The following is a 57,671-nucleotide window of genomic DNA, read 5'->3' as shown; positions in this document are numbered from 1 at the left end:
CATGCGGTACGGTTCTTTGGTACCCATGGTGGATAAATCGTCGATCAATACACCCACGTAAGCTTCATCACGACGTGGACTCCAGCCTTCTTTGTCTTGGCTAAACAAGCTTGCATTCAAACCTGCCATCAAACCTTGCGCAGCCGCTTCTTCGTAGCCAGTTGTGCCGTTAATTTGACCTGCAAAGAATAAACCACTGATAAACTTCGTTTCGTAAGTATGTTTCAGATCGCGAGGATCAAAGAAATCGTACTCGATGGCATAACCTGGACGCACAATATGCGCGTTCTCAAAGCCTTTCATTGAACGAACGATTTGCACTTGAACATCAAACGGTAAGCTGGTGGAGATACCATTTGGGTACAATTCGTGGGTGGTTAACCCTTCTGGTTCAATGAAGATTTGGTGGCTATTTTTATCCGCAAAACGCATGACTTTGTCTTCGATAGACGGACAGTAGCGCGGGCCAATACCTTCAATCACGCCGGCATACATTGGGCTGCGATCGAGGTTGTTACGGATCACGTCATGTGTACGCTCATTGGTATGAGTAATAAAACATGGCGTCTGACGTGGGTGCTGCGTGCGAGAACCCATGAACGAGAATACTGGGGTTGGATTGTCACCGTGTTGCACTTCCAGAACCGAAAAATCGACACTGCGGGCATCGATACGTGGTGGTGTTCCGGTTTTTAAGCGATCAACACGGAATGGCATATCGCGAAGACGATCCGCCAGCGCGATCGATGGAGGATCGCCTGCGCGGCCTCCTGCGCTGCTTTCCATCCCAATGTGGATCTTTCCACCAAGGAAGGTACCAACGGTCAATACAACGGCTTTGGCGCGGAATTTAAGGCCCATCTGAGTGACAACACCGGTCACACGATCGTTTTCAACCATAAGATCGTCGACAGATTGCTGGAACAGCGTCAGGTTCGGTGTGTTTTCTAAAACATTACGAACAAACGCTTTGTACAAAGCACGATCGGCTTGAGCGCGAGTTGCGCGTACGGCTGGACCTTTAGATGCATTCAAAGTGCGAAATTGAATACCAGCGTGATCAATGGCTTGTGCCATTAATCCACCCATTGCATCGACTTCTTTGACAAGGTGCCCTTTACCGATACCACCAATGGCAGGGTTACAAGACATTTGACCTAATGTGTCAATGTTATGCGTGAGTAAGAGGGTTTTTTGCCCTGTACGCGCTGATGCGAGTGCGGCTTCCGTTCCTGCGTGACCGCCACCAACAACGATGACGTCAAAGTTTTCGTGATAAAGCATGAACTGACCTCTGGTATTCAAGAAAATTCGGACAGATAAAAGAGCGATATTCTACCCGTTTTCATGTAGAGAGAAAAAGGCTTTTGTGTTTTTTAAGTTTAGTGCCCGAAGTTAATATATATAAGATCTATATATATGATCTTTTATTAGATCTATTATTAGGATCGACGAACTCTGTGGATAAGTGAGAAATGATCAACAAGATCATGGATCTTTTGATGATCATATACTGTGATCTTGTGTTGATCAGTTTGAGGATTTCCTGGGATCAAAATGGCTACTTATACACAGGGGTAGGAAACGATCAAAGTTGTTATTGGGATAACTATAGGTTAATCACCGGATAACACTATAGTTATACACAGTTCGTTTGTTCGTTTTTTGTTCGGTCAAACATGCGTAACATGACTTTTTCTATCCACAGATGTAAAAAAGGCCAGCGAACGCTGGCCTAAGAAAAGTAAATCATGGCTTACAATTGGTGAATATACTGCTCTAACCAAGCTTCTGCGGCATCTTCTGGCACTGAATGTGCGAGTATATCGATGGTAAAACAATCAGAAATGGCCTCAGTACCGATATCTAACAGCAATTCATGGGCATGTTTCCCAGCTGCGCAAAAGGTATCGTAACTCGAATCACCAATGGCTAAGACCGCAAATTTCACACTGGCCATGTTCGGTGGTGTTGATTGTAGCGCTTGAATTAACGGTCGAATGTTATCTGGATAGTCACCGGCACCGTGGGTAGAGGTAATGATCAACCAGGTGCCGTTGGCCTCAATTTCGTTCAATTGTGGTTGGTTGTGGATCGTCGTTTCAAAGCCTTTTTCTATCAACAAATCACTAAGATGATCGCCCACGTATTCCGCACCACCTAATGTGCTACCCGTAATGATGTGAATCATTCAAATTCCCTTATTAAAAATCTATGCATAGATTAATAAAAACGCGCCAATAAGGCGCGTTCTTGGTGTTTATTTTCCGATACAGAAGGAAGAAAAGATGCGTCCGAGCAAATCATCAGAGCTAAATTCACCGGTAATTTCGTTGAGGTGTTGCTGGGCAATACGCAGTTCTTCAGCCAGTATCTCTCCAGCCATATAGCCTTCGAGTTGCTGTTGGCCTATATCAAGATGGTCTGCTGCCTTTTCGAGTGCTTCTAAGTGACGACGACGCGCCATAAAGCCACCTTCGTGACCGCCAGCAAAGCCCATGCATTCTTTTAGGTGCGTGCGTAGAGCATCCAGGCCGTGCCCTGTCTTTGCGGATAGACGGATTAAGGTTGGCGAATTAACGTGGCAAATACCAAGATCTTCACCCGTTTGATCTGCTTTATTACGGATCACGGTCATTCCCATATTATCCGGCAAACGATCAACGAAATCAGGCCAAATTTCTGTCGGATCGGTTGCATCGGTGGTGGTGCCATCGACCATAAATAAAACGCGATCAGCCTGTTTTATTTCATCCCAAGCGCGTTCGATGCCAATTTTTTCGACTTCATCAGACGCATCACGCAGTCCGGCGGTGTCAATAATATGCAATGGCATGCCATCAATATGGATATGTTCACGCAAAACATCACGTGTTGTGCCGGCAATGTCGGTCACAATCGCGGATTCTTTACCTGATAATGCATTCAGTAGGCTTGATTTTCCGGCGTTAGGGCGGCCAGCAATCACTACTTTCATCCCTTCTCGCATTATCGCACCTTGGTTGGCTTCTTGGCGAACGGCAGCAAGATTGTCGATAATCGCTTGTAAGTCCGCAGAGACCTTGCCATCGGCTAGGAAATCAATTTCTTCTTCCGGGAAATCAATCGCGGCTTCAACGTAGATGCGTAAATAGATGAGAGAGTCGACTAAGGTATTAATGCGTTGTGAGAACGCCCCTTGGAGCGATTGTAGAGCGGATTTTGCCGCTTCTTCTGAGCTTGCATCAATTAAGTCAGCGATGGCTTCAGCTTGCGCTAAATCCAACTTATCGTTGAGGAAAGCGCGTTCTGAGAATTCACCCGGACGTGCGGTACGAATCCCTTCAATTTTTAAGATGCGCTTAATCAGCATATCCATAACTACAGGACCACCATGACCTTGCAGCTCTAATACATCTTCGCCTGTGAATGAATGAGGGTTAGGGAAGTAGAGCGCAATACCTTGATCGATTTGGTTGCCGGTTTCGTCGCTAAATGGCAGATATTCCGCGTAACGGGGACGCAGCGCCTTGCCTGCGACTTCAAGTGCCACCTTTTCCGCCAGTGGGCCAGAAACGCGAATAATACCGACACCGCCACGACCAGGTGCGGTAGCTTGAGCGACAATGGTATCTGTAGTCATAAAGAATGCCTGTAATTTAATGTGCCAGTGTTGGCACGACAAAACGTAATTAGCTGAATTGTAATCAGCTCAAATAAAAAAGGCGACCTTTTGGCCGCCTTTTATCTTCGATTAACTCTTACTTAGTATGTAAGCCTTTCTTTTCCAGCGCTTTATAGATTAGCGATTGCTGGATAAGCGTTACAATGTTCGATACCAACCAGTATAGAACAAGACCTGAAGGGAAGAACAGGAAGAAGAAAGTAAACATAACCGGCATAAAGGTCATGATCTTCTGCTGCATTGGGTCTGTAACCGTTGTTGGGCTCATCTTCTGGATTAGGAACATTGAAGCACCCATCAGTAGCGGCAAGATGTAGTACGGGTCTTGCGCTGATAAGTCATGAATCCAACCGAAGAATGGAGAGTGACGAAGCTCAACCGATTCCATTAGTGCCCAGTAAAGTGCAATGAAGATAGGCATCTGTAGAATCAGAGGTAAACAGCCGCCTAGCGGGTTTACTTTCTCTTTCTTGTACATTTCCATCATCTCTTGGCTCATGCGTTGACGGTCATCGCCGATACGCTCACGCATTGCAGCCAGTTTTGGTTGCAGCATGCGCATTTTCGCCATAGAGGTGTATTGCGCTTTTGTTAGTGGGTACATCGCACCACGAACAATGAACGTTAGGAAGATGATTGCCACACCCCAGTTACCCACGAAGCTGTGAATAAATGAAAGCAGTGAGTGAAGTGGTTTTGCAATAAACCATAGCCAACCGTAGTCAACCACAAGGTCTAGATGCGGTGCAACTTCAGCCATTTGAGTTTGTAGTTTAGGACCTACCCAAAGTGTTGCTGTGAAGTTTGCGTTGTCACCATTTGCAATCGTTTTGTTTGGCATGCGTACACCGATATCAGCCAAGTTGCCGATAACACGTGTGTACAAGTTTGTGCCCGCTTCATCACGAGGAATCCACGCCGCTGCAAAGTAATGCTGAATCATCGCTGCCCAACCTTGACCATCAGTCAGGTTAAGAGACAGGTTGCGATCTTGCATATCATCAAAGCTGTATTTTTTATAATTTACATCTTGAGTTGAGTAAGCACCACCGCGGTAAGTTGGCATGGTTAGGCTGCCACCGTCGTCCATTACGTTTTGACGTAAGTGAGCGTACATACCGAACGTTGCATTTGCACCAGAGTTGTTGACAACTTCGTACTCAACATCAACGGCATAGCTACCACGTTTAACGATGATAGTTTTGATGTAATCAATACCGTTTGCAGAGTAAGTCATTGGGATGCGTAGTTCATCTTGACCATCAGCCATGGTAAAGCTGTCTGCGCTTACAGTGTAAGCAGGACGGTTCGTGCTGCTTAAATCGATGCCTTGTGGGCCCACAAGACCACTTTGAGCAATAAATTGGTGGCCAGCTTCGTCTTTCAGTAATTCAAAACGTGCTGTTGAATCCAATTCTGCTGAGTATTGGTTTAGGTCGGCTTGAACAACATCACCACCAACCGCATCAATAGACAGAGTTAATACATCCGTTGTTACAGTAATTATTTTTGCAGCTGCCTGTTGAGATGGCGCTGGGTCAAGCTCATCGGCAAAAGATGGTGCAGGTAGGGAGCTGCTTGATTGAGCCTGTTCAATCGCTTGAGGCGCTGGATTCTTAGCTACATTCCATTGCTGGTAAAGTAGAAAGGACACCAAAGCTAGAGCGATTAACAGGATATTACGTTGAGAATCCATCGTTATTTATCTCTGTCTTGTTTTTGAATTGGTGGAACGGGGTCAAAGCCCCCTTCACTTAGAGGGTGGCATTTTAATAGACGTTTGCTGGATAACCAACATCCTTTTACAAAACCGTGAGCTTTCAACGCTTCTACAGCGTAACTTGAACAAGTTGGATGGAAACGACAGCGTGGTCCGAGAATAGGACTAATGAGACCTTGATAGATTCGGACTACGCCGATAGCTAGCCACGTGATGGGCGAGACAGACGCTGCCATAGCTTTTCGAGTAGGTTGAACATTTCTTCATTGCTTAAATCTTGGGCAGATTTCTTAGCAATTACAACAAAATCTTTGTTTGGAAGTTTATGTTGATGGTTGCGGAAACTTTCACGAGATAAGCGCTTAAAGCGGTTGCGACCAACAGCAGTTTTAATTTGCTTCTTAGGAACAGCTAAACCTAGTCGGGGATGAGATAGGTTATTATTGCGTGCAATGATGGTGAAATGGGGTGAGCCTGCTCGATGAGCTTGCTGGAAGACATTTTGATAATGCTCGGGAGTTAACAAACGTAACTCCCGATTGAACGCGTACGTATTCAAAATAAACTAATGATTATTTTGACAGGCGCGCACGGCCTTTTGCACGACGTGCATTGATAACCTTACGGCCGTTCTTAGTAGCCATGCGTGCACGGAAGCCGTGAGTACGCTTGCGCTTTAGAACTGTAGGTTGAAAAGTGCGTTTCATGATTAATACCTTACTGATCAGTAGTTTTAGGTTCTTTAGTTAACCCGGCGTGGGCATGGAGTCTTCTTTATATATATAGAGGACAACCGACGCCTCTCAACAAAGAGGCGGAATTGTAATCACACTCACAAATTGTGTCAACGACTCATGTGTGTGAAATTCCGCGTCGGGCGATTATACGTAGTGTGAGCAAAATCTCAAGGATCAAACGATCCTTATCTTGATCTTTATTCTACACCGACTTGATTGAGGAATTTCTTCAATCTCGGATCTTGTGGATTATTGAACAGCTCTTGAGGCGATCCTTGTTCAACAATATGCCCCTCTGCCATGAAGATCACGCGATCCGCGACTTCCTTAGCAAATTGCATTTCGTGCGTCACCACCAACATGGTTTGATGTTGTGCGGCGAGTTGTTTCATCAGTTGCAAAACTTCACCGACCCATTCGGGGTCAAGCGCGGAGGTGGGCTCATCAAATAGCAGCAATTCTGGCTGTAATGCCATCGCTCTACCAATCCCAACGCGTTGCTGTTGCCCGCCAGAAAGTGCGGCTGGATAACTATCACCCTTGTCACCAAGTCCAATATTATCAAGTATTTGCTGAGCTTTCTCTAAGGCTTCTGCTTTGTTCCAACCACGTACGGTAATGAGTCCTTCAGCAACGTTTTGTCGTGCTGTCATGTGGGCAAACAGTGCGTAGTTTTGAAACACAAAAGCGGTTTTTCGTCGTAGTGAGAGCACTTCCGCTTTGGTGTGTTTGACACTATCAACCGTGACATCATCGATTTGAATCGATCCCTGATTGGCTTGTTCTAAGAAGTTCACGCAGCGCAATAGCGTTGATTTACCGGTGCCACTAGAGCCGATAATCACGATGATCTCACCTTTGTTTATCTCAAGATTAATGCCCTTTAACACTTCGGTATCACCAAAATGTTTATGAATATTATTTAATCGAATCATCGTAGATAGGCCCTATTTAATTTTACTTCTGCCCATGTTTGTACTCGGGTCAAAATCACCACGACACCCCAATAAATCAGTGCGACGGCTAAAAACGCCTCAAAAAATCGAAAACTGGATGAGGCTTCCATCTGTGCTTTCGCCATAATTTCCGCGACACCTAAGGTAAATGCCAGCGAAGTGGATTTGATCATATCGATGAAATAATTCATCAGTGATGGCAATGCGACTCGCGTTGCTTGCGGTAAGATAATACGTCGCATGGCTTGAGGGGTCGTCATACCGACGGACAAACTGGCTTCCATTTGGCTACGATCGATACCAATAATCGCAGCGCGAATGGTTTCCGCCATGTATGCAGCGAAGTGCAAAGTAAGGCCGATAACGGCAGCGCTAAAAGCATCCACCCCAACCATGATCGGGAAGATTTGGGGGAGGCCGTAGTAAAGTAGGAACAACTGAACTAACAGCGGGGTTCCGCGGAAAAAGCTGATGTAGAGCTGACTGAGTTGATCAAGTACAGGGATTCTAAACACGCGAATATTGGCCAATATGACCGCCAATGTCAGGGCGAAAACCAACCCGAGCGTGGCCATTTCCATTGTCGTACCGAGATATTTAAGCAGGATCGGTATCAGTTCCAGCATGTAGTTAAAATCGAATCCCATAAATTCCTACCTAAAAGAGAAAACAAAAGGTGGAATCAGATTCCACCTTTATCGTTGTTAACGGTGTTGCTGGGGTGCTTAATGAGTGATATCTGCCCCAAACCATTTTTCAGAAATGGTTTTTAAGCTGCCATCGGCACGCATATCAGCTAAAGCTTGGTTTACTTCGCCTTGTAATTGCTTGCCTCGAGCGTTGTCGATAAATGGCCACGCGTTTTCGATGGTTTCAAAGGGTTCGCCAGCCAGTTGCAGCGGCAATCCTGTTTTTTTAATTAATTCCAGCGCGGAAAGGCGATCCATCACAAACGCATCAGCCCGGCCTAATGCCACATCGTGCTCAATACCAGTATCGTACGTTTTAATGTTGATCTGATTGTCGTTGTCAAAACTGCGCAATAGCTGTTCAAAGTTCGATCCTAGGTTGACTGCGACCGTTTTTCCGGCCAGATCATCGACGGATTGAATGGTGTCATTGCCTTTTCGTACGGTAATTTGTGCCCCGTCGACGACATAAGGGTCAGCAAAAAGAAACTTCGCTTGGCGTGCTTCCGTCATGGTGATTTGGTTCGATATTGTATCGATTCGCCCTGTTTCTAATAAGCCAAATAACCCCGAAAAACTCGCCGTAACGTATTCGATTTGATAGCCATTTCGTTGACCGATTTCATCCCATAAATCCACTTCAAATCCTTGTAGCTTGTCTTTTTCCACAAAGGTAAACGGGAAGTAGCGGCCTGACATGCCAACTTTTACTTCTGTGATAGCGGTTTCAGCGGCTTGTACCGTGGCAGCAGAGAGTGCAAATACAGCAATGGCTGCTTTAATCCAGTTTTTCATAGCGAGGCTCCATCTAATTATGGGAATAAATACTACTGTCTAGCAGCTTGATTAGATAAATAACCAAGAGCGATAACCTAGACAGGTTAGTAATAAGTTTATTGTTAGCGGCTTTATTCACAGTACGAACATGCTTTGTTAGACGTTAATCAATCGGTAAAGACGAAGTTGTGGATAACGTAATAAAAAAAACATTCATTCACAGACTTATCACCAAAGTGACGATCTGCGCTAAATAGGCAAAATGTGGATCAAATTGTGGGTAAGACAGGGATGAGGTGTGATGATCTCGCGAATAATGGCAGAAAAATTGTGAATAACTTGGATCTTATTCACCGGATCGCCGATCAATCGCTGGTGATCTTGGTTATCAACAGGTAAAATCGCCAATCTTTTCCGATCTATTTACTTCGAGTGGGGGCACTGTGTCATCTTCGCTTTGGTTGCAATGTTTGCAACAGCTTCAAGAAGAGCTACCAGCTACAGAATTCAGTATGTGGGTACGTCCGCTACAAGCGGAGCTCAGTGACAATACGCTAACCTTATTTGCACCTAACCGTTTTGTATTGGATTGGGTTCGAGATAAGTACCTCAATAGCATCAATCGTTTACTGCAACAGTATTGCGGTAACGATATCCCTAACTTACGTTTTGAAGTAGGTAGTCGCCCCGTATCAGCACCACAAGCGGCGCCAAAACGTACGCCTGCGGATGTGGCTGCGCTGTCTTCAGCTCCTGCACAATTGCAAGCGCGTAAACCGGTTCATAAGACCTGGGACGATGACGACAAAGCGTTAGCGAATATCAACCATCGCTCTAACGTTAACCCTAAGCATAAGTTCAATAACTTTGTTGAAGGTAAATCAAACCAACTTGGTTTGGCGGCGGCTCGTCAGGTTTCGGATAATCCGGGCACAGCATACAACCCATTATTCTTATATGGCGGCACTGGTTTGGGTAAAACCCACCTGTTGCATGCGGTGGGTAATGCGATTATCGATAACAAGCCGAATGCGAAAGTTATCTACATGCACTCTGAGCGTTTTGTGCAGGATATGGTGAAAGCGCTGCAAAATAACGCGATTGAAGAGTTCAAACGCTACTACCGCAGTGTTGACGCGTTACTTATCGATGATATTCAATTTTTCGCCAATAAAGAGCGCTCTCAAGAAGAGTTCTTCCACACTTTCAATGCCTTATTAGAAGGCAATCAACAGATCATTCTAACGTCTGACCGTTATCCGAAAGAGATCAACGGCGTAGAAGATCGCTTGAAATCGCGTTTTGGTTGGGGTTTGACCGTTGCGATTGAGCCACCTGAGCTTGAAACGCGCGTCGCGATCTTGATGAAAAAAGCGGAAGATCACCAAATTCATCTTGCTGATGAAGTGGCGTTCTTTATTGCTAAGCGCCTGCGTTCAAACGTTCGTGAACTGGAAGGCGCATTAAACCGTGTGATTGCAAATGCCAATTTTACCGGTCGCCCAATCACGATTGATTTTGTACGTGAAGCACTGCGTGACTTGCTGGCTCTGCAAGAGAAGCTGGTGACCATCGACAATATTCAAAAAACCGTGGCGGAATACTACAAGATTAAAGTCGCGGACTTATTGTCAAAACGCCGCTCGCGTTCTGTTGCGCGTCCTCGCCAGTTAGCCATGGCTCTGTCGAAAGAATTGACCAACCACAGTTTGCCTGAGATCGGTGATGCATTTGGTGGTCGTGACCATACGACGGTATTGCATGCCTGTCGTAAAATCGCTCAACTGCGTGAAGAAAGCCACGACATCAAAGAAGATTACTCGAACTTGATTCGTACCCTTTCATCGTAATTCGCGGTATTCTAGGCAGTGGCTACTATTGGCTAAAGAAGCAATAGCCGAACGTAAAGCTATAACGAATTCAAACAAGAGCGCATTATGAAATTTTCCATCGAACGTAGTCATCTACTTAAACCCCTACAACAAGTGTCGGGTGCTTTAGGTGGGCGTCCAACCCTGCCTATCTTAGGAAACCTATTGCTTAAGGTAGAAGAAAACACCTTATCCATGACGGCCACTGATTTAGAAGTAGAGTTGATCAGCCGCGTGACGCTCGAAGGGGATTTTGAAGCGGGTAGCATTACTGTGCCATCGCGTAAGTTCCTCGATATTTGTCGTGGTTTACCCGATAACTCTGTGATTACTTTCATTCTTGAAGGCGATCGCGTGCAAGTTCGTTCTGGTCGTAGCCGTTTCTCATTGGCGACATTGCCTGCGAATGATTTCCCAAATATCGAAGATTGGCAAAGTGAAGTCGAAGTATCACTGAGCCAAGCAGAACTGCGTGGTTTGATTGAGAAAACACAATTCTCAATGGCGAACCAAGATGTGCGTTACTACCTTAACGGCATGTTGTTTGAAATCGATGGCACGACACTACGAAGCGTCGCAACTGATGGCCACCGTATGGCGGTATCGTTGGTGTCTCTTGGTGCCGATTTTGCGACAAAACAAATCATCGTGCCACGCAAAGGCGTGCAAGAGTTGGTGAAACTGTTGGATGCACCAGAACAGCCGGTAGTTCTCCAGATCGGCAGCTCAAATGTGCGTGCAGAAGTGAACAACTTTGTCTTCACTTCTAAGTTGGTGGATGGTCGTTTCCCTGATTATCGCCGCGTAATGCCGCAAACCACCACTAAAACGCTAGAAGCGGATTGTGATGAGTTACGCCAAGCATTTTCACGTGCCGCGATTCTATCGAATGAAAAATTCCGTGGTGTGCGCGTTAACTTAGCCGATAACGAAATGCGCATTACGGCCAATAACCCAGAGCAAGAAGAAGCGGAAGAGATGTTAGACGTGACCTTTGAAGGTGACGCGATCGAAATCGGTTTTAACGTGAGTTACGTTCTGGATGTTCTGAATACGCTTCGTTGCGATAAAGTTCGCCTATCGATGTCTGATGCTAATGCCAGTGCGTTAATTGAAAATGCAGACGATGACAGCGCACTTTACGTGGTGATGCCGATTCGACTATAGCATGCCGCTTTCTCGCCTCGTTATTCAGCAATTTAGAAATATTAGAGCCTGTGATATTGACCTATCAGCAGGCTTTAACTTTCTTATCGGTCCCAATGGTAGTGGCAAAACCAGCGTACTGGAAGCCATCTACTTACTCGGCCATGGCCGCTCATTTAAGAGTTCATTGACTGGGCGAGTTATCCAAAATGAATGCGACGAGTTGTTCGTGCATGGCCGTTTTTTGAACTCGGATCAATTTGAGCTACCAATTGGCATTAATAAGCAGCGTGATGGCACGACAGAGGTTAAAATAGGCGGTCAATCTGGCCAAAAATTAGCTCAGCTCGCGCAAGTGCTACCATTGCAACTGATTCACCCTGAAGGGTTTGATTTGTTGACGGATGGGCCTAAACATCGCCGTGCTTTTATTGATTGGGGCGTATTTCATACCGAACCTGCATTTTTTGATGCTTGGGGTCGTTTTAAACGATTAAACAAGCAACGCAATGCACTATTAAAAACCGCGCGTAGTTATCGAGAACTCAGCTATTGGGATCAAGAGATGGCGCGTTTGGCTGAGAATATAAGCCAATGGCGGGCTCTGTATATTGAGCAAATGAGCGCCAAAGCTGAGCAACTATGTAAGCTATTTTTGCCAGAATTTGATATTCAATTGAAGTATTATCGAGGCTGGGATAAAGACACACCTTATCAAGAACTCCTCGAGAAAAACTTCGAGCGTGATCAATCGTTAGGTTACACCTTTAGTGGGCCAAACAAAGCAGATTTACGCATCAAGGTAAACGCAACACCAGTTGAAGATGTGCTATCACGTGGTCAACTTAAGTTGATGGTGTGTGCATTGCGCGTCGCGCAAGGACAACACTTAACGGAAATGACCGGAAAGCAATGCATTTACCTCATTGATGACTTTGCATCGGAATTAGATAGTCAACGTCGTAAGCGTCTCGCAGATTGCTTAAAAGAGACGGGGGCTCAAGTTTTTGTAAGTTCTATAACCGAAAGCCATATTGCCGACATGCGCGGTGAGAATGGCAAGATGTTCCATGTGGAACATGGCACAATAGAACAACGATAAATAGCGGAAGATAATTCATGTCTGAAAATTACGATTCATCGAGTATTAAAGTACTGAAGGGTCTGGATGCGGTTCGTAAGCGTCCAGGTATGTACATCGGCGACACGGATGATGGCACCGGTCTTCACCACATGGTTTTTGAGGTGGTAGATAACTCAATTGATGAAGCGTTGGCTGGTCACTGTAAAGACATCGTTGTGACAATCCATGAGGATAACTCAGTTTCAGTCAGCGATGATGGTCGTGGCATTCCAACCGAATTACACCCAGAAGAGAACGTATCGGCTGCTGAAGTTATCATGACGGTTCTTCACGCTGGTGGTAAGTTTGATGATAACTCATACAAAGTATCGGGTGGTCTACACGGTGTAGGTGTTTCAGTTGTAAACGCACTATCAGAAAAAGTAGAGCTGACGATCTGGCGTGGTGGTCATCTTCATACACAGACTTATTGCCATGGTGAACCTCAAGCACCGCTTGCTGTTGTTGGCGATACCGATAAAACGGGTACCAAAATCCGTTTTTGGCCAAGTGATCAAACGTTCACGAACGTTCTTGAATTCCATTACGATATTCTTGCTAAGCGTCTACGCGAACTCTCTTTCTTGAACTCAGGCGTATCAATTAAATTGATCGATGAGCGTGAAGAAGACAAGAGTGACCACTTTGAGTTTCAAGGCGGTATCCAAGCTTTCGTTGAGCACCTAAACACCAACAAAACGCCAATCATTGATAAAATTTTCCACTTCGATTTCGAACGTGAAGATGGCATCACCGTTGAAGTAGCGATGCAGTGGAACGATGGTTTCCAAGAGAACATCTACTGTTTCACCAACAACATCCCTCAACGCGATGGTGGTACTCACCTTGCGGGTTTCCGTGCGGCACTAACGCGTACGCTAAACTCATTCATGGATAAAGAAGGTTTCTCTAAGAAAGCGAAAACCGCCACTTCAGGTGATGATGCACGTGAAGGTCTAACCGCGGTTGTTTCAGTGAAAGTGCCTGATCCAAAATTCTCAAGCCAAACCAAAGACAAACTGGTTTCATCTGAAGTGAAATCGGCAGTTGAATCTGCAATGGGTGAGAAACTGGCTGAGTTCCTAATTGAGAACCCAACCGAAGCGAAGATGGTTTGTTCAAAAATCATCGATGCCGCGCGTGCTCGTGAAGCCGCTCGTCGAGCTCGTGAAATGACTCGTCGTAAAGGCGCATTAGATTTAGCCGGTCTCCCAGGTAAACTGGCCGACTGCCAAGAGAAAGACCCTGCGCTTTCTGAACTCTACATTGTGGAAGGGGACTCTGCTGGCGGCTCAGCCAAGCAGGGGCGTAACCGTAAGAACCAAGCGATTCTGCCACTAAAAGGTAAAATCCTAAACGTAGAGAAAGCGCGTTTCGATAAGATGCTGTCTTCTCAAGAAGTGGCAACGCTTATCACCGCTCTTGGTTGTGGTATCGGCCGCGACGAATACAACCCAGATAAACTGCGCTACCACAACATCATCATCATGACCGATGCCGATGTCGATGGTTCGCACATCCGTACTTTGCTACTGACGTTCTTCTACCGTCAAATGCCAGAACTGATTGAACGTGGTTACATCTACATCGCTCAGCCACCACTTTACAAAGTGAAGAAAGGTAAGCAAGAGCAGTACATCAAAGATGAAGATGCAATGAACCAGTATCAAGTGTCGTTGGCACTGGATAACGCGGCTCTACACGTAAACCCAGAAGCGCCTGCGCTATCTGGTGAATCACTAGAGAAGCTGGTTCAGCAATATAATGCGGCGATTAAGCTGGTTGATCGTATGAGCCGTCGTTACCCTCGTGCGATGATTCATGAGTTTATTTACACGCCTCGTATTACGGTTGAACAATGTAAAGAGACTGCGGCGGTTGAAGCATGGACTCAAAACCTAGTTGAACAGCTTAATGCGAAAGAAGTTGGTGCAAGCCAATACAGCTTCGAAGTGGAAGCGAATGAAGAGTTGGGTATCTTCTTGCCTAAGATCGTCGTTCGTACACATGGTGTGACGCACTACTACCCATTGAGCGCGGATCTACTGAACTCGAAAGAATACGGCAAGCTAGCCTCTCTTTCTGAAGCGTTAGACGGCTTGATTGAAGAAGATGCATACATTAAACGTGGCGAGCGTACTCAGCCAGTGGCAAGCTTTGCAGCCGCACTTGAGTGGCTAATCAAAGAGTCGCGTCGTGGCCTAAGCCTACAACGCTACAAAGGTCTAGGTGAGATGAACCCAGATCAGCTTTGGGAAACCACCATGGACCCAGAAACGCGTCGCATGATGCAAGTAACCATTGAAGATGCGGTAGGCGCAGACCAATTGTTTACTACCTTGATGGGTGACCAAGTTGAGCCGCGTCGTAACTTCATTGAAGAGAACGCGTTAAAAGTAGCGAACCTAGACGTTTAATCACTGCGATGCGTCGTTATTACGCATGATTTCTGCGTTCGGCGGACTCACATACACTTGTATGCTGCGTGAGCCTCGCTTGAACTAATGCGAACTAACTTAGCCTCGAAGCAATTAATGGTTTAGCTCTTTTCGTAGAGAAGATAAAAATGAAAGCACTGCCTTTGGGTGGTGCTTTTTTGTTTCTGTTGTTTGTCGTCTCTGTGGTTTTCTGAAGCTGGTGGAGATGAATTTAACCGCCGTCCCCTTGAAAGCGAATGCCGCTGTCCGCATATCTATTAATGAAGAGGAATGGCGAGCTTGCTCAACAAGAGAAGAACAGCCCCTCTGACATGACTGGCCACTATCGCTCAAGTGAGGATAGTTTGGGTTAGTCGATAATTTGAAAATTTATTTGAACCCATGTCCCCGCGCCAACGTTGGCCTGAGGAGTGTCGTTTCAAAACTCTTAGCTCATATTAAGAGTTAAGACTATTGCTTATTAAGAGGATAGGTTTATGCGTAATGTTGATTTCTCACCACTATACCGTAATGCGATTGGCTTTGACCGTCTGTTCCATTTGATGGAAAACCAAAGCGCGAAGAACACTTCTGGCGGTTACCCTCCGTACAACATTGAACAAAAAGACGAGCATCATTTCCGCATTACGATGGCGGTTGCTGGTTTTGCTGAAGAGCAGCTTGATCTCACTCAGAATGAGAACATGTTGATTGTGAAGGGTGAGCGTAAAGCGGAAGAAGGCAAAAACTACGTTTATCAAGGTATTGCTGAACGTGATTTTGAACGTAAATTCCAATTAGCCGATTACGTGACGGTTGCCGGTGCTTCAATGGAAAATGGTTTGCTGCACATCGATTTGGTGCGCGAAATTCCAGAAGCGATGAAACCACGTAAGATCGCCATTGGTGGCAGCCAGCTGATTGATAACAACTAATTCATTGTGACGATCAATCGCGCCTTATCGCGAACGTTATAGAATGAGAAAGAGCGCCGTTCCGAAAAGGAAAGGGCGCTCTTTTTAGTTTTGGGCTGGATGAATCGTACCCTATGGGTTATTCGGCGTAAGCTTTTGCCACTTCTTCCGCGATAATCGTAATGCCTTTTTGCATCATCTCATCTTCTTGTACGTAGTTCATACGTAAGCATTGGTGCGCATGATCCCAGCCTTCGCTTTGTCCAATAAAGAAATACTCTCCTGGAACAACCAACACACCACGCGCTTTTAAACGCGCATACAACTCCATGGTCGTGATCGGCAGCTCATCAAACCACAACCAAAGGAAAATGGCGCCTTCAGGTTTGTGAATGCGAAAGCGCTCATCAGTGATCGCTTGTTGCAACAGTTCGACCGCGCGCAGCGCTTTTTGTCGGTAAAACGGTTTGATCACATCAGTACTGAGTTTGAGTAAATCGCCTTTTTCGATCATATGGTTGGCATACGCAGGGCCAACGCTACTTGGCGCTAAGCTGATGATGCCATTCATATTGGTCATTGCAGAGGTGATCGTTTCATTGGCGATCACAATGCCACAACGTACGCCAGGTAGACCGAGTTTCGATAGGCTCATGCACAAGATGGTATTTTCATTCCAGAATGGCTGCACATCAGCAAAGATGATATTTGGGAACGGCAAGCCGTAAGCATTATCAATGATCAGGGGAATATTGTGTTGGCGTGCCAGTTTATCCAGTTTATGAATTTCTTCGTCGGTCAGCACATTGCCAGTTGGGTTGGTCGGGCGCGATGCGCAGATCGCGGCAATCGAATCATCCACCGTCAGTTGTTCAAAATCCACGTGGTATTTGAATAAACCGTTATCTAGGCGCTCTATTTCCGGTTGGTAGGAGATAAAGATATCTTCATCGATGCCCGCATCGCCATAGCCGATGTATTCTGGGGCGAGTGGCAGTAAGACTTTCTTGTGTGATCCGTCGGCTTGCTTACCGGCGAGTAAATTAAACAAGTAGAAGAAGCCACTTTGGCTGCCATTGGTCAGACTGATGTTTTTCTCGCTGATGTCCCAGCCGTAGGTTTCGCGGAACAAACATGCTAACGCTTTCACAAAGGCATCTTTACCTTGTGGGCCATCATAGTTGGCTAAAGCGGCGATGAGTTCTCCGTTGGCGAGCATTTCGTTACTGGCTTGGTGAAAGTAGTCGAGCATGGCGGGAATCGCGGCTGGGTTGCCTCCACCAAGCATGATGGCGCCCGGCGTGCGCAGGCCATCATTAAGATCGTCCATTAACTGGGTAATGCCAGAGTACTGATTGAATTTTTCACCAAATTTAGAGAACTGCATGTGCTGTTAAACCTAATACATTGTGTTTGCTTTCATGTGCGTGGCGTCAGTGCGTCGCTGACGAATCGAGTAATCCTTGAACATACCGTAATGAATAAGAGACGAAAAGCACAAAATCACGATTCAATAAAAAAAGCCCAAACTCAATGAGCTGGGCTTTTTATCACACAAGAATAATGGACGCCGAGTGAAAAGCGCCCTTATCTTGGTCGTCTACTTTTGCAGTAAAGAAATATCTGCAATTTGTAGGAATAGGTTACGTAGGTTGTTTAGTAGCGTTAGACGGTTGGTTTTTAACGCTTCGTCATCGGCCATTACCATTACGTTGTCGAAGAACGCATCTACTGGCTCGCGTAGGTCTGCCAGCTTGCTTAGCGCTTCTTGGTAGTTACCCGTTGCGAACGCAGGCTCTAGTGCTTCTGTCATCACTTCAACGCTTTCCGCCAGTGCTTTCTCTGCATCTTCTTGAAGTAGTGCTAGATTGATTTCAGCCGCAAGCTCACCATCGAATTTCGCTAGGATGTTACCTACACGCTTATTCGCGGCTGCCAGTGCTTCTGCTGCTTCTAGCTCACGGAAGTGAGAAACCGCTTTAACACGTTGGTCGAAATCTGCTGGTTTGGTTGGACGACGCGCCAATACCGCTTGAATAATATCGATGCTAAAGCCAGCGTCTTGGTACCATGCGCGGAAACGACCTAGCATGAATTCCAATACATCAGATTCAACGTTCGCGTTAGTCAGTTTGTCGCCAAGTAGCGATTTCGCTTTAGCAATCAAATCAACTAGGTCTAGGTTGTAACCGTTTTCAACGATGATTCGTAGCACACCAAGAGATGCACGACGTAGTGCAAACGGGTCAGAACCTTTTGGTGCTTGGCCAATACCGAAGATACCCACGATAGTGTCTAGCTTGTCTGCCATCGCAACCGCTGAAGAGATGCCCGTGCTTGGTAGGTCATCACCAGCGAAACGAGGCATGTATTGCTCGTAAAGTGCCAGTGCAACTTGCTCATCTTCACCATCATGCGTTGCGTAGTGCATGCCCATAACGCCTTGGGTATCGGTAAATTCGAATACCATCGAGGTCATTAGGTCGCATTTCGCTAACAGGCCAGCACGTTGAGATTTCTCAACGTCAGCACCGATTTGCTCAGCAATGTAGCCAGCCAGTTCAGTGATGCGGTCTGTTTTGTCTTTGATTGTACCAAGTTGCTTCTGGAAGATAGCCGTTTCAAGTTGCGGTAGGCGATCAATCAGCGGGCTCTTACGGTCAGTATTGAAGAAGAATTCCGCGTCAGCTAGACGTGGACGAACCACTTTCTCGTTACCTTCGATAACGTGGCGAGGTTCTTTCGACTCAATGTTTGATACGAAGATGAAGTTTGGTAGTAGCTTCTTGTTGTCATCGTAGACAGGGAAGTACTTTTGGTCACCTTTCATGGTGTAAACCAACGCTTCAGAAGGAACTTTTAGGAATTCTTCTTCAAATTTCGCGGTTAGCACAACAGGCCATTCAACCAGAGACGTGACTTCTTCAACCAAGTCGTCTTCTAGATCCGCGGTACCACCGACTGCTGCGGCTGCTTTTTGAGCATCAGCAAGGATGATGGCTTTACGCGCATCGTAATCAGCCATGACTTTACCGCGCTCTTCAAGAATCGCAGGGTATTGATCCGCTGAATCGATCGTGAACTCACGTTCACCCATGAAGCGGTGGCCACGTAGAGTACGCGCAGAAGCAACGCCAAGGATTTCACCTTCGATTAGCTCGTCACCAAGCAGAATCGTTAGTGTTTTCACTGGGCGGATAAATTGAATGTCAGAGTTACCCCAGCGCATTGCTTTAGGGATTGGCAGGTTTGCGAGTGCTTTCGCAGCAAAAGCGACCACTAGCTCTTTAACAGGCTGACCTTTCACTTCTTGTTTGAACAGTAGCCATTCACCTTTGTCAGTCACCATGCGCTCTGCTTGGTCTACTGTGATGCCACAACCGCGCGCCCAGCCTTGAGCGGCTTTGGTTGCGTTGCCTTCTGCGTCAAATGCAGCAGAAACAGCAGGACCACGTTTTTCAACGATTTTGTCTGCTTGACTATCGGCAAGGTTGGCAATTTTAAGCGCAAGGCGACGAGGGGTCGCGTACCACTTAAGATCATCAAAGGCGATTTCAGCGTTGTTTAGCTCTGCGGCAAAGTTTGCTGCAAACGCTTCTGCTAGTGAGCGAAGTGCTTTCGGTGGCAGCTCTTCGGTACCGAGTTCAATTAAAAAATTGTGCGCCATGGGTTACTTCTCCTCGTTATTCGCTTTTTGTTCTGCAGAGCGGCACATTGGGAAACCCAGTGCTTCACGCGATGCGTAGTATGCTTCTGCGACTGACTTAGTCAGATCGCGGATACGAAGGATGTAACGTTGACGCTCAGTTACTGAGATCGCTTTACGTGCGTCTAACAAGTTAAAAGCATGGCCTGCTTTTAGGATGCGCTCGTAAGCTGGCAGAGGTAATGGCTTCTCAAGTTCAAGTAGCTTTTTACACTCTTTCTCACACTGTTCGAAGAAGCTGAATAGGAATTCAACATCGGCGTGTTCAAAGTTGTAGGTTGATTGCTCAACTTCATTTTGGTGGAAGATATCACCGTAAGTGACGTTTGAGCCGTCTGGCGCGACGTTCCATACCAAGTCGTACACGGAGTCAACTTCTTGGATGTACATTGCTAGACGTTCAATACCGTAAGTGATCTCACCCGTTACTGGCTTACACTCAAGGCCGCCAACTTGTTGGAAGTAAGTAAACTGTGTTACTTCCATACCGTTTAGCCAAACTTCCCAGCCAAGACCCCAAGCACCCAATGTTGGGTTTTCCCAGTTGTCTTCAACAAAGCGAATATCGTGAACAAGCGGATCGACACCAAGAACTTCAAGTGAGCCTAGGTACAACTCCTGAATGTTATCTGGAGAGGGCTTTAGAGCTACTTGGAATTGATAGTAGTGCTGCAGACGGTTCGGGTTTTCACCGTAGCGACCATCGGTCGGACGACGTGAAGGTTGAACATACGCTGTTGCCATTGGCTCTGGGCCAAGTGCACGTAGACATGTCATTGGGTGAGAGGTGCCAGCACCTACTTCCATATCTAGCGGTTGAACAATCGTACAACCATTTTGAGCCCAATAATCCTGCAGCGCGAGGATCATTCCCTGGAAGGTTTTGATATCGTATTTTTGCATAGTCAGGTTCGCGCGATTCTTCTGAATGATTTAAAAAAAATAACAATCAAGTATACCCAGATATTGTAGATGGGAGTAGAGGCAATGTTGCTTATTTCATAGCCAGAAAGGTTAACTTTGCCTAATTCAGCGCATATTTGTTGGTAAACAAGCGGCTGGCCGATTGGCGCTGTGTTTACGCGACGGTTTATTGTGTGTGAGAGGGCCAATCGCAGGGGGTTGCGCTCAATGGCTTCTGCTGCTGAGAACTTGTTACAGAGCAGAGGGTACAAGAATGAACTTTTAATCGACTCGCATTTTTCTTCGATTCATCGCAGGCGGCTTTCTTTGGGTTTATGTTGTTATTTTCTTCCATTTTTAACCATTAAATTTGAATTGAATCGCTAATTGATGGCTTTGGAGAGAAAAAAGACGTCGCTTATTGGTCAAATGAATTGCGAAATGCAACGCGTGTGCAACTGTTTGTTTTTTTAGTGATTGGGGTTGGATTGCTGCCCGTGAGCAAAGTGGTTACTTTGTGTGCATATCCATTGATAAGGTATCGCTATGAAAACCACGCTACTCTCTGCAGTTATCGCTTCTGCATTGACTCTATCTGCGCAATCTGTGGTTGCTGCCGATCTGGACAGTCTGTCCAAAGTCACGATTATCCCAAATCATAACCCTTCCTTGATCCGTAACTTTAACCCGTATGCGGTTTCTCGTTTGCACACTGCGCGTGATTTTATTTTTGAACCACTGGTCGTGTTCAATGAATTAAAGGGTAACGTACCAGAGTTTCGCCTCGCGACGGGCTACGAGATGAGTGAAGACCTACTCAGTATCACGTTTGATTTACGTGAAGGGGTGAAGTGGTCTGATGGTGAAACGTTTAACGCAGATGACGTGGTGTTTACCTTCAACTTGGTTGAAGCTAACCCAAATATCGATGATCGCGGTATCAATACGAAAATTAAGTCAGTGGAAAAACTCGGCCCTTACCAAGTGCGCTTCCACCTGAATGAAGTCAATACCAACATCAGTTACGAAATTGCGTTAGTGCCGGTCGTGCCTGAGCATCAGTGGAAGAGTGTTGAAGACCCTGCGGCGTTTATGAACCCGAATCCAATTGGTACGGGTCCATTTACGGAGTTACCTAAATTTACCTCAACCTTGTTCCTTCAGTGTCGTAATCCAAATTACTGGGACAATGACAACCTAGAGGTGGATTGTTTGCGCGTACCGCAAATGAACCACAATGACCAAGTATTGGGTGAGTTGATGAACTCTAACATTGACTGGGGTGGTTCGTTTGTTCCTGATATTGAAAAAACGTATCTTGCGGCGTCACCGGATCATGGCTACTGGTATCCGCCTGCGGGAACACAAGCGTTTGTGTTTAACTATGAGTCGAAAGACAAAGTGAAGCATGAAGTCCTAAGTGATGTTGAGTTCCGTCGTGCCTTCTCCATGGCTCTGGATCGTCAAACGCTGATTGATATTGCCAACTATGGCAACGCAGTATTGAATGACTTTGCATCGGGTCTGGGCTACGCCTTTGAAACGTGGTCAGATGAAAAAACGCATAACAAGTACAAGCCATTCATGACGTATTCGGCCGAGAACGCTAAAGCTGCACTGGCTAAAGCGGGCTATAAAGATGTGGATGGTGATGGTTTTGTGGAATCACCATCGGGTGAGAAGTTTGAGTTGAATATTCAATCACCACAAGGTTGGACAGACTTTAACAACACCGTGATGTTGGCGACAGAGCAGTTATCCGAAGTGGGCATCAAGGTGAAGGCTCGTACTCCAGACTTCTCTATCTACAATAATGCGATGATTAATGCTGACTACGATATCGCGTACACCAACTACTTCCATGGTCCAACTCCTCACACATATTGGGATAGTGGTTACCACTCACGTCTGCAAGGTTCTGAAGGTATGCCACGCTTTGCGATGCACCATTGGCAAAATGCGGATTTAGATAAGTTGCTTGATAGCTTCTACAAAACTGCGGACAGCCAAGAGCAACGTCAAATTGCAAATAATATCCAGGCGTTGATTGCTGAAAATCAAGTGACGGTTCCGGTGTTATCTGGCCCTAACTTCTATCAATACAACACCAAGCGCTTTACTGGTTGGTGGACAAAAGACAATCCGAAAGGCCGTCCTATGATTTGGGAAGGAACACCAGAACGTCTATTGCACGTGTTGGATCTTAAGCCTCGCACTTAATAATCAGGCAATAAAGTGATCTAATGACGATCAGGCTCTAATCTTTGGGTAGAGCCTTTTTTGTTTCACAATATTGGCTATCAATACATGGAATGACGTTGCATCGAGTGGTGGGTTGCTTGATGTGTTAAATCGGTGAAATGCGTGACCGATGACATATAAGTGTTCTCGGGGTCATGCTACTTTAACCATAACAATAGTGATGGAGGGCGACAGTATGCTGACACGTTACATGGGGATGTCCCCAAAGAGTCAAAGCTATCTATTTACTTTTGGTTTGGTACTGACATTTTTAGGGATGATGCTGACCGACATGTGGTTACCGATGGTCGCTGGCGCTATCATTCTGGCAGGGCTTGCGGTTGAGTCTTGGGTAAGAGTGGCTTATATCATTCCGATGCATGAAGAAATGCGTGCCATGCAGAAACAGATTCGGAAATTACAATCGGAAATCCGAACATTAGAATACGACGAATAATGAAACGGCTGCCATCGGCAGCCGTTTTTCATGTTATCTCTCTACTGAACTGAGCGTTGTTTAGCTTAGCCCTTTCTTAATTAGATACAGATAAGGTAGCTGTTCGGTTTGTGCAGCAACGAGTTGATGATCCATAAAGCGGCAGAAACTCGGAATGTCACGAGTGGTTGATGGATCATCTGCTTTGACGAGCAGCACATCCCCTTCTTGCATGTTACGGATTGTCTTCCTGACCATCATCACTGGCTCTGGGCAGCGTAGTCCTTCTGCCTCTAAAGTATGCGTCGCCTGTTCTGGATTAAATGTCATGGTCGTCACTTGTTTGCTTTCTGAGGCGATAGATAATACTCGTGAAGAAAAAATATTCAATAATCACTTGGCAATGTGATCTTTTTGTTTTAGATTTATTAACAATCTAGCAACATCAATTAAGTGTGATAGACAGAATATCAATACCGCGAGCCTTTGGTTTTGGCTCTGATGCTTGTGCTTATTGACCTATTGAACGTAAACACGCGGTTTTTGCGAGAGTCAGCCACAATATCAAAGAAGAATAACTGACGACGTTCATCTAACACCATTCCGACACTATCCCCAATTTTCTTGGGCTTCCCCGCCGAAAGGCGGGATTTTTTTATGGTTACGTTCTCTTTTCCCGATGTTTGGATATCACGATGATGACTCGATAAGTGGCGTGAGTTAATAGTACACTTAGCCCATTAATCGAGCTTGGATGAGTAAAGTGGAACTAGAAGATATCTACCGTCGAGATTTAAATTTGTTGGTTGCATTGCGTGTGCTCATCGAAGAAAGCAGTGTCAGCAAGGCGGCGACTCGGCTTAATTTAAGTCAATCGGCGATGAGTCGTGTATTGGGTCGTCTACGTAGTTTGCTCAATGATCCATTGTTTACTCGTCAGGGCCAGCAATTAATTCCAACCGAAAAAGCATTGGAGATGAATGCAAGGTTGGGGGAGCCGCTGGAATCATTGCGTCAATTATTGGAACCGAAAGAGTTTGACCCGCAGCGTTGCGATCAGCGATTTACCATCGCAACCACTGATTATGCGATGCAAACCATTTTGCCATTCGCTTTACCGCGCATCTATCAAGAAGCCCCCTTGGTGTCGTTGAAATTCTTACCGCTACAACACGGAAGGTTAGCGGATCAGTTGACTTATGAAGGGGCAGACTTAGCCATATGCCGTCCGATTGGCGCGGTTGACCCACTATGCAGCGAAGTCATTGGTCGTGTTGGGGTGTTCTGTTTGTTATCCAAGCACCATCCATTAGCGGATCAAGAAATGAGTTTGGCGGATTATCTCAGTTACCCACATGCGATGATTGCCATCAGTGATGGGGTTAAGGCGCTAATTGAGCAAGCGTTAGAGGGCCACCCTCAGCGTCGAATGGTATTACGCGCTTACCATTTAGAAGCCGCGTTGGCGATTGTCGATACCATGCCATTGATTATCACAGTACCCGCTGATTTAGCCTATTTAGTGGCGGAACGTTATGATTTGGTGGTTAAGCCCTTGCCATTCCACTTTACGCCATTTGATTACTCGTTGATTTGGCATCCACGTTGCGAGCATTCACCCGCGCAAGAATGGTTACGTGGCATTGTAAAAGAAGAATGCAGCCGTTTGATCGCCAAGCGAATCGAGGATATGGGATTGGATTGATCTCGTGGAATGTTAGCCTTTCCAGAAAGCAAAAGAGCCAGCAATGCTGGCTCTTATCCGTTTATGCGTTAAGCATTATAGCTTGATCACGACGCGTCCAGTGACTTGGCCGTTGGTGATGTCTTCAGCGTACTTTGGTGCTTCAGCAAGTTCTACTTCGGTACACGCTTGTTCAAAGTAGCTGTCAGGCAGTAGCTCAGTCAGTTTTTCCCAAGCCGCAATACGTTTTTCAAATGGGCATGAAACAGAATCAATCCCTTGTAGACGAACGTTACGTAGGATGAATGGCATAACCGTGGTCGGAAGGTCGAAACCACCGGCAAGGCCACAGGCTGCGACGGCACTGTTGTAATCCATTTGTGCTAGCACTTTTGCCAGTACGCTGCTGCCTACGGTATCAACCGCACCAGCCCAAATTTGTTTTTCTAGTGGGCGTGCAGGTTCTGCAAATTCACTGCGATCAATGATTCGGCTTGCCCCTAGCTTTTCAAGCAGTGGGCCATTTTGTTCTACACGGCCTGTGACTGCTGCCACTTTGTAGCCAAGTTGAGCCAGTAGCGTTACCGCCACTGAACCTACGCCGCCACTTGCGCCAGTCACAAGAACTTCACCCGCTTCCGGTTTGACACCGGCATCAAGCAGCGCTTGTACACATAACATAGCGGTAAAGCCAGCTGTGCCAACCATCATTGCTTTTTTGCTGTCTAGGCCTTGTGGTAGTGGGACTAGCCAATCTGCTTTTAGGCGTGCACGTTGTGCCATGCCACCCCAGTGGTTTTCACCGACACCCCAACCCGTGAGGACGACTTTTTCACCGGCTTGGTAGCGATTGTCTTCTGAGCTAATCACGGTACCCGCAAGATCGATACCTGGCACCATTGGGAAGTTACGAATGATTTTACCTTTACCGGTGATCGCTAGGCCGTCTTTAAAGTTCAAAGATGAGTAATCAACCTCGATTAAGACATCGCCTTCAGGCAGCTGTGATTCATCAATCTGCTCGATAGCAGCAATAGTACGTTTTTCTTCTTGGTTCAAAATCAGAGCGTTAAACATAAGTTTCTCCACTTAGGGACAGCAATCAATTAACTACCAACAGTGTAGCTGGGAATGAGGTATGACGAAAATGAAACTTTAGCATTGAGTGTATGCGTTTTGCGCATAAATATAACACTTTCACTCAGTTAGAATAGAACAAAGTCAGCCGCGTGGGCTGACTTTGTCGAAGGTTTGTGCAGGTGATAGATAAATTTTATCTTGCCACTTAGCTAAGATAAGAAAAACTGGTAGGAAGGATTGTTGGTCTCATCTTTACATTGATAGCCAAGCTCTCTTAGATGCAAAGAGAAGCGGGCTAAATCGTGTTCATCCAGTTCAAAACCACACAATACGCGGCCGTAGTCTGCGCCATGATTGCGGTAATTGAATAAGCTAATGTTCCAATGAGTGCCTAGTGTGCTCAGAAACCTCAGTAGTGCGCCAGGGTATTCTGGAAACTCGAAACTGTATAAACGTTCTTTCAGCGGCTTGGATGGTTTGCCTCCAATCATGTAGCGCACATGCAGTTTGGCCATTTCATCATCGGAGAGATCAACAACAGGGTATCCGCCCGTGCGAAGATCTTGAATGATGCTGTCCAATTCTGCTTGGCCTTCATGCAGGCGTACGCCAACGAAAATATTGGCGAGTGAATCATCGTTATAACGGTAGTTAAATTCAGTGACGGCTCGACCACCAATCAGGTTACAGAATTCAAAGAAAGCACCTTGGCGTTCAGGAATCGTTATCGCGAGTAAGCCTTCTCGTTTTTCACCGAGCTCACAACGTTCGGAGACATAACGTAGGCCATGGAAGTTCGTGTTGGCGCCAGACAAAATGGTGCCTAATCGCTTACCGGTGAGCTGCTGTTTATCAACGTATTTCTTTAATCCCGCTAAGGCAAGAGCACCAGACGGCTCTGCGATAGCACGAGTGTCTTCGAAGATGTCTTTTACCGCGGAGCAAATCTCATCGCTCGATACCGTAATATGGCCATCAATATATTTTTGGCATAAACGGAAGGTTTCTTCCCCAATGCGTTTCACCGCGACCCCATCAGCAAACATGCTGACTTGATCGAGCACGACCGGTTCTCCCGCATCAAGTGCCGCTTTTAAGCAGGCTGAATCTTCGGGTTCAACCGCGATAATTTTGATTTCAGGCATCAACTGCTTAACCAGCACGGCAACCCCAGCGGCTAAACCGCCGCCGCCCACAGGCACAAAGATATAGTCCAAGTGACCATTTTGTTGCAGCATTTCCATACCGATCGTGCCTTGGCCTGCAATCACAAGAGGGTGATCAAAAGGCGGGACGAAAGTATAGCCATGTTTTTCTGCGAGACGTTCTGCCTCGGCTTTGGCTTCATCGAAGTTATTACCGTGGAGCACCACTTTGCCACCAAAACTGCGTACGGCCTCAACTTTGATGTCTGGCGTCGTTTTTGGCATCACGATGGTGGTTTTAATGCTGAGTTTGGTCCCCGAAAGCGCCATGCCTTGTGCGTGGTTTCCTGCGGATGCGGCAATGACGCCCGCAATTTTTTGTTCTTCGGTTAAGCTCGATACCATGTTGTAGGCACCGCGCAGTTTAAACGAATGCACGGGTTGGCGATCTTCACGTTTGAGCTGTACCTGGTTATTTAACCGAGCCGATAAACGCGGCATCGCTTGTAAGGGGGTCACTGTCGCCACTTCATACACCGGCGCGCGCAGCACCTGACGCAGATAGTCTGCGCCAGATGGTCGGGCTTGGTCGGGCGATAGAGGTTCTACCAATCCTTTCATGACCATTGATTAGCCCTCTAGTTTGCTTTTATCACGCACTGCACCTTTATCGGCGCTGGTCGCTAGACTGGCATAAGCTTTTAATGCTAAGGATACCGTGCGTTGGCGATCAACTGGTTTCCAACCGACAGCATCTTGCTTGGTACGGCGCTCGGCCAGTTCTGATTCGCTCACTTGCAGTGAGATTGAACGACTTGGAATATCAATAGCAATAATATCGCCATCATTCACCAAACCAATCGTGCCGCCACTCGCCGCTTCAGGTGAAACGTGACCAATCGATAAACCAGAGGTGCCGCCAGAGAAGCGACCATCGGTCAATAGCGCGCATGATTTGCCAAGTCCCATCGATTTTAGGTAAGTGGTTGGGTAGAGCATTTCTTGCATACCCGGGCCACCTTTCGGACCTTCATAACGGATAACGACGACGTCACCGGCTTTGACTTTGCCTCCTAAAATACCATCAACGGCGGTATCTTGGCTTTCAAACACTACCGCAGGGCCTTGGAATACAAGGCTATCTTCATCCACCCCGGCCGTTTTAACGATACAACCATCAAGCGCGATATTGCCAGAAAGCACCGCAAGGCCACCTTCTTGGCTAAAGGCGTTTTCTTTGGTGCGAATACAACCGTCTACGCGGTCATCATCAAGGCGATCCCAGCGGCAGTCTTGTGAGAATGCTTTGGTGGTACGAATACCGGCAGGGCCTGCACGGAAGAACTTAAGTACCGCTTCGTCGTCAGTTTGCATGATGTCGTACTGAGCGAGCTGTTCTTGCATAGTGAGACCAAGCACGGTGCGCGTTTGATTATTGAGTAATCCAGCGCGATCAAGTTCCCCTAGAATGGCCATCACACCGCCAGCGCGGTGCACATCTTCCATATGATATTTAGGCGTCGATGGTGCGACTTTACATAAATGCGGCACGCGACGAGACATTTGGTCGATGTCGTTCATATCAAACTCGATCTCACCTTCTTGCGCTGAGGCCAGTAGGTGCAGAACGGTATTACTTGAGCCGCCCATAGCGATATCTAGCGCCATGGCGTTTTCAAATGCGGCGCGATCAGCAATATTGCGTGGTAGTGCTGAGGCATCATCTTGCTCGTAGTAACGACGAGTGAGATCGACGATGCGCTTACCAGCGTTGATAAACAATTGCTCACGATCGGCGTGCGTGGCCAGCATTGAGCCGTTGCCCGGCTGAGATAATCCCAAAGCTTCTGTCAGACAGTTCATCGAGTTGGCGGTAAACATGCCTGAACACGACCCGCATGTTGGACAGGCCGAACGTTCGACTTGCTCACTCTGTTCGTCCGAAATCGTCGGGTCGGCGCCTTGGATCATCGCATCCACTAGGTCGAGTTTGATGATTTGATCGGAAAGCTTGGTTTTACCTGCTTCCATCGGACCGCCTGAAACAAAGATCACCGGAATATTGAGGCGCATTGCTGCCATCATCATTCCCGGGGTGATTTTGTCACAGTTAGAGATACACACCATGGCATCGGCACAGTGGGCATTCACCATGTATTCGACGGAGTCGGCGATCAGTTCACGCGAGGGTAGCGAGTAAAGCATCCCGCCGTGACCCATTGCGATACCGTCATCGACAGCAATCGTGTTGAACTCTTTCGCGATCCCGCCGGCTTTTTCAATTTCACCTGCGACCAGTTGGCCCATGTCTTTAAGATGAACATGTCCCGGAACAAATTGGGTAAACGAGTTTACGACAGCAATAATTGGTTTGCCGAAATCTTCTTCTTTTACTCCGGTTGCACGCCATAGTGCGCGTGCTCCTGCCATGTTACGACCATGAGTGGTGGTGGCAGATCTATACTTAGGCATATCCGTATTCCTTTACTACTGTGCTGAATGGTCGGTCGGGTAGACGTAATCTAACCAACCCCATTTATCTTCGGTGGTTCCATTAAATAGACCGAAGTAAGCGGTTTGAATCTGTTTTGTTAGTGGGCCACGCTTGCCTTCGCCGACGGTAATTTTATCGACAGAGCGCACTGGCACGATTTCAGCGGCGGTACCCGTCATGAAGACTTCGTCAGCAAGATAGAGCGCTTCACGAGCGATGTTTTCTTCACGGACCTCATAACCCATATCTTTGGCTAGCGTGATGATAGAGTCACGTGTGATGCCGGGTAGAATGGCCGCGGTTGCTGGTGGGGTGATTAATACGCCATCTTTGATGACAAAAATGTTCTCACCGGCGCCTTCTGAAAGGTAGCCATCAACACTCAATGCAATGCCTTCATCGTAGCCGTGACGACGCGCTTCGCCTCCCACAAGTAGAGAAGATAGGTAGTTCCCCCCCGCTTTTGCTGCGGTAGGAATGGTATTTGGTGCCGCGCGATTCCAGCTTGAAATCATCGCATCAACGCCATTTTCCAAGGCTTCTTCACCTAGGTATGAACCCCAAGGAAACGCGGCAATGATTAACTCCATGATGCTGTCTTCCGGTGGGCAAACACCTAAACCCACATTGCCGACAAACCCCAAAGGACGGATGTACGCGCTATCGAGTTTGTTTTGGCGTAGGGTTTCACGGGTGGCTTCCATGATTTCATCGACCGTGTACGGGATAGGGAAACGGTAGATTTTGGCTGAATTTTTTAGGCGTTGTGCGTGCTCGCGATGGCGAAAAACAATCGGACCATTCGGCGTGTTGTAACAACGAACGCCTTCAAAGACTGAAGTGCCATAATGCATCGCGTGAGTCAGTACATGAACATTCGCTTCTGCCCAAGGCACCATTTCACCATTAAACCAAATATAATCTGCAGTTCTTGTCGCCATTGTTTTGCCTTCCTTATGCACAAATTTTTTGTTGTAAATTGTTATTTGGTAGTTGGTCACGGGCGATTTTGATGACATCGACGGTGCGAACATCCCAGAGTTTTTCAATTTGATTGGTAATAAATGAAATCGGACGATCGCTATCGACGATGATTTCAACACTTGCAACGTGGCTTTCGTGGTTCTGCGTTGCCGCAACTTGTTTAATGATGAAGCCGCGATGGCGAATAACGCGAAGAACACGCTCAAGTAGTACGGGCTTATCGTCTGCTTTGATGTCGAGTAGATATCTTTCCATATTAGGTGTTCTCCAGCATTTCACTGTTGGACGCACCCGGCGGAACGAGCGGCCATACATTTTCTTCTTCATCAATTAATACATGAAGCAAGTAAGAGGTTTTGCTTGCGAGCATCTCTTTTAGAGCGGGTTCAACTTCTTCTTTTTTCGTGATGGTCTTACCTGGAATATCAAATGCTTTTGCGAGCATCACAAAATCAGGATTATCATCCAAAATCGTTTCGCTGTGGCGGCCATCAAAGAACAGCGATTGCCATTGACGCACCATGCCTAAACGTTGGTTATTCAGCAGTACGATTTTGACGGGAATTTGGCGACGCTTGAGGGTGCCAAGTTCTTGCACATTCATCATGAATGAACCATCACCGGTGATTAGGATGGATTGGTCATCAGGACGGCCAACCGAAGCGCCCATGGCGGCAGGTAGGCCAAATCCCATCGTGCCAAGCCCCGCGGAGGTGATGAAGTTTTGAGGCTCTCTTGGCTGAATATGTTGTGCCGCCCACATCTGATGCTGACCTACATCGGTCGATACGATCGAACTGTCTGGCATCATGTCAGACAATTGCTTAAGCAGTGCGGGAGCAAAAATCAGCTCACCGGGGTGATCATAGCGCCAGGTAAAACCGGTACGAAGGGTCTCGCTGTGGCTAAGCCATGGTGTAATATCGTGGCTTAATTCCAGCTGAGGAAGTACCGCTTTAACATCCCCACGCAAGGGGGCATTAGCGACTCTTAGCTTGTTGATTTCGGCGGCATCGACATCGATATGAATGACTTTGGCATTGGGGGCAAAGGTGTCGAGTTTACCGGTCACTCGGTCATCAAAACGCGCACCGACGGCGATTAAGAGATCCGCTTCTTGTACGATCAAATTGGCGGCTTTGGTGCCATGCATACCAAGCATGCCGAGGTAATGTGAATCGTGACGCTCGATAGTACCTAAGCCTTTTAGCGTACTTACCGATGGCATTGGGTTTAGGCGCAAAAACTCCCGTACGGTGTCGGTTGCATGGCTCAATTGAACGCCACCACCGACGTATAAAACGGGGCGAGAGCTATCGCTGAGTAATTGTTGCGCTTTATTTAGGGCGTCTTGGCTAACCACTGGGAGATCGGGAGGTGTGCAAGGTGGCAGGATAGCGGTTGGCGCTTGAGCTAATTGAACATCTTTGGCGATATCAACAATCACAGGGCCGGGACGGCCTGTTTTTGCGACTTCAAATGCTTCGGCCAATGTTGGCGCTAAGTCTTTGATGTCGGTGACCAGATAGCTGTGCTTGGTACAAGAAAGCGACATACCGATCACGTCCATTTCTTGAAATGCATCTGTGCCGATATGTGAACTGGCAACTTGGCCTGTGATCGCGATAAGAGGGATTGAATCCATGAGGGCATCGGCAAGGCCGGTGACAAGGTTGGTTGCACCGGGACCTGATGTTGCCATACAGACGGCGACTTCTTGTGTGGCGCGGGCCATACCAATCGCGGCCATTGCCGCCCCTTGTTCATGACGACAAAGAATATGTTCGACACCACCATCGTAAAGGGCGTCGTAGATAGGCATGATTGCCCCGCCAGGGTAACCAAATACGGTTTTGATTCCTTGTTGCGTCAGTGCCGCAACAACTAACTCTGCACCGGTCATCGACCACCTCCTGTGCTACCTTGGTAGCTGTCCTTGTGTTGTTTGCACTTCATGTGCGCTCCCATTCTTCCTGCACTCTCTCGCGGTGTATCTTGCTCGTTCAATGAGCATTGAGCGGAGAGTTTGATTTCAATTTGCGGGTCTGGCCTGCCTATATTTGTTTCAATGTGTTGTAAAAAAACCCCCGGACTTTTCAGTGCGGGGGTTTATCTAATTCTTGGCTTTCTTTCGCCCACTAGACCCCGCGCAATCTCATAATGACCACGATAATCAGGGCAATCAGTGCGTGTAAGCGGGCGTTTAATTTCATCAATACGGCCTAATGGTCGTGAGTACGCAATATGGTACGGAATTGTTTATGTATCTAGTGGTATCACATATTTCCGTTAAATGACAAGCAAAAACTCATTCTTTTTTCACATTATCTCATCAAGTTGTCAGGCTATATAACAAAGGTGCGATAAAAATAGCCGTTTTTAAAAAGAACATAATAAGGGAATGTATGGGATTAGCCGTGGTTTACAGCCGAGCATCGGTGGGGGTCGAGGCTCCGTTGGTGACTGTTGAAGTGCATATTAGTAATGGTATGCCGGGATTTGCTCTCGTGGGATTACCAGAAACGACGGTGAAGGAGTCTCGAGATCGGGTACGCAGTGCCATCATTAACTCGCGTTTTGAATTTCCGGCAAAGCGCATTACGGTCAACCTTGCTCCAGCGGATTTACCTAAAGAGGGAGGGCGCTTTGATTTGCCAATTGCGCTGGGTATTTTAGCCGCGTCACAGCAAATCCCTTTAAACCCCCTGACACAACGAGAGTTTGTGGGGGAGTTGGCGTTGTCGGGGGAGCTTCGTTCGGTTAAAGGGGTTTTGCCCGCGGCATTAACTGCACAGCAACAAGGGCGCAGTTTGGTGGTGCCACATTGTAATGGCGATCAGGCGGCGCTGGTGGGGAAAGAAAAACATAAATCGGCGCAAAGTTTATTAGAGGTCTGCGCCGATCTCTGTGGGCAGCAAGCTTTGTCTTTACATCAAACGGATGTTCAACCTCAAACCTCTTCTCACTTGCGCGATCTACGTGACATTATTGGTCAACAACAGGGGAAGCGTGCGTTGGAAATCGCCGCCGCAGGTCACCATAACGTGCTATTTCTTGGGCCGCCAGGGACAGGGAAAACCATGTTAGCTTCGCGTTTGCGAGACTTGCTGCCTGAAATGTCGGATGAAGAAGCGATGGAATCCGCCTCAGTCGCGTCTTTGACGCAACAAGAAATCAATCAATTCAATTGGAAGCGACGTCCTTTTCGATCTCCACATCACTCGAGTTCAATGGCCGCTTTAGTCGGTGGGGGCTCGGTTCCCCGGCCGGGAGAGATTTCTCTTTCACATAATGGATTGTTATTTTTAGACGAAATGCCAGAGTTTGAGCGCAAGGTTTTGGATGCGCTACGTGAGCCGCTTGAGTCAGGCGAGATTGTCATTTCTCGCGCACAAGGTAAAACGCGTTTCCCTGCTCGATTTCAATTGGTTGGTGCGCTTAATCCTAGTCCAAGTGGCCACTACGATGCCAAGCAGAGCCATGGTAACTCACAAGCGGCATTGCGCTATTTAAGCCGTTTGTCTGGGCCTCTGCTGGATCGCTTTGATATGTCGTTGGAAATTCCAGCGTTACCGCAAGGGACTTTAGCGGCCGGTGGTGATCGAGGAGAAGCGACCGAGGTGGTGAAAGCTCGGGTGGAACATGCACGGGAAGAGATGCTTTCTCGGAGCGGTAAGGCCAATGCCCTGTTAGGCAGTCGAGAGATCGAACAGTATTGCCATCTTGCTAAAAATGACGCGCAGTTTTTAGAGCAAGCACTGCACCGTTTAGGTTTATCGGTTCGCGCTTATCACCGCATTATTAAAGTGGCGAGAACCATTGCCGACTTAGCAGGAGAAGAACACATCAATCGGTCCCATTTAGCGGAAGCACTTGGTTATCGTGCAATGGATAGATTGATGCGTCATTTGCATGCGCAATCGGTATAGCGTCATCAAGTATGGAAAACACAGGCGTAAAAAAGCCCACCAATGTTGATGGGCTTAAATCGGTTATCAGCCAGATTAGAAGTGGTAGTTCATACCCACTGACATGATGTAGTTCTTTTGGTCGTAGAAGTTGATGTTTGAATCGCTGTTGCTAAAGCCAACCAGTGAAATCAGAGACCAATCTTGCCAATCCATGATGTTTTCGTATTCGTACGCAGCAAATAGGCTGAACTCATCGTCTTGACGAGTTTTGTTGAAGTAAGCATGGTTTGCATCGTAGTCACGCGTCTTAAAGCTACCGGTTAGAGCAAATTGGTGGCGATCTAACAGTTTGAAGTAGCTTAGCTCTGCGCCGTAACCAGTGAATGAATTGGCATCACCATCAGCATCTGAACTGATGTAAGACAGACGCGGCGTTAGGATAGTTTGTTGATCTAAGAACAGCTTGTAGTCTGTTTTGAAGATGAACGCGTTTGAATCACGACGTAGGCTATCCATTTCCATCGGTGCGATGACTGAGCCGGATTTTTCATTTTCAACGTCTTTCGTTGCGTACGCCATGTCTACTGAGAACTTAGAACCCGCGATGTTCTCAATTTTTAGGCGGTATGCGTTGCCATCTTCGTCTGTTGTTTTACGATCAGCGCCAGTAACAAATGGGTCAGCCCACACTTCACCTGACATGATGGTTGGCAGCATAGAAGCGTTGATGATCATGCCTGAAGCGAGTTGGTATTTGTAACCCAGTTCAAAGGCAAGTGTACCGGTTGCGATATCGTCACGCGAAGTACCCGCGTAGAACTGTTGGTTTAAGCCGTTGCCGAACGTGTAAGCAACGTTACCCAGTGGAAGAATTAGACCACCAGAAACTGAATCACTCGGTGCACCTAGGCTGTCAATTTGCTTATTGTCGTCGTTGGTGTTTAGGTTTGATTCTGTTGAGTAGAAACCGGTACTGACTGAGACTTCACCACTAAAGCCTGCAGTATCAGATAGTTGAGCAAAGCTAGAGCCACTGATCGCAGCTAGAGCAAGTAAGCTATATTGTAATTTCATGTTCTTTATCTCTTTGGGCAACCTAACCGAACCTGCATCTATAAATTCTGCACAAACAAGTCTTTTAAAAGTCGTACTGTACAAAAATTAGATCGTTTGCTTAATATTTCAAACGGAGTATGAGGCTATACAATTGCATTTGATGTTTTATTAGGCGCGGATTTTACTCTTTTTCGATGTTTGGTGAATCTATTATTTTCCAATATTGCATACTGAATGATGATTTATCTTTCTTTTGTCTTATAGATCTCACCTATGTATTGGCCTGTGTGTTTGCTCGAAATCAAATCAGTGGCTGTGGTCTATTTGTACAAAGTGCGGCAAAAGGGAGCGGGAAGCTCGCTTGGAGAGTGGCAGGATTGGGATCAGATGGCGGTGATAATATAAAAAAAGAGAGCCGCAGCTCTCTTCTCGATAAGGTTTTGATTACTTCAAGGTTAGAAGGTAATTCACGAGTGCAAAGTACTCTTCAATGCTCTCAATTGATTGAGCCTGCACTAAGTATTTGTTGTTGACCACGACAGCAGGAACGCCAGTTAGGCCGCTGTCATTGAACTGTTTATCAAATCGACGCGCCATTGAGTCAACAGTAAAACCGTTGTAAGCCGCATCAAATTTTTTCGCATCAATACCTTCATCAAGGAAGATCTGGCGAATCTCTTCGGCATTGTTGGGTGCTTTACGCATAGTTTGAACGCGGTTGAACATCACTGGTGCCATTTTGTCTTCAATTTTCAGTGCAAGCATCGTTGCATATGCTTTGTTCATTTCCATGCCCATTGGGCCACCCATGAGTGACACGTGCGCTTTTTGCAGCTTCACGCCTTCAGGTAGTTGAGCTTTCAACTGGCGAATGATCGGTTCAAACGTTTTACAATGCGGACAGTAGAAAGAGAAAAACTCGGTTACCGTTGGTTTTTTTGATGCTTCAAGGTCTAGCACTTTGTAGTACTCGCCTTCAGAAAACTGAGCAGCATGAGCCGATAGGCTCAGCAGTAAAGTGGTCACAAGTGCAAACAGCTTTTTCATTATTATCTCCATGTTATTATTTTTAGTGTTACCACTGCGGCATTAGAGCCAATGGGGCTTCATTTAACGCCGAAATTTGTTCTTTAAATGCCAGTACCTGACTTTCCCAATATTTTGGATCATCAAACCAAGGAAAGGCAATTGGGAAGGCGGGATCCTGCCATCTTTTTGCCAGCCATGCCATATAATGCACCATACGTAGACCGCGCAAAGGCTCAATTAGTTTCAACTCATTCATATTGAAATCGTTAAATTCTTGGTAAGCCTCGAGCAAAATGTCGAGCTGCATGGTTTTATCGGCGCGATCACCACTGAGTAGCATCCATAGGTCTTGAATTGCTGGGCCATTACGCGAGTCATCCAAATCAACAAACATCGGCCCATCACGCCAAAGGATATTGCCAGGATGACAATCACCATGGAGGCGAATAATGTGTGATGGTGTCTGCCAATGTTCTTCCAAACGACTGATCAGCAAATCAAGATCACTAAAAAAAGCATTCTCAAGATGCATGGGTATGAAGGTGGATTGCTGCAGCAATTGGCGAGGTTGGTAGAGATACTCATCGAGACTTAAGGTTGGACGGTGCACAAATGGTGTACGTGAGCCCACTTTATGGATTCGCCCTAAAAATCGGCCAACCCCTTCTAGTTGATCAAGATTATCCACTTCAAATTGACGTCCACCGACACTGCTAAACAAGGCAAATAGATAGCCTTGGTAAGAATGCAGCGTTTTGCCATCAATGCGGCATGGCGGCGCGACAGGGATATCGGAGTCAATCAGCTCTAAGGTAAAGTCGTGCTCTTCTTGGATCTGTTCACTTGTCCAACGTACAGGGCGGTAGAACTTCACCACATAACGTTGGCGTTCTTCGTCGGTAAACTGATAAACGCGATTTTCATAGCTATTGAGCGGTAAAAATCCTGATTCAGCACGAATGCCGATGCTTTCAAGTGCGTACCACATAAAGTCTGGAGTAAGCGCATCAAAGTTAAATGCTGTTTCTGACATAAAATAAAGGGCTCATTACTGAGCCCTTACCGTAATTGAGGGGCGAGGGCAGGCTTATAATTTTTTGATAAATCTGCTTTCTACCGAAAGGGTAAATTGGTCACTATCAGACAGTATAAACTGTATTGTGGTAACAGGAGAGCTGAGTTTATCGGCTGGTACTCCCAAACTCATGGGTAGGTTGGACACTTCGCCAGGGGCGACTTGCACGGTTTGTTTTCCGTACCAAGAGACAGTCTCCAGTCCGGTGACACTGAGGTTGTATTGTTGTGCTTGTTGCGTTTTGTTGATGATCTTTAAGGTGTAGGTGTTTTCGATTTCACCGAGGCTGTTTTCACGGGAAAGTTGGTTTCGATCTCGTAGAACATTCATTCCGGCAGGCTCTACGCTGGCGATTTGAATAAAGAACAATCCGGTAATCAGCAGTAAGACGGCACCATAGCCAAGCAATTTAGGTCGCATGACTTTGGTTGCTTTACCCGACAAGCGGTGCTCGGTGGTGTAACTGATTAAGCCTTTTTCGTAGCCCATTTTGCTCATGGTTTGGTCACAAGCATCAATACATGCGCCGCAGTTAATGCACTCATATTGTAAGCCATCACGAATATCGATACCGGTCGGACAGACTTGCACACATAAATTACAGTCAATGCAATCCCCTAAACCAAGTGCCTTATGGTCCGCTTTGCGTGAGCGAGGGCCGCGCGCTTCACCTCGTTTGTTGTCGTACCCCACAATAAAAGTGTCTTTATCAAACATCGCCGATTGGAAGCGTGCATATGGGCACATGTGGATACACATGATCGATCGCATCCAACCGGCATTGCCATAAGTGCAAATGGCAAAAAATAGCACCCAAAACACCGGCCAAAAACTCGATTCAAGAGTAAAAAAGTCCACGACCAATTCACGAATCGGCACAAAGTAGCCAGTAAAGGTAAAACCGGTGGCTAGCGCAATGGCAAACCACGCGAGATGCTTGAGGGTTTTTCTTATCGCAAGCGAGGGCGTGAGCGGGTTGGAGTCTTGTTTGCGACGTTTGTTGGCGCTGCCTTCTAGTTTTTCTTCAAACCAAATATAGATGAAGGTCCAAACCGTTTGAGGACATAAGTATCCACACCAAACGCGGCCAAGAAAAGTGGTGATGAAGAATAGCCCGAAAGCTGAAATGACCAATAAGGTGGCCAGTAAGGTGAGATCTTGGGGATAAAGAGTAGTGCCGAAAAAGTTGAATTGCTGGTTGCCAATGTCGAGCAAAATGGCTTGACGCTCACCAAACGGAATCCATGGCATTAAGGCAAAAAATAGCAACAAAAACCAACCGCCATAGCGGCGCATTCGCTGATATGTCCCTTTGCTTTCTCGAACATAAATTTGATTGCTGGGGTTAAAGCGATCGCCTTGGGTTTTGTGTGTCTTAGGGTTAAACGTTTTTGGCGTTACGTCCTTTATGTCGATTTTGTCCTTACTCATCCCGCTTCCTTTTTGAATCCTATCGCTGCGATTTTGATGCTTCTACGCTGTGCAAGTGGCGCAGGGACATGTTGATTTATTATCGATTTTTATTGCTGCGCTGGAAGATAATTATACAGCCAATAACAATTGCGTTTCTTTGATGCTATTAACCATTAACAATAAATTGTTTTTAATAAGCAGAGAAATGTGTGGGGGAGTTCAATCTTGAGGAATAAAAAAGGCAGCGTAAGCTGCCTTAGACATAAAGCGAGGGCTTAATTATTGAATGATGCCGCGAGCACGAAGAATAGCGGTTTTAAAGTCATCTTCTTGGTCTTTTTTCAAACCTGGGATCATTTCATCTTTCGCGCTATTACGCATTTTTAGATGGTAGATAAGGACATCATCGGTTAGCTCTTCAAGCGGGCCTTGATAACCGGCTTCTTTTGCTAGCTTAACAAGGAACTGTAGCATGTTAAGTTCTTGATCTTTCTGCCACTCAGGCTCTAATAGTTCGATCAGCTCTTCAATTCGATGACACTTCATTTACTTTCTCCGTAATAATTATAATGATTTTCCGATAAAGGTAACAAATGCGGTAGGGAAATAGCAATCAAGATTGTGTGGTTAAACTGAAAAGCAAGCCAAGAAAAAAGCGCAGTGATCTGCGCTTTTTAATTATGCCGCCTTGATATGCTCATTTGGAGTCGTGACCAAAATGGTGCTCTTCTCCACAAGAGTCATGCTAGGCGAAAGTTTTTTCGCGACAGGCGCAGCGGCAAAACCACTACGACGACGCATAGCACTACGGTTAGTGTGCGAAAACCTGACGGTAGTTGGGCGCATTTAGTTACCGAACTGTCAGGCATATCCATTGCCGATGTAATGGCCTACGGGGACATGAGTCGAGCTTCATTGCTGAAGTTTGGCTCTTTCTGGCTCTCGCCAATCCAAATGTCCGAGTAGGGTAATGATATGTAAAACATATCAAATATAGGTTAGCACCAAGCGATATGTTGGTCGATATCTAATCACTTTAAAAGATAGAGCAGTCACCTAATTGGTGTGCTTATGTCATGATTTTTCACGAATAAATTGAGTTGGTGCGACAAAGTAGTGATCTGGTCAGGGATCTTGCTATTTCAATCTGTCGCTGGTGATAAGGTGATTTCTGTGAGATCGTCTATAGAGGTAGGTGAAGCTCGATTTTTAACGCAAAGCGGTGAAGTCGCTTAGTGCGTATCATGGAGGAGTAAGATGTCATTTTTTAAAAAGACCCTTGCCAGTTTTGGTATTGGCTCAGCTCAAGTGGATTCGGTTCTGAAGCAGGAAGCGCTCTATCCTGGACAAAAGGTCAATATTACCATTCATGTCTATGGCGGAGCGACGGAGCAAGAGATAGACAATATCGATCTCAAGCTCTACTGCCGATACATTAAAGAAGTGCCGGTCGATCACGATAAGAATCAGCACTCTGCTCACCGCATGCGTCGCATGCCGCAAAATTATCCCCTCGCGACTTGGAGTCTGCCTTATGCATTCACGATTCACCCTGGTGAATCACGTCAGTTCGAGGTTGAGTTAGCGGTGCCATGGAATACGCCGGTGACCATTGGCGATTCAAAAGTGTGGCTTGAAACGGGATTGGACATTTCGATGGCCAAGGACCCGAGCGACACTGACATTGTCACGGTACGCCCTGAGCCTTTACTTGATGGTGTTCTGTCCGCTCTAGAAGCGCAAGGTATGCGTATTCGCCAAGTTGAATGTGAAGCGGTGGATGGCTTGGCATTACCTTTTGTTCAAGAGTTTGAATTTGTGCCGACGACAGGGCCTTATCATGGCCGTTGGCGAGAGTTGGAATTAGTCGCTTATCGGGATGAAGATAAACTGACGTTATGGTTTGAGGTCGATCGCCACCGCGAAGGGGCAAAAGGCATGTTGGCCAGTTTATTAGGTGTCGGCCAATTGAAGCGTGAATTGACCATCTCATTAAATGCAACGCCAAGTGAGGCGGGCAAGCGGGTGATCGACTACTTGGAATCGAGTTGTTAATCAGACCGAGTGAAGATTTGAGCTTACACGTGTAAGCTGTTTGTGGCATACTCAGGTGGAAATATTCAAACACCTGAGTAACTATTATGTCTGGAAGCAGCAGCGCGGCCTATAGCGTCAAAGAAGAGATCGCCAATACCATTACTCATGCGATCGGAATGGTATTAGGCGTTATCGGCTTAGTTTTGTTATTACTCAAAGCGAACGCTTACCATGCCGATGCTCTGACTATTGCGAGCTTTAGTATTTATGGCGCCAGCATTATTGTGCTGTTTCTCGCTTCCACACTTTATCATGCGATCCCTTCCCCGCGCGCGAAACGCGCGCTGAAAACCTTCGATCACTGTGCCATCTATCTATTGATTGCCGGTAGTTATACGCCTTTTCTATTAGTCAGTTTACGTACACCTTTAGCAATAGGTTTGATGGTGGTGATTTGGAGTATTGCTCTGATTGGCATCATCATGAAAGTGGCTTTTGTATACCGCTTTAAGCGCCTGTCTTTGGTGACGTACTTGTTGATGGGCTGGCTATCACTGATTGTGATTTATCAATTGGCTTTACATGTTCAGCTGGGTGGATTGGTTTTGCTTGGATTGGGTGGGGTGATTTATTCACTTGGGGTGGTTTTTTACGTCGCTAAGCGCATCCCATACAATCACGCCATTTGGCATGGCTTTGTATTGGCAGGATGCGCTTGTCATTTCTTTGCGATTTATGGCTACGTCACACCGATTTAGCGACGCCAGAAGGCAGGGAAGAACAACACTAAAATAGTTAAAATTTCTAGTCTTCCCATCAACATACCAAAACTTAATATCCATTTCGCCGCATCAGGTAACGAGGCAAAATTGCCCGTTGGGCCGATATGTGCACCCATTCCTGGCCCCACGTTCGCGACTGCGGTGACGGCGCCCGAAATGCTGGTGGTCGGATCTAACCCGAGCGCGCTTAAGCAGCCGGCAATAAAGATGATGGTCAGGAAGTAAACCAAGCAAAACGCGACAACCGAGCGGACGATATCATCGTTCACCGGGCGTTGGTTGTAACGCTGAACAAAGACGCCTGACGGGTGCACTAACTTCATCATCTGCTTGTGCAGCAATGTCATGGCGATTTGAATCCGGAATATTTTGATCCCGCCTGACGTTGAGCCAGAACAGGCGCCGACCATCAGTAAAAAAGCGAAGACCGTTGTGGGTAGTGCTCCCCAAGCCGTAAAATCTTCCAAGCCAAAACCGGTGGTGGTCACAACAGAGACGATGTTGAACATCGACACGCGTAACGCATCTAGGATTGAATAGCCATTATTGAGTACCAGCCAGGCGCTGACGATGAAGCTGCTGCCAAAGAATAGATAAGCAAAACCTCGAACCTGCGCGTCTTTCATTAAAATATTAGGGCGGCGTTTCGTGAGAGCGGAAACAAACAGCAGGAAGGGCAACCCGCCTAAGAACATAAATAAGGTCGCGTTCCAATGCGCACTGTGCGAGAAGCGATTCATGGAACTGTCTGAGGTGGAATATCCGCCCGTAGAGAGTGTCGTAAAGGCGTGATTGATGGCTTCGAAGGCGGTCATGCCTGAAAGTAGGAAGCCAATCATGCAGAGACCGGTGAGGATCAGATACACCAAGACAATGTTTTTGGCGACGGTTTTTGCGCGTGGGCTACTCTTGTCTGACCAATCTGAGGATTCCGTTTGGAACAGCCTCATCCCCCCAACGTTGAGCATAGGCAGTACCGCTACCGCCATCACGATAAAGCCAATCCCACCAAGCCACTGCAGTATTGAGCGCCACAATAAGATACTCGGAGCCATGCCATCTAAACCACTGAGTACGGTAGATCCGGTAGTTGTGATGCCTGACATGGTTTCAAAGTACGCGTCAGTAAAGCTGATGTGGTTGATGAAAACAAAGGGTAACGCGGCGAAGGCACTGGCAATGGTCCACACCAAACTAGTGATGAGGAACATATCGCGCACACTGAGTTTAAAATTGGCCGTTCGGCCAATTGATAAGCAGAAGAATGCCGCGACATGGGTGATCAATAGCGATTGGCCAAACTCGATAAAACCTGAGGTGCCAGAAAAGAATGCCACAAGTGTGGGAACGTACATAAATAGGGCGAGCTTAGACAGCACTAACCCTATAACGAACAGTACGGGACGAAAGTTAACCATGTTATATCATGCCTTAGAGAAAGAACGGGCTCGGCTGGAAGAGTGCTTCTACATCCGGAACGTACTTCTTATCCACTAAGAACATCACTACGTGGTCATCTTGTTCAATCATGGTGCGATCATGGGCAATTAAGACTTCATCACCTCGAACAATCGCGCCAATGGTGGTGCCTGGCGGTAAGCGTATTTCACCAATCGCGCGGCCGACAACTTTTGACGTGGTTTCATCACCGTGCGCAATGGCTTCGATCGCTTCTGCGGCGCCGCGGCGTAGCGAAGATACGTTCACAATATCGGCGCGACGTACGTGGGTTAACAAGGCTGAAATGGTTGCTTGTTGAGGTGATATCGCCACATCAATCGCGCCACCTTGTACCAAATCAACGTAAGCACCACGTTGGATTAGCACCATCACTTTTTTTGCCCCCATGCGTTTTGCTAGCATGGCTGACATGATATTGGTTTCATCTTCGTTGGTAAGGGCGATGAACACATCGACTTGGTCGATGTTCTCTTCGGCTAGTAACTCTTGGTCTGCCGCGTCGCCACAAAATACAATCGTATTTTCTAATTCTTCAGATAGGCGCTCAGCACGTTGATAGCTACGCTCAATCAACTTCACGCTGTAGTTCTGCTCTAAGCGTCGAGCGAGGCTGGCGCCAATGTTACCCCCCCCAACAATCATGATGCGGCGGTAAGGTTTTTCGAGTCGCTGTAACTCACTCATTACTGAGCGAATGTGGTTACTCGCGGCCACGAAGAAGACTTCATCATCGGCTTCGATGATGGTGGTGCCTTGAGGGCGAATCGGGCGTCCTTGGCGGAAAATTGCGGCAACACGAGTATCAATGTGCGGCATATGTTCACGCAAAGCAGAAAGCGCATTACCCACCAGTGGGCCACCGTAATAGGCTTTGACCGCGACTAGGCTGACTTTCTGTTCGGCAAAGCTCACCACTTGCAGTGCGCCAGGGTATTGAATTAAGCGTTCAATGTAGCTAGTGACCAATTCTTCGGGTGCGATGAGGTGATCGACTGGAACAGCACCAGATTGGAATAAAGCTTCTTTTTCAGCAAGGTATTGAGGAGAGCGTATGCGGGCAATGCGGTTAGGGGTATTAAACAAAGAGAAGGCAACTTGGCAGGCGGCCATGTTGGTTTCGTCAGTGTTGGTCACGGCAACCAGCATGTCGGCATCTTGGGCACCGGCTTCTCTGAGGACATCGGGATGGCTTGCGTGGCCGTTGATTACCCGTAAATCATATTTATCTTGTAGTTCACGCAGGCGATCGCTGTCTTTATCGACGATGGTGATGTCGTTGTTTTCGCCAACCAAGTTTTCCGCGAGAGTCCCACCAACCTGACCTGCACCAAGAATGATGATTTTCATATTCTTATCTCATTTAACTGCTGATATACCGTCATAGTATGCGCCGATAAAGGGTTTTTTGGGCAACTATATTCTGTATAAAGCTTTTCCAATGCTTTGAAAATAATAGTGAAGCTGGCAAAGCGCAAGCTTCACTGTCATTACTATGCGTGATGTAGCGTTATGCGCGCTTGGTCATCACAGCGTAGTAGAAGCCATCCATATCTTCTTCACCAGGCAGAATTTGACGGCCTGGGTTTTCGATATCAGAGCCTTGCAGTTCCGCATTGGCGGTACGCGCTAGGAAGGCTTTAACCTGATCTTTGTTCTCTTGTGGCGTGATAGAACATGTCGCGTAGACCAGTGTGCCACCCACTTTGAGTTGCTGCCACATCGCGTCTAAAATTTCGCTTTGCAGTGCAGCAAGTGCTTTAATGTCGTTCGCACGACGTAGCCATTTGATATCTGGGTGACGACGGATAACACCGGTTGCCGAACAAGGCGCATCAAGTAGGATGCGGTCGAATTGCTCACCTTGCCACCACTCTTGAGGGTAGCGAGCGTCACCACAAATCACATCAGCGCGAAGCTGTAGACGTTCGAGGTTGTCATAAACGCGGTTTAGGCGTGTCGCATCGCTATCAATGGCGACAACTTCAGTATTCACTGTGTGTTCAAGAATATGTGCCGTTTTACCACCGGGAGCGGCACAACAGTCAAGGATTAGCTCGCCGTCTTTTGGCGTTAGGTAATCAACGGAAAGCTGCGCTGCCGCGTCTTGCACTGATACCCAGCCTTTGTCAAAACCTGGCAGCAGGGTGACATCGCAAGGTGAATCCAGTTTGATCGCGTCTGCGGCGTAAGCGTGAACGCTACAACCGATATCGGCTGCTTGCATCAACGCCAAGTATTCTTCACGAGTATGGTGCTGGCGGTTTACACGCAGCCACATTGGCGCTTTATTGTTGTTCGCTTCTACGATCTCTTCCCATTGTTGTGGGTAGTGTTCTTGCAGCAGTTTTAGTAACCAGCTTGGGTGGCCGTATTTACCAGCATTATGACTAACGGCAATCGTATCAAGCTCTTCTTGGTTGCGCAGATAGTTACGTAATACCGCGTTAATCAATCCACGTAGACTTGTGCCACGTAAGGTCTCACAGCCTTCTACTGTTTCTGCCACGGCAGCGTGTGAAGGAATGCGCATGAAGCTCAGCTGATAAATGCCCACTAAGATCAAGTGATGGAAAACACGCTTCTTACCTTTTAATGGGTTCTCCATTAACTCATTCGCAATTGACTCAAGACGCGGTAAGTAGCGCAATGCGCCATAACAGATCTCTTGAAGCAATGCGTGGTCGCGTGGGCGAATGGTTTTTTGAGCCGCAGGAAGTGCGTGTGAAAGTGAGTGACCTTTGTCTACCACTTGGAATAGGACGTTGGCAGCAGCAGCGCGAACATTCATGGTGAATACCTTAAATTAAATGGGAGCATCTCTGCCCCCTAAAATGTACTGACAGTCTCTCGACTGTGATTACGAGTGTGTCATCGGTGGGGTCTGCGCATCGTTTGATTGATGCACGACTGATTAACTCAGTTGACTACCCACTTCAAACCAAGCGGCACGAGAGTTCAGGATGTCTTGAACTGACATGGCTTTTTTACCTGGAACTTGAAGTTGTTCTAGGACCAATACACCATTGCCTGTGGCAACGTAGATACCGGTTTTATCTGCTTGGATAATCGTTCCAGCAGGCTTGTCGCTGTGTTGATCAGCAACATGGCTTTGCCATACTTTAATGCTGTTTTCGGCAACGTCAAAGTGGCTCATTGGCCATGGGTTGAAAGCACGTACACAACGCTCGATGTGCGCTGCATCGTCATTCCAATCAATACGCGCTTCTTCTTTGCTTAGCTTTTTCGCGTAGTTAGCCAATTCGTCGTCTTGCTTCACGGCCACGGCAGTACCCGCTGCGATGTCATTTAAGCATTCAACGAGAGCAACAGGGCCAAGTTCTGCCAATTTCGCGTACATTGACGTGCTGGTATCTGTCGCTTCAATTGGTAGCGTTGCCACTTTGAGCATGTCACCGGTATCAAGACCGATATCCATCTGCATAATGGTCACGCCGGTTTCAGCATCTCCCGCCCAAATAGAACGTTGGATTGGCGCAGCACCACGCCAGCGTGGCAGGATGGAGCCATGTACGTTAATACAACCTAGCTTTGGCGTATCGAGTACCACTTGAGGCAGTAGCAGACCGTAAGCGACCACGACCATGATGTCGGCATTCAGATCCGCAAGTTGTTGCTTGGCTTCATCTGACTTAAAGTTTTCAGGCTGAAAAACCGGAACGTTGTGCTCAAGCGCAAGGTTCTTTACCGCACTTGCGGTCAGTTTTTTACCGCGACCGGCTGGGCGATCGGGGTTGGTGTATGCTGCAATAACTTCGTGCTCCGAAGACAACAACGCCGCCAAATGCAGGGCGGCGAAGTCTGGAGTACCAGCAAATACAATGCGTAAAGGTTTACTCAAGGTACCTTCCTTATGAGTTACTGTTTTTCGTTAAAGCGTTTGATTTTCGCTAACTTGTCTTGAATACGCTTACGCTTTAACGGCGATAGGTAATCAACAAACAGTTTGCCTTGCAGGTGATCAAGCTCATGCTGAACGCAGATTGCTAATAAATCATCAGCTTCAAACGAGTAGGCTTCGCCATCACGATTAAGGGCTGTTACGGTCACTTCTGCTGCGCGAGAAACAAGCGCGCGTGCACCCGGAACAGACAGGCAGCCTTCTTCAATACCATCTTCACCACGTTTCTCGGTGATTTCTGGATTAATAAGCACCATTGGTTCATCACGCGTTTCTGAAATGTCGATCACGACAATACGCTGGTGGATGTCAACTTGCGTTGCTGCAAGGCCAATGCCTTCTTCGTCATACATGGTTTCAATCATGTCATCGACGATTTTTTGAATCTCAGGAGTCACTGCTTCTACTGGCTTAGCCACGGTGCGAAGGCGATCATCTGGGAATGTTAATACTTGTAATACAGACATATACACTCGAAATATTGATTTGTGCCGAATCGAGATAATCCTCGTTGGCTCAATTCTAGACATTTTACACGTCAAATGACAGCATCAATACGCTTTTTGATTCGCTTTTGTGTCGATAAAGTAACCATTTTTTCTATTAGAGTTTCCGTGTTAAAAATACAAGGATTGAGTTATGTCTCGGTTGCTGTCTAAAGTTATCATCGTTTTTATCTCGTTGTTTGCTGCCACTCAGGTAGTGGCGCAATCACCTTTGAAAATTAAACCGCAAGCCCCTGAGACTTATACTGTCGTGAAAGGGGATACGTTATGGGGTATTTCAGGGATGTATCTGGCGAATCCTTGGTTGTGGCCAAGGCTTTGGCAGGCGAACCCAGAAATAGACAACCCACATTTGATTTACCCAGGTGATAAGTTGAATTTGATTTGGGTAAATGGGCAGCCGAGGTTGAGTTTAAAGCCGATGGTGAAGTTGAGTCCGAAGGTTCGTCAGGTTGAGAAGCAAGCATTGTCTGCGGTTAAAGACGGTCTAATCGTTCCGTATCTTGAATCCGATATTTTGTTATCAGATAACGAACTGAAAAGTGTGAGTCGTGTGTTAGGGGCAAGCAGTGGTAATCGCTTTTTAACTGACAATGAAAGCCTTTATATCAGTGGCGCTCAGCAACACATGAAATGGGGAATTTATCGTCCGTTAGAAACGTATACTCGCGATAAGCATCACATGGTGGTTCTAAAAGAGATCGCTGTGGGTGAATTTAAATCGACCGATGACAACATGTCCGCGCTGAGCATTACGCATCAAACCCAAGAAATTTTGGTTGATGATATCGCACTACCGAATATTGATGATGTCGATACTTTGCTGAGTACCAACTTCTTCCCAAGTCCTGCTCCAGACAATAGCACGGCAAAAATATTGGGTGGTATTGAGAGCATTGATTACGTGGGTAAAAATCAAGTTGTCGTGATTGACCGAGGTGTAGAAGATAATGTGCAGCAAGGCAGCATGTTTGAATTATATCAACCCGCGACAATGGTGAAGTCGAATTCCAAAGGGTCAAAGGTGCTCAAACAAGCCGAGAAAGACAAACTGCAACTGCCGAACACACGAATTGGCAGCTTGATGGTTATCCGTCCTTATCAATACTTCAGTTTGGCGCTCATCACTGAAAGCCAACAACCGATTGGTGAGAACGCGGTGGTAAAAGCCCCTCAAGAGACAACAGGCAATACAACGGCGCAATGATCGATTCAGATCTGATTGCTTGGTTAACGCTTTATTTTACGCCTCGGTTAGGGGCGAAAGGGTTAGCCAAGCTGTTGAGTAAAGCCTCACCACCACAATTACTTCAGTGTGATAGACAGCAACTACAAGCTTTTGGCTTAACTCCCGCTCAAATTCAATTCATTAGCCAGCCAGACCAAGCTTATATTGAACAATGCTTGCAGTGGCAAAGTGCGTCTTCTCGGCATCATATTATTACTTTGCAGCACCCCTATTACCCACCGCTGTTGAAGGAAACCTTTGCGCCCCCGGCGATTTTGTTTGTTCAGGGAGATGTAATGGCGCTGAGTGAACCGCAAATTGCAATGGTTGGCAGCCGACATGCTTCGATTGATGGGCTGAATAATGCTCAGCATTTTGCGACCGCATTGGTTAACGAAGGGTTGGTTGTCACCAGTGGACTTGCGCTTGGTATTGATGGCTACGCGCATGATGGAGCACTCAAGGCTGGAGGAAAAACCATCGCGGTTTTAGGTTGCGGGCTTAATCATCTTTATCCCGCACGCCATCGTCAACTCGCCGCACGAATTGAGCAAAGCGGTGCGTTGGTTTCTGAATTTCATCCCAACGTGTCACCCAAAGCGAGCAATTTTCCGCGGAGAAATCGAATTATCAGCGGTTTAGCACTCGGTGTCTTGGTTGTTGAGGCGGCGCAAAAGAGTGGGTCACTGATCACTGCTCGTTATGCGGCTGAGCAAGGACGTGACGTTTTTGCAATTCCTGGCCCAATTCAAACACCGCAAGCGCGCGGGTGCAATATGCTCATTCAACAAGGGGCGAGCCTAGTTCAAAGCACCGAAGATGTGCTGAATGAAATAGAGAGCTTGTTACGCTGGTCTAATGTAAACAAGCCCTTAGTTCAAAATGATTGGTTTGATGAAAAAGAAACCAAAGAACAATTGCCATTTAGTGAGCTGTTAGCTAACGTAGGAGCAGAAGTGACACCTGTTGATATTCTTGCACAAAGGACCAATATTCCAGTGCAGGAGATCATGATGCAGCTCTTAGAGCTTGAGCTTTCAGGGCATGTTGTTGCGGTATCTGGTGGTTATATTCGTAAGGGGAGGGGCAAGTGATGATGATGGATATTTTAATGTATCTGTTTGAAACTTATATCCATAGTGATATTGAGTTACAAGTCAATCAAGATGAGCTTGAAGATGAACTTGTTCGAGCGGGTTTTGATAAAAAAGACATCTATAAAGCCCTCGTCTGGCTAGAAGAATTAGCGGCATTGCAACAGAACAGTGAGCATTCAGCGATCTCTGTGAGCAGTGGTGCGTCAACACGAATTTATACAGCACAAGAGATGGATCGTCTCAATGTTGAGTGTCGTGGTTTTCTGATGTTTCTAGAGCAAGTTAGGGTTTTAACAACGGAAACGCGTGAAATGGTCATTGATCGTTTAATGGGTTTAGAAACGGATGAATTTGAACTTGATGACTTGAAATGGATTGTGCTTATGGTGCTGTTTAATGTGCCGGGTAATGAAAACGCGTACACACTGATGGAAGAGCTTTTATATAGTAAAGAACAAGGGATTCTTCATTGATATCGATGTAAAATAGCCCGCGCTTCAAAGGCGAACCTTTTGAAAGCGGTATCTTTTGATCGATTAAAATTAAGTGGAATGATGAGTAGTAAAATAGATCAGCAATTATTTTCTGCCCATGAACACGCCCTAGAGCATCAAGTTTGTCCTCAATGCCAAGCTGAGCAACGCGAGGGCGAGTTACAGCTTCGTCATGGAAAGCATGGTCCATTCTTAGGTTGCACGCTCTACCCTGAGTGCGACTACATCAAGCCTTTACATCAAAACGATGGCCATATCATCAAAGAGCTGGGTGTGCCTTGCCCGCAATGTGGCCATGAATTGGTGTTACGACAGGGGCGCTATGGCATGTTTATTGGTTGCAGCGCTTATCCGTCATGCAACCATATTGAATCGTTGGATCAGGAAGAAGAATCTTCGTCAGATACTATCGGCTGTCCAGAGTGCAGTCGTGGGCACCTCGTTGAGCGAAAAACGCGTTTTGGGAAGTTATTTTATGCGTGTGATAACTATCCGAAGTGTAAATTTGCCGTGAATCAACCACCGGTGAAAGGTCGCTGTGAACTTTGTGGCTTTCCATTGTTGGTTGAAAAGAAGTTGGCGAGCGGAACGAAAGTGCAGTGCGCTGAGCGGAAATGCCAGCATACACAGGCACAATAAAAAACGGCGCATTGAGCGCCGTTTTTTATTGTGCTAGTTCCTCATTGCGCTTAACTCTTAAAGTTAGCCGCAAAGTGATGGATAGCAGGGAAAGCGTGTTGATCGAGTTCTTCTGCCACCGCGCATAAACGACGTTGCAGCTCACCACTGTAATCACCACACACATTAATGTGTCCCATCTTACGACCAGCACGCTTCTCTTTGCCGTACCAATGAATATGACAGCCATTCATTGCCAACAGCGCTGGGGATAAAGTGTCTTCACCAAGAATGTTGATCATCGTGGTTTCACGTACTAATTGGGTACTGCCTAGTGGCAGGCCACACACCGCGCGCAGATGGTTTTCAAACTGGCAGGTTTCGGCACCTTGTTGAGTCCAGTGCCCAGAGTTATGTACCCGTGGGGCGATCTCATTAACGAGGAGCTGGCCATCGACATCAAAAAACTCCAGAGCAAGTACGCCCACATAATCAAGATTGTGCGCGACAGCGGTAAACATTTGCTGTGCTTGAGCTTGTAACTCGGGATCGGCAATCGCGGTAGAAAGACTTAAAACACCATCGGTATGAACATTTTCTGCCAGTGGATAGACCGCGATTGTTCCATCTTTACCACGAGCGCCAACCAAAGACACTTCACGGCCAAAAGGGACAAACTCTTCAGCTACAATCGCTTGGTTATCATTGCTGGCAATGCATTGTGCCATTTCTAGCCAAATCGCATCGATATTACTCGAGTCTTTTAAACGCCATTGACCTTTGCCGTCGTATCCACCAAGAGCGCTTTTCAACACTAATGGCAAGCCGACGCGATCAATCGCGGCCAGGAAATCTTCTCGAGTGGTGATCACTGCATACTTGGCATTGCGTACTCCGGCATTGTCGAGTAACGCTTTCTCAATACGGCGGTCGCCACCGGCTTTGATTGCTTCGCTCGATGGGAGTAGTTTTCCACTGCGCTGGCAAACATCCAAGATATGATGTGGAATGTGCTCAAACTCAGCAGTGATGACATCGGCTTGTGCAATGGCGTTGTCTAAACCGTTACCCAAAATCGCTTGAGTCAGGGGGTGAACAATATTGCCACTGTCCACATCGTAGGCGGTCAGTTCGATATTCAGCGGTGCGCCAGCTAAAGACATCATACGAGCTAATTGGCCCGCACCTAAAACCAAGACATGCATGAATTAATCCTCGGCAGGGTTTGGGTTCGCTAAGACGGTTTCCGTTTGTTGCGCTCGGAAAGCTTCGACTTTCGCCATGATATCGTCGTCATGCGTGCCCAAGATTTGTGCCGCAAGAATGCCGGCATTTGCCGCACCAGCTTCACCGATTGCTAACGTTCCCACCGCAATACCTTTTGGCATCTGTACAATAGACAGTAGCGAGTCCATCCCTTTAAGAGCGCGCGATTGCACTGGTACACCTAAAACGGGCAGGCTCGTAAAAGCGGCGGCCATTCCAGGTAAATGCGCAGCGCCGCCAGCCCCAGCAATAATCACTTTAATGCCACGGTCTTTTGCACTGGAAGCGTAATCCGCAAGAAGTTGAGGGGTTCGGTGTGCGGAAACGACTTTAGTTTCATAACTCACACCAAAAGTATCAAGCATTTCCGCTGCAAGCTTCATGGTTGGCCAGTCCGATTTAGAACCCATAATAATGCCGACTTTCATCTCAAACTCCTTAAAATTGCTAGTGGGTAAGCACACTTCTTGTGCGCATTATACGAGTATTTCACGCTCAAGCAAACGTTTGCGCGAAGTGGTAAGGGAATTGATACAATTTATAAATAAATTGCTTTAGTCAGCGTGGTGGATTGTTAGTACACTGAATAAAAATGTTAATTGAATTTATAAAGGAAAGCTCAGTGGACAACTTTTCGCAGGCATTGGCTGCCTTACAACAAGGTGAAGTAATTGCCTACCCAACAGAAGGTGTGTTTGGCGTTGGCTGTGATCCCGATAGCCCTGAAGCCATTCAAAAATTACTGACACTAAAGCAGCGTCCTGCAGAAAAAGGACTTATTTTGATTGCGGCCAGTTATGCACAACTTCAGCCCTACATTGATGAGTCTCAACTGAGCGAACAACAACTTGAAACGGTGAAAGCATCGTGGCCAGGCCCATACACGTGGATTATGCCAAGTAGTGAGAGAACGTCGACGTGGGTGTCTGGTCAATTTGATTCAATTGCAGTAAGAGTGACGGACCACCCTCTAGTGCAGAAGATATGTTTGGCTTTCGGCAAGCCGATGACATCGACCAGCGCTAACTTGTCCGGTCTTGCACCGTGCATGTCGACAGAAGAAGTCGAATTGCAACTTGGCGATCAACTTGTCGCGATTTTAGCTGGAGAAACGGGTGGCCGAGATAAACCCAGCGAGATTCGTGATGCAAAAACATTACAGCTAATACGCCAAGGCTAGATGAAGGATGTAAAAATGCTGAGTTCGATAGATAAGCATGCAGTAAAACAGTTTTTATTGGCCCTGCAAGATAGCATTTGTCTTGAGCTTGAGCGCGCCGATGGCGCCGCTGTTTTTGTTGAAGATGCATGGCAAAGAGCACCAGAAGAGAAGCTGCAAGGTGGCGGGCGTTCCCGTGTTATGACCAACGGTGCAGTCTTTGAACAAGGCGGGGTCAATTTCTCTCACGTAAAGGGGGATGCAATGCCTGTCTCTGCGACAGCTCATCGCCCCGAGTTAGCGGGTCGCCGTTTTGAAACGATGGGTGTGTCTTTAGTTATGCATCCTCATAACCCTTATATTCCGACTTCCCATGCTAATGTCCGTTTCTTTATTGCAGAAAAAGAAGGGCAAGCCCCAATCTGGTGGTTTGGTGGTGGGTTTGATCTTACGCCATTTTATCCTTTTGAAGAGGATTGCCAGGCTTGGCATGACACGGCGAAAAAGATCTGTGCGCCATTTGGAGAGGATGTCTACGAAAATCACAAAGAGTGGTGTGATCAATATTTCTACCTACCGCACCGTGACGAAACTCGTGGTGTTGGCGGCTTGTTTTTTGATGATCTTAATCAATGGGGCTTTGATAAGAGCTTTGACTACATGAAATCGGTCGGTGCGGGTTTTACGAAAGCGTATTTACCCATTGTCGAACGTCGAAAAGTGCAAGAATATGGTGAAAGAGAACGCCAGTTTCAGTTGTACCGCCGTGGTCGTTATGTCGAATTTAATTTGGTTTTTGATCGTGGCACATTGTTTGGCCTGCAAAGTGGTGGGCGAACCGAGTCGATATTAATGTCGATGCCTCCGCTTGCGCGTTGGGAGTACGGTTATCAGCCAGAGCCGAACTCTCCAGAAGCGCAACTCTATACGCATTACCTCAAACCGAGAGTGTGGTAACGCTTTCCTCTATATATAGATAATGATAGGGTCTTTAACAGGCCCTTTTAAATTTCTGGTAATAAGGATATGACTCAGCAAATTGATCGTTATGCCGTTTTCGGCAATCCGATAAGTCACAGTAAATCTCCTTTCATTCATACACTCTTCGCTCGTCAAACTAATCAGCCTCTTATATATAGCGCTGAGTTAGCACAGAGCGGTGAATTTCTGGCTGCAATAAAGGCTTTCTTTGATGATAGAGGTCGTGGTTGCAATGTGACGATGCCCTTTAAAGAAGAAGCGTACCAGTTTGCCGATCGTCTCACCGAGCGAGCGCAATTGGCCGGAGCTGTCAATACACTTAAAAAATTGGATGATGGTCTTATTCTTGGGGACAACACCGACGGAGAAGGGTTGGTTCAAGATCTATTGCAGTACCAAGTTCAATTGAAAGACGCACGAATTCTTCTTATCGGTTCGGGTGGGGCCGCTCGTGGTGTGATTAAGCCACTATTGGATCAACACCCCGAGCAATTGGTGATTACGAATCGAACTTTTAGTAAAGCCGAGCAATTATCGAAAATGTTTCAGCCTTATGGAAAGATCGAAGCAGTGGCGATGGAATCCATAGAACAACCATTCGATATTATTATCAATTCGACGTCCGCGAGCTTAAATGGCGACTTACCCATGATATCGGCAAGTATTTTTGCGCCTTACTCGAGTGTCTATGACATGACATATGGAAAGGGGATGACCAGTTTTAATCGTTGGGCATTGGAGCAAGGAGTGGTGCACGCTTATGATGGATTAGGCATGCTGGTGGGGCAAGCGGCTGAAAGTTTCATGTTGTGGCGTGGTTTAAGACCGGGTACAAAGCAAATCCTACGTGAACTGAGAAAAAACCTAGAAGGTATGTAATGAATCAATCCATCCTCTTTCCTGATATTCAAACTTGGGATGATGAGCATCAAGCGATCCTTTTCCCTGCACAGCAAGCTGGCGCTTTAATCGAATGTCTGATTACTAAAGTATCGTTAGAGCAACTGTCGGGGCAGAGCATTGCAAGCAGCCAGCAGGCGTTAGATATTTTTGCTCAATATCGTTTCGATCTTGAAGAGCTGGCTGAAGCATTAATAGAAGAGGAAGAGTTTAACTCGCTAGGGCAAATCGAAGTGGTTAACTAACCTCGACAACGTGCTCAAGGTAGTCATTTTTATTCTCAACATAGTTATCTGCCGACTTTTGCAAAAATGCGCGTTCTTTATCATGTAGAAGACGCGCTTGTTTCACCGGACTCCCCACATATAAGTAACCGCTCTCAAGAATCTTTCCTGGTGGAACTAAACTACCAGCACCAATCATGACGTCTTGTTTCACTATCGCACCATCTAGAACAATCGTTCCCATTCCCACCAGTACGCGATCGTCAATCGTGCAGCCGTGCAACATCACTTTGTGGCCAATAGTTACGTCATTACCAATAATAAGAGGATGGCCGTGCGGGTTATCATTATTTTTATGGGTAACATGCAACACACTGCCATCTTGAATGTTAGTGCGATGTCCAATATGAATATGGTTCACATCACCGCGGGCAGCGACAAGTGGCCAGATACTGGAATCATCGCCAATAGTAATGTCACCAACCAATATAGAGCTCGTATCAATATAAACACGCTTACCGATTGTTGGAATAATATCTTTAAAGCGGCGCAACGATGTCATAGTGACTCCTTATAAAGAGGGAAATAGCTGTTTTAGCCATAGTAAAGTGTGAAAAATGACCGTCTTTGTTTAGAAAACACTCAAACAGCAATAAAATCAAAAAAAAGCATAAAAAGCACTTGCCAATGTGACGCCGATCTCTATAATGCGACCTCACTGACACGGCGACGGTTCGAAAGAAACGAGAGTCGAGTTGGTACGGTTACTTAGCCAAGCAAATTGCTTGAAAAAAGTTTGAAAAAAGTGGTTGACACTAAACTTTAAATCGCTAAAATAGCCGCCTCTTCCGAAGTGATGTAAGTCGCAAAGAAGAACGCTCTTTAACAATATAAACCTATCAATCTGTGTGGGCACTCGTTGATGATAATCCAATAAGTTGTTACTTAGGTAACGACTGTTTCTTCGGAAACACAATTGGGTTCAATGAACTGAGTGACCAATCGAGATTAAGTTTACTTAATCTTGGCACAGTCAATTCATTACCATTCTGTTGGAATGGTAATAGCTTTAAAATTACTTCTTACTTTCGAGTAAGAACAGTTTTGAAGTCAGTATTCATTGAGCCGACAAAATCTTAAATTGAAGAGTTTGATCATGGCTCAGATTGAACGCTGGCGGCAGGCCTAACACATGCAAGTCGAGCGGTAACAGGAAGAAAGCTTGCTTTCTTTGCTGACGAGCGGCGGACGGGTGAGTAATGCCTGGGAATATGCCTTAACGTGGGGGATAACTATTGGAAACGATAGCTAATACCGCATGATGCCTACGGGCCAAAGAGGGGGACCTTCGGGCCTCTCGCGTTAAGATTAGCCCAGGTGGGATTAGCTAGTTGGTGAGGTAATGGCTCACCAAGGCGACGATCCCTAGCTGGTCTGAGAGGATGATCAGCCACACTGGAACTGAGACACGGTCCAGACTCCTACGGGAGGCAGCAGTGGGGAATATTGCACAATGGGCGCAAGCCTGATGCAGCCATGCCGCGTGTATGAAGAAGGCCTTCGGGTTGTAAAGTACTTTCAGTCGTGAGGAAGGCATTTGCGTTAATAGCGTAGGTGTTTGACGTTAGCGACAGAAGAAGCACCGGCTAACTCCGTGCCAGCAGCCGCGGTAATACGGAGGGTGCGAGCGTTAATCGGAATTACTGGGCGTAAAGCGCATGCAGGTGGTTCGTTAAGTCAGATGTGAAAGCCCGGGGCTCAACCTCGGAATTGCATTTGAAACTGGCGGACTAGAGTGCTGTAGAGGGGGGTAGAATTTCAGGTGTAG

Annotated in this window: 52 protein-coding genes and 1 rRNA gene (1 of these 53 running past the window's edge); 20 read left to right on the top strand and 33 right to left on the bottom strand. The window is 46.7% G+C overall.

Annotation, left to right across the window (positions count from 1 at the left end):
• The 10 genes from mnmG to OJ16_RS09070 form a co-directional block, all read right to left on the bottom strand.
• A protein-coding gene (gene mnmG, locus OJ16_RS09110; RefSeq protein WP_040989644.1) for a tRNA uridine-5-carboxymethylaminomethyl(34) synthesis enzyme MnmG crosses the window boundary here: on the bottom strand, positions 1 to 1,284 show its 5' portion. 612 nt of this gene lie to the left of the window's left edge; the window shows 1,284 of its 1,896 coding nt (coding positions 1–1,284); its start codon is at positions 1,282 to 1,284; its stop codon lies beyond the left edge, outside the window.
• A gap of 472 nt (positions 1,285 to 1,756) precedes the next feature.
• Complete coding sequence (gene mioC, locus OJ16_RS09105) at positions 1,757 to 2,191, bottom strand: FMN-binding protein MioC (RefSeq protein ID WP_040989642.1); 435 nt, start codon at positions 2,189 to 2,191, stop codon at positions 1,757 to 1,759.
• Positions 2,192 to 2,260: 69 nt separating this feature from the next.
• The gene (gene mnmE / locus OJ16_RS09100) at positions 2,261 to 3,622 is read right to left on the bottom strand and encodes a tRNA uridine-5-carboxymethylaminomethyl(34) synthesis GTPase MnmE (RefSeq protein WP_040989640.1); all 1,362 of its coding nucleotides are present in this window, start codon (positions 3,620 to 3,622) and stop codon (positions 2,261 to 2,263) included.
• A gap of 118 nt (positions 3,623 to 3,740) precedes the next feature.
• Entirely contained in the window at positions 3,741 to 5,360 is a 1,620-nt protein-coding gene (gene yidC / locus OJ16_RS09095) for a membrane protein insertase YidC (protein ID WP_040989638.1), read from the bottom strand.
• Between the two features lie 2 nt (positions 5,361 to 5,362).
• Positions 5,363 to 5,620 carry a membrane protein insertion efficiency factor YidD gene (gene yidD / locus OJ16_RS19765; RefSeq protein ID WP_082030228.1) on the bottom strand — a complete coding sequence of 86 codons (258 nt, stop codon included), beginning with the start codon at positions 5,618 to 5,620 and terminating at the stop codon, positions 5,363 to 5,365.
• Positions 5,587 to 5,910 (bottom strand): ribonuclease P protein component, encoded by a 324-nt coding sequence (gene rnpA / locus OJ16_RS09090; RefSeq protein ID WP_236688393.1) that lies wholly within the window; start codon positions 5,908 to 5,910, stop codon positions 5,587 to 5,589. Before rnpA ends, yidD begins: the two co-directional genes overlap by 34 nt.
• Before the next feature lie 46 nt (positions 5,911 to 5,956).
• A complete protein-coding gene (rpmH, locus tag OJ16_RS09085; RefSeq protein ID WP_005378825.1) occupies positions 5,957 to 6,091 on the bottom strand; it encodes a 50S ribosomal protein L34 in 135 nt (44 codons plus the stop codon).
• Positions 6,092 to 6,318: 227 nt separating this feature from the next.
• Positions 6,319 to 7,056, bottom strand: coding sequence for an amino acid ABC transporter ATP-binding protein (locus tag OJ16_RS09080; RefSeq protein ID WP_040989599.1), 738 nt, complete (start codon positions 7,054 to 7,056; stop codon positions 6,319 to 6,321).
• Positions 7,053 to 7,724: an amino acid ABC transporter permease gene (locus OJ16_RS09075; protein ID WP_040989597.1), complete on the bottom strand. Its 672-nt coding sequence runs from the start codon at positions 7,722 to 7,724 to the stop codon at positions 7,053 to 7,055. The genes OJ16_RS09080 and OJ16_RS09075 overlap by 4 nt, the downstream gene beginning before the upstream one ends.
• A gap of 78 nt (positions 7,725 to 7,802) precedes the next feature.
• Positions 7,803 to 8,561 carry an amino acid ABC transporter substrate-binding protein gene (locus tag OJ16_RS09070; protein ID WP_040989595.1) on the bottom strand — a complete coding sequence of 253 codons (759 nt, stop codon included), beginning with the start codon at positions 8,559 to 8,561 and terminating at the stop codon, positions 7,803 to 7,805.
• 425 nt (positions 8,562 to 8,986) lie between these two features.
• Between OJ16_RS09070 and dnaA the strand changes: the two genes are divergently transcribed.
• From dnaA to OJ16_RS09045, 5 genes are all read left to right on the top strand, one after another.
• On the top strand, positions 8,987 to 10,393 hold the full coding sequence (gene dnaA, locus OJ16_RS09065; RefSeq protein ID WP_040989593.1) for a chromosomal replication initiator protein DnaA: 1,407 nt from the start codon (positions 8,987 to 8,989) through the stop codon (positions 10,391 to 10,393).
• An 87-nt stretch (positions 10,394 to 10,480) separates the two neighbouring features.
• A complete protein-coding gene (gene dnaN / locus OJ16_RS09060; RefSeq protein WP_040989591.1) occupies positions 10,481 to 11,581 on the top strand; it encodes a DNA polymerase III subunit beta in 1,101 nt (366 codons plus the stop codon).
• A gap of 1 nt (position 11,582) precedes the next feature.
• Positions 11,583 to 12,662, top strand: coding sequence for a DNA replication/repair protein RecF (gene recF, locus OJ16_RS09055; RefSeq protein ID WP_040989588.1), 1,080 nt, complete (start codon positions 11,583 to 11,585; stop codon positions 12,660 to 12,662).
• 17 nt (positions 12,663 to 12,679) lie between these two features.
• Complete coding sequence (gene gyrB / locus OJ16_RS09050) at positions 12,680 to 15,100, top strand: DNA topoisomerase (ATP-hydrolyzing) subunit B (RefSeq protein ID WP_040989586.1); 2,421 nt, start codon at positions 12,680 to 12,682, stop codon at positions 15,098 to 15,100.
• Between the two features lie 497 nt (positions 15,101 to 15,597).
• Complete coding sequence (locus OJ16_RS09045) at positions 15,598 to 16,035, top strand: Hsp20 family protein (RefSeq protein ID WP_040989585.1); 438 nt, start codon at positions 15,598 to 15,600, stop codon at positions 16,033 to 16,035.
• Positions 16,036 to 16,153: 118 nt separating this feature from the next.
• Here the strand turns inward: OJ16_RS09045 and OJ16_RS09040 are convergent, their stop codons facing one another.
• The 3 genes from OJ16_RS09040 to glyQ form a co-directional block, all read right to left on the bottom strand.
• On the bottom strand, positions 16,154 to 17,401 hold the full coding sequence (locus OJ16_RS09040; protein WP_040989583.1) for a valine--pyruvate transaminase: 1,248 nt from the start codon (positions 17,399 to 17,401) through the stop codon (positions 16,154 to 16,156).
• 213 nt (positions 17,402 to 17,614) lie between these two features.
• Positions 17,615 to 19,681, bottom strand: coding sequence for a glycine--tRNA ligase subunit beta (gene glyS, locus OJ16_RS09035; RefSeq protein WP_040989581.1), 2,067 nt, complete (start codon positions 19,679 to 19,681; stop codon positions 17,615 to 17,617).
• Positions 19,682 to 19,684: 3 nt separating this feature from the next.
• Positions 19,685 to 20,623 (bottom strand): glycine--tRNA ligase subunit alpha, encoded by a 939-nt coding sequence (gene glyQ / locus OJ16_RS09030; RefSeq protein ID WP_040989579.1) that lies wholly within the window; start codon positions 20,621 to 20,623, stop codon positions 19,685 to 19,687.
• 546 nt (positions 20,624 to 21,169) lie between these two features.
• On the opposite strand from glyQ, the gene OJ16_RS09025 reads away from it, so the two are divergent.
• The gene (locus tag OJ16_RS09025) at positions 21,170 to 22,843 is read left to right on the top strand and encodes an ABC transporter substrate-binding protein (protein ID WP_040989577.1); all 1,674 of its coding nucleotides are present in this window, start codon (positions 21,170 to 21,172) and stop codon (positions 22,841 to 22,843) included.
• Between the two features lie 217 nt (positions 22,844 to 23,060).
• Positions 23,061 to 23,321 (top strand): hypothetical protein, encoded by a 261-nt coding sequence (locus tag OJ16_RS09020; protein ID WP_040989575.1) that lies wholly within the window; start codon positions 23,061 to 23,063, stop codon positions 23,319 to 23,321.
• A 60-nt stretch (positions 23,322 to 23,381) separates the two neighbouring features.
• Here the strand turns inward: OJ16_RS09020 and tusA are convergent, their stop codons facing one another.
• Positions 23,382 to 23,630 (bottom strand): sulfurtransferase TusA, encoded by a 249-nt coding sequence (tusA, locus tag OJ16_RS09015; RefSeq protein ID WP_005597326.1) that lies wholly within the window; start codon positions 23,628 to 23,630, stop codon positions 23,382 to 23,384.
• A 433-nt stretch (positions 23,631 to 24,063) separates the two neighbouring features.
• On the opposite strand from tusA, the gene OJ16_RS09010 reads away from it, so the two are divergent.
• Positions 24,064 to 25,005, top strand: a complete 942-nt coding sequence (locus OJ16_RS09010; protein WP_040989696.1) for a LysR family transcriptional regulator — start codon at positions 24,064 to 24,066, stop codon at positions 25,003 to 25,005.
• Positions 25,006 to 25,080: 75 nt separating this feature from the next.
• Here the strand turns inward: OJ16_RS09010 and acuI are convergent, their stop codons facing one another.
• The 6 genes from acuI to ilvG all read right to left on the bottom strand — a co-directional run bounded on the left by acuI (position 25,081) and on the right by ilvG (position 32,590).
• Complete coding sequence (gene acuI, locus OJ16_RS09005; protein ID WP_040989572.1) at positions 25,081 to 26,061, bottom strand: acrylyl-CoA reductase (NADPH); 981 nt, start codon at positions 26,059 to 26,061, stop codon at positions 25,081 to 25,083.
• A gap of 212 nt (positions 26,062 to 26,273) precedes the next feature.
• On the bottom strand, positions 26,274 to 27,836 hold the full coding sequence (gene ilvA, locus OJ16_RS09000; protein ID WP_052810286.1) for a threonine ammonia-lyase, biosynthetic: 1,563 nt from the start codon (positions 27,834 to 27,836) through the stop codon (positions 26,274 to 26,276).
• Between the two features lie 3 nt (positions 27,837 to 27,839).
• Positions 27,840 to 29,681 (bottom strand): dihydroxy-acid dehydratase, encoded by a 1,842-nt coding sequence (ilvD, locus tag OJ16_RS08995; RefSeq protein ID WP_040989571.1) that lies wholly within the window; start codon positions 29,679 to 29,681, stop codon positions 27,840 to 27,842.
• Positions 29,682 to 29,696: 15 nt separating this feature from the next.
• Entirely contained in the window at positions 29,697 to 30,644 is a 948-nt protein-coding gene (locus OJ16_RS08990) for a branched-chain amino acid transaminase (RefSeq protein ID WP_040989570.1), read from the bottom strand.
• Positions 30,645 to 30,657: 13 nt separating this feature from the next.
• On the bottom strand, positions 30,658 to 30,942 hold the full coding sequence (ilvM, locus tag OJ16_RS08985; protein ID WP_040989568.1) for an acetolactate synthase 2 small subunit: 285 nt from the start codon (positions 30,940 to 30,942) through the stop codon (positions 30,658 to 30,660).
• A 1-nt stretch (position 30,943) separates the two neighbouring features.
• On the bottom strand, positions 30,944 to 32,590 hold the full coding sequence (ilvG, locus tag OJ16_RS08980; RefSeq protein ID WP_040989567.1) for an acetolactate synthase 2 catalytic subunit: 1,647 nt from the start codon (positions 32,588 to 32,590) through the stop codon (positions 30,944 to 30,946).
• A gap of 502 nt (positions 32,591 to 33,092) precedes the next feature.
• Between ilvG and OJ16_RS08975 the strand changes: the two genes are divergently transcribed.
• A complete protein-coding gene (locus OJ16_RS08975; RefSeq protein ID WP_040989566.1) occupies positions 33,093 to 34,616 on the top strand; it encodes a YifB family Mg chelatase-like AAA ATPase in 1,524 nt (507 codons plus the stop codon).
• Between the two features lie 75 nt (positions 34,617 to 34,691).
• Here OJ16_RS08975 and OJ16_RS08970 read toward each other — a convergent pair whose 3' ends face one another.
• The 5 genes from OJ16_RS08970 to OJ16_RS08950 form a co-directional block, all read right to left on the bottom strand.
• Positions 34,692 to 35,672, bottom strand: a complete 981-nt coding sequence (locus OJ16_RS08970; protein WP_040989565.1) for a DUF2860 domain-containing protein — start codon at positions 35,670 to 35,672, stop codon at positions 34,692 to 34,694.
• A 426-nt stretch (positions 35,673 to 36,098) separates the two neighbouring features.
• Positions 36,099 to 36,701, bottom strand: a complete 603-nt coding sequence (locus OJ16_RS08965; RefSeq protein ID WP_040989563.1) for a thiol:disulfide interchange protein DsbA/DsbL — start codon at positions 36,699 to 36,701, stop codon at positions 36,099 to 36,101.
• A gap of 28 nt (positions 36,702 to 36,729) precedes the next feature.
• Positions 36,730 to 37,716 carry a serine/threonine protein kinase gene (locus OJ16_RS08960; protein WP_040989561.1) on the bottom strand — a complete coding sequence of 329 codons (987 nt, stop codon included), beginning with the start codon at positions 37,714 to 37,716 and terminating at the stop codon, positions 36,730 to 36,732.
• 54 nt (positions 37,717 to 37,770) lie between these two features.
• Positions 37,771 to 39,189, bottom strand: coding sequence for a cytochrome c oxidase accessory protein CcoG (ccoG, locus tag OJ16_RS08955; RefSeq protein WP_040989559.1), 1,419 nt, complete (start codon positions 39,187 to 39,189; stop codon positions 37,771 to 37,773).
• Between the two features lie 261 nt (positions 39,190 to 39,450).
• Positions 39,451 to 39,717, bottom strand: coding sequence for a YihD family protein (locus OJ16_RS08950; protein ID WP_040989557.1), 267 nt, complete (start codon positions 39,715 to 39,717; stop codon positions 39,451 to 39,453).
• Between the two features lie 711 nt (positions 39,718 to 40,428).
• On the opposite strand from OJ16_RS08950, the gene OJ16_RS08945 reads away from it, so the two are divergent.
• Both OJ16_RS08945 and trhA read left to right on the top strand, forming a co-directional pair.
• Positions 40,429 to 41,226, top strand: a complete 798-nt coding sequence (locus OJ16_RS08945; RefSeq protein ID WP_040989555.1) for a sporulation protein — start codon at positions 40,429 to 40,431, stop codon at positions 41,224 to 41,226.
• 86 nt (positions 41,227 to 41,312) lie between these two features.
• Positions 41,313 to 41,966: a PAQR family membrane homeostasis protein TrhA gene (gene trhA, locus OJ16_RS08940; protein WP_040989553.1), complete on the top strand. Its 654-nt coding sequence runs from the start codon at positions 41,313 to 41,315 to the stop codon at positions 41,964 to 41,966.
• On the opposite strand, the gene OJ16_RS08935 is transcribed toward trhA, so the two are convergent.
• From OJ16_RS08935 to def, 5 genes are all read right to left on the bottom strand, one after another.
• On the bottom strand, positions 41,963 to 43,408 hold the full coding sequence (locus OJ16_RS08935; RefSeq protein ID WP_040989552.1) for a TrkH family potassium uptake protein: 1,446 nt from the start codon (positions 43,406 to 43,408) through the stop codon (positions 41,963 to 41,965). The genes trhA and OJ16_RS08935 overlap by 4 nt on opposite strands.
• 13 nt (positions 43,409 to 43,421) lie before the next feature.
• A complete protein-coding gene (gene trkA, locus OJ16_RS08930) occupies positions 43,422 to 44,798 on the bottom strand; it encodes a Trk system potassium transporter TrkA (RefSeq protein ID WP_040989550.1) in 1,377 nt (458 codons plus the stop codon).
• Positions 44,799 to 44,958: 160 nt separating this feature from the next.
• Positions 44,959 to 46,239, bottom strand: coding sequence for a 16S rRNA (cytosine(967)-C(5))-methyltransferase RsmB (gene rsmB / locus OJ16_RS08925; RefSeq protein ID WP_040989548.1), 1,281 nt, complete (start codon positions 46,237 to 46,239; stop codon positions 44,959 to 44,961).
• A gap of 123 nt (positions 46,240 to 46,362) precedes the next feature.
• Positions 46,363 to 47,310, bottom strand: a complete 948-nt coding sequence (fmt, locus tag OJ16_RS08920; protein WP_040989546.1) for a methionyl-tRNA formyltransferase — start codon at positions 47,308 to 47,310, stop codon at positions 46,363 to 46,365.
• Positions 47,311 to 47,327: 17 nt separating this feature from the next.
• Entirely contained in the window at positions 47,328 to 47,837 is a 510-nt protein-coding gene (gene def / locus OJ16_RS08915; RefSeq protein WP_040989544.1) for a peptide deformylase, read from the bottom strand.
• A 172-nt stretch (positions 47,838 to 48,009) separates the two neighbouring features.
• Here def and OJ16_RS08910 point away from each other — a divergent pair, with 172 nt between their 5' ends.
• The 4 genes from OJ16_RS08910 to OJ16_RS08895 all read left to right on the top strand — a co-directional run bounded on the left by OJ16_RS08910 (position 48,010) and on the right by OJ16_RS08895 (position 51,334).
• Positions 48,010 to 49,083: a LysM peptidoglycan-binding domain-containing protein gene (locus tag OJ16_RS08910; protein WP_040989542.1), complete on the top strand. Its 1,074-nt coding sequence runs from the start codon at positions 48,010 to 48,012 to the stop codon at positions 49,081 to 49,083.
• Positions 49,080 to 50,198: a DNA-processing protein DprA gene (gene dprA, locus OJ16_RS08905; protein ID WP_040989540.1), complete on the top strand. Its 1,119-nt coding sequence runs from the start codon at positions 49,080 to 49,082 to the stop codon at positions 50,196 to 50,198. Before OJ16_RS08910 ends, dprA begins: the two co-directional genes overlap by 4 nt.
• A complete protein-coding gene (locus OJ16_RS08900; protein WP_040989538.1) occupies positions 50,198 to 50,674 on the top strand; it encodes a DUF494 family protein in 477 nt (158 codons plus the stop codon). Before dprA ends, OJ16_RS08900 begins: the two co-directional genes overlap by 1 nt.
• Positions 50,675 to 50,755: 81 nt before the next feature.
• Positions 50,756 to 51,334: a DNA topoisomerase family protein gene (locus OJ16_RS08895; protein WP_040989692.1), complete on the top strand. Its 579-nt coding sequence runs from the start codon at positions 50,756 to 50,758 to the stop codon at positions 51,332 to 51,334.
• 50 nt (positions 51,335 to 51,384) lie between these two features.
• Here OJ16_RS08895 and OJ16_RS08890 read toward each other — a convergent pair whose 3' ends face one another.
• Positions 51,385 to 52,518: a 5-(carboxyamino)imidazole ribonucleotide synthase gene (locus OJ16_RS08890; RefSeq protein WP_040989536.1), complete on the bottom strand. Its 1,134-nt coding sequence runs from the start codon at positions 52,516 to 52,518 to the stop codon at positions 51,385 to 51,387.
• 3 nt (positions 52,519 to 52,521) lie between these two features.
• Positions 52,522 to 53,007, bottom strand: a complete 486-nt coding sequence (gene purE / locus OJ16_RS08885; RefSeq protein WP_040989535.1) for a 5-(carboxyamino)imidazole ribonucleotide mutase — start codon at positions 53,005 to 53,007, stop codon at positions 52,522 to 52,524.
• Positions 53,008 to 53,201: 194 nt separating this feature from the next.
• Here purE and OJ16_RS08880 point away from each other — a divergent pair, with 194 nt between their 5' ends.
• The 4 genes from OJ16_RS08880 to OJ16_RS08865 all read left to right on the top strand — a co-directional run bounded on the left by OJ16_RS08880 (position 53,202) and on the right by OJ16_RS08865 (position 55,864).
• Positions 53,202 to 53,759: an L-threonylcarbamoyladenylate synthase gene (locus tag OJ16_RS08880; protein WP_040989533.1), complete on the top strand. Its 558-nt coding sequence runs from the start codon at positions 53,202 to 53,204 to the stop codon at positions 53,757 to 53,759.
• 18 nt (positions 53,760 to 53,777) lie between these two features.
• Positions 53,778 to 54,695, top strand: a complete 918-nt coding sequence (hemF, locus tag OJ16_RS08875; protein WP_040989690.1) for an oxygen-dependent coproporphyrinogen oxidase — start codon at positions 53,778 to 53,780, stop codon at positions 54,693 to 54,695.
• 69 nt (positions 54,696 to 54,764) lie between these two features.
• Entirely contained in the window at positions 54,765 to 55,598 is an 834-nt protein-coding gene (aroE, locus tag OJ16_RS08870) for a shikimate dehydrogenase (RefSeq protein ID WP_040989532.1), read from the top strand.
• A complete protein-coding gene (locus OJ16_RS08865; protein ID WP_040989530.1) occupies positions 55,598 to 55,864 on the top strand; it encodes a DUF1488 family protein in 267 nt (88 codons plus the stop codon). Before aroE ends, OJ16_RS08865 begins: the two co-directional genes overlap by 1 nt.
• Here the strand turns inward: OJ16_RS08865 and OJ16_RS08860 are convergent.
• Positions 55,857 to 56,405, bottom strand: a complete 549-nt coding sequence (locus OJ16_RS08860; RefSeq protein WP_040989528.1) for a gamma carbonic anhydrase family protein — start codon at positions 56,403 to 56,405, stop codon at positions 55,857 to 55,859. The genes OJ16_RS08865 and OJ16_RS08860 overlap by 8 nt on opposite strands.
• Positions 56,406 to 56,981: 576 nt before the next feature.
• Between OJ16_RS08860 and OJ16_RS08855 the strand changes: the two genes are divergently transcribed.
• Positions 56,982 to 57,671 (top strand): 16S ribosomal RNA (locus OJ16_RS08855); the annotation flags it as partial.

The organism is Vibrio renipiscarius (assembly GCF_000827885.1).
Lineage (GTDB): Bacteria > Pseudomonadota > Gammaproteobacteria > Enterobacterales > Vibrionaceae > Vibrio > Vibrio renipiscarius.
The sequence above is the reverse complement of the archived record's forward strand: the minus strand, read 5'-3'. Positions and strand labels throughout refer to the sequence as shown.

What these genes read in the sequence shown, in the direction of transcription:
- mioC (WP_040989642.1), bottom strand. Translation starts at nt 2,191, where the DNA reads ATGATTCACATCATTACGGGTAGCACATTAGGTGGTGCGGAATACGTG.
- mnmE (WP_040989640.1), bottom strand. Translation starts at nt 3,622, where the DNA reads ATGACTACAGATACCATTGTCGCTCAAGCTACCGCACCTGGTCGTGGC.
- yidC (WP_040989638.1), bottom strand. Translation starts at nt 5,360, where the DNA reads ATGGATTCTCAACGTAATATCCTGTTAATCGCTCTAGCTTTGGTGTCC.
- yidD (WP_082030228.1), bottom strand. Translation starts at nt 5,620, where the DNA reads ATGGCAGCGTCTGTCTCGCCCATCACGTGGCTAGCTATCGGCGTAGTC.
- rpmH (WP_005378825.1), bottom strand. Translation starts at nt 6,091, where the DNA reads ATGAAACGCACTTTTCAACCTACAGTTCTAAAGCGCAAGCGTACTCAC.
- OJ16_RS09080 (WP_040989599.1), bottom strand. Translation starts at nt 7,056, where the DNA reads ATGATTCGATTAAATAATATTCATAAACATTTTGGTGATACCGAAGTG.
- OJ16_RS09075 (WP_040989597.1), bottom strand. Translation starts at nt 7,724, where the DNA reads ATGGGATTCGATTTTAACTACATGCTGGAACTGATACCGATCCTGCTT.
- OJ16_RS09070 (WP_040989595.1), bottom strand. Translation starts at nt 8,561, where the DNA reads ATGAAAAACTGGATTAAAGCAGCCATTGCTGTATTTGCACTCTCTGCT.
- dnaN (WP_040989591.1), top strand. Translation starts at nt 10,481, where the DNA reads ATGAAATTTTCCATCGAACGTAGTCATCTACTTAAACCCCTACAACAA.
- recF (WP_040989588.1), top strand. Translation starts at nt 11,583, where the DNA reads ATGCCGCTTTCTCGCCTCGTTATTCAGCAATTTAGAAATATTAGAGCC.
- gyrB (WP_040989586.1), top strand. Translation starts at nt 12,680, where the DNA reads ATGTCTGAAAATTACGATTCATCGAGTATTAAAGTACTGAAGGGTCTG.
- OJ16_RS09045 (WP_040989585.1), top strand. Translation starts at nt 15,598, where the DNA reads ATGCGTAATGTTGATTTCTCACCACTATACCGTAATGCGATTGGCTTT.
- OJ16_RS09040 (WP_040989583.1), bottom strand. Translation starts at nt 17,401, where the DNA reads ATGCAGTTCTCTAAATTTGGTGAAAAATTCAATCAGTACTCTGGCATT.
- glyS (WP_040989581.1), bottom strand. Translation starts at nt 19,681, where the DNA reads ATGGCGCACAATTTTTTAATTGAACTCGGTACCGAAGAGCTGCCACCG.
- glyQ (WP_040989579.1), bottom strand. Translation starts at nt 20,623, where the DNA reads ATGCAAAAATACGATATCAAAACCTTCCAGGGAATGATCCTCGCGCTG.
- OJ16_RS09025 (WP_040989577.1), top strand. Translation starts at nt 21,170, where the DNA reads ATGAAAACCACGCTACTCTCTGCAGTTATCGCTTCTGCATTGACTCTA.
- OJ16_RS09020 (WP_040989575.1), top strand. Translation starts at nt 23,061, where the DNA reads ATGCTGACACGTTACATGGGGATGTCCCCAAAGAGTCAAAGCTATCTA.
- tusA (WP_005597326.1), bottom strand. Translation starts at nt 23,630, where the DNA reads ATGACATTTAATCCAGAACAGGCGACGCATACTTTAGAGGCAGAAGGA.
- acuI (WP_040989572.1), bottom strand. Translation starts at nt 26,061, where the DNA reads ATGTTTAACGCTCTGATTTTGAACCAAGAAGAAAAACGTACTATTGCT.
- ilvA (WP_052810286.1), bottom strand. Translation starts at nt 27,836, where the DNA reads ATGGTCATGAAAGGATTGGTAGAACCTCTATCGCCCGACCAAGCCCGA.
- ilvD (WP_040989571.1), bottom strand. Translation starts at nt 29,681, where the DNA reads ATGCCTAAGTATAGATCTGCCACCACCACTCATGGTCGTAACATGGCA.
- OJ16_RS08990 (WP_040989570.1), bottom strand. Translation starts at nt 30,644, where the DNA reads ATGGCGACAAGAACTGCAGATTATATTTGGTTTAATGGTGAAATGGTG.
- ilvM (WP_040989568.1), bottom strand. Translation starts at nt 30,942, where the DNA reads ATGGAAAGATATCTACTCGACATCAAAGCAGACGATAAGCCCGTACTA.
- ilvG (WP_040989567.1), bottom strand. Translation starts at nt 32,590, where the DNA reads ATGACCGGTGCAGAGTTAGTTGTTGCGGCACTGACGCAACAAGGAATC.
- OJ16_RS08975 (WP_040989566.1), top strand. Translation starts at nt 33,093, where the DNA reads ATGGGATTAGCCGTGGTTTACAGCCGAGCATCGGTGGGGGTCGAGGCT.
- OJ16_RS08970 (WP_040989565.1), bottom strand. Translation starts at nt 35,672, where the DNA reads ATGAAATTACAATATAGCTTACTTGCTCTAGCTGCGATCAGTGGCTCT.
- OJ16_RS08965 (WP_040989563.1), bottom strand. Translation starts at nt 36,701, where the DNA reads ATGAAAAAGCTGTTTGCACTTGTGACCACTTTACTGCTGAGCCTATCG.
- OJ16_RS08960 (WP_040989561.1), bottom strand. Translation starts at nt 37,716, where the DNA reads ATGTCAGAAACAGCATTTAACTTTGATGCGCTTACTCCAGACTTTATG.
- ccoG (WP_040989559.1), bottom strand. Translation starts at nt 39,189, where the DNA reads ATGAGTAAGGACAAAATCGACATAAAGGACGTAACGCCAAAAACGTTT.
- OJ16_RS08950 (WP_040989557.1), bottom strand. Translation starts at nt 39,717, where the DNA reads ATGAAGTGTCATCGAATTGAAGAGCTGATCGAACTATTAGAGCCTGAG.
- OJ16_RS08945 (WP_040989555.1), top strand. Translation starts at nt 40,429, where the DNA reads ATGTCATTTTTTAAAAAGACCCTTGCCAGTTTTGGTATTGGCTCAGCT.
- trhA (WP_040989553.1), top strand. Translation starts at nt 41,313, where the DNA reads ATGTCTGGAAGCAGCAGCGCGGCCTATAGCGTCAAAGAAGAGATCGCC.
- OJ16_RS08935 (WP_040989552.1), bottom strand. Translation starts at nt 43,408, where the DNA reads ATGGTTAACTTTCGTCCCGTACTGTTCGTTATAGGGTTAGTGCTGTCT.
- trkA (WP_040989550.1), bottom strand. Translation starts at nt 44,798, where the DNA reads ATGAAAATCATCATTCTTGGTGCAGGTCAGGTTGGTGGGACTCTCGCG.
- rsmB (WP_040989548.1), bottom strand. Translation starts at nt 46,239, where the DNA reads ATGAATGTTCGCGCTGCTGCTGCCAACGTCCTATTCCAAGTGGTAGAC.
- def (WP_040989544.1), bottom strand. Translation starts at nt 47,837, where the DNA reads ATGTCTGTATTACAAGTATTAACATTCCCAGATGATCGCCTTCGCACC.
- OJ16_RS08910 (WP_040989542.1), top strand. Translation starts at nt 48,010, where the DNA reads ATGTCTCGGTTGCTGTCTAAAGTTATCATCGTTTTTATCTCGTTGTTT.
- dprA (WP_040989540.1), top strand. Translation starts at nt 49,080, where the DNA reads ATGATCGATTCAGATCTGATTGCTTGGTTAACGCTTTATTTTACGCCT.
- OJ16_RS08900 (WP_040989538.1), top strand. Translation starts at nt 50,198, where the DNA reads ATGATGATGGATATTTTAATGTATCTGTTTGAAACTTATATCCATAGT.
- OJ16_RS08895 (WP_040989692.1), top strand. Translation starts at nt 50,756, where the DNA reads ATGAGTAGTAAAATAGATCAGCAATTATTTTCTGCCCATGAACACGCC.
- OJ16_RS08890 (WP_040989536.1), bottom strand. Translation starts at nt 52,518, where the DNA reads ATGCATGTCTTGGTTTTAGGTGCGGGCCAATTAGCTCGTATGATGTCT.
- purE (WP_040989535.1), bottom strand. Translation starts at nt 53,007, where the DNA reads ATGAAAGTCGGCATTATTATGGGTTCTAAATCGGACTGGCCAACCATG.
- aroE (WP_040989532.1), top strand. Translation starts at nt 54,765, where the DNA reads ATGACTCAGCAAATTGATCGTTATGCCGTTTTCGGCAATCCGATAAGT.
- OJ16_RS08865 (WP_040989530.1), top strand. Translation starts at nt 55,598, where the DNA reads ATGAATCAATCCATCCTCTTTCCTGATATTCAAACTTGGGATGATGAG.
- OJ16_RS08860 (WP_040989528.1), bottom strand. Translation starts at nt 56,405, where the DNA reads ATGACATCGTTGCGCCGCTTTAAAGATATTATTCCAACAATCGGTAAG.